Source organism: Pseudomonas sp. Ga0074129 (genome assembly GCA_001465025.1).
GTDB lineage: Bacteria > Pseudomonadota > Gammaproteobacteria > Pseudomonadales > Pseudomonadaceae > Aquipseudomonas.
The window spans coordinates 1-43,372 of sequence record LNDO01000118.1 but is presented as its reverse complement, the minus strand read 5'-3'; the positions used below and the strand labels follow the sequence as shown (position 1 = coordinate 43,372).

37 protein-coding genes, 1 tRNA gene and 1 pseudogene are annotated in these 43,372 nt (G+C 59.4%); 22 read left to right on the top strand and 17 right to left on the bottom strand.

Annotated features, from left to right (window positions below):
• From AUK77_RS18715 to AUK77_RS18680, 8 genes are all read right to left on the bottom strand, one after another.
• Positions 1-707: aminotransferase class III-fold pyridoxal phosphate-dependent enzyme (locus AUK77_RS18715; RefSeq protein ID WP_296132803.1), on the bottom strand; the 707-nt coding region annotated here is incomplete at its 3' end.
• 321 nt (positions 708-1,028) lie between these two features.
• Positions 1,029-2,480, bottom strand: a complete 1,452-nt coding sequence (gene gabD / locus AUK77_RS18710; protein WP_296132805.1) for an NADP-dependent succinate-semialdehyde dehydrogenase — start codon at positions 2,478-2,480, stop codon at positions 1,029-1,031.
• A 29-nt stretch (positions 2,481-2,509) separates the two neighbouring features.
• On the bottom strand, positions 2,510-3,337 hold the full coding sequence (locus AUK77_RS18705; RefSeq protein WP_296132801.1) for an ABC transporter permease: 828 nt from the start codon (positions 3,335-3,337) through the stop codon (positions 2,510-2,512).
• A 155-nt stretch (positions 3,338-3,492) separates the two neighbouring features.
• Positions 3,493-4,752, bottom strand: a complete 1,260-nt coding sequence (locus AUK77_RS18700) for an ABC transporter permease (RefSeq protein WP_296132798.1) — start codon at positions 4,750-4,752, stop codon at positions 3,493-3,495.
• A 95-nt stretch (positions 4,753-4,847) separates the two neighbouring features.
• On the bottom strand, positions 4,848-5,882 hold the full coding sequence (locus AUK77_RS18695; RefSeq protein ID WP_296132796.1) for an ABC transporter substrate-binding protein: 1,035 nt from the start codon (positions 5,880-5,882) through the stop codon (positions 4,848-4,850).
• A gap of 44 nt (positions 5,883-5,926) precedes the next feature.
• Complete coding sequence (locus AUK77_RS18690; RefSeq protein ID WP_296132794.1) at positions 5,927-7,036, bottom strand: ABC transporter ATP-binding protein; 1,110 nt, start codon at positions 7,034-7,036, stop codon at positions 5,927-5,929.
• A 232-nt stretch (positions 7,037-7,268) separates the two neighbouring features.
• A complete protein-coding gene (locus AUK77_RS18685; RefSeq protein ID WP_296132792.1) occupies positions 7,269-7,898 on the bottom strand; it encodes a response regulator transcription factor in 630 nt (209 codons plus the stop codon).
• Positions 7,895-10,291, bottom strand: coding sequence for a sensor histidine kinase (locus AUK77_RS18680; protein ID WP_296132791.1), 2,397 nt, complete (start codon positions 10,289-10,291; stop codon positions 7,895-7,897). Before AUK77_RS18680 ends, AUK77_RS18685 begins: the two co-directional genes overlap by 4 nt.
• Before the next feature lie 153 nt (positions 10,292-10,444).
• On the opposite strand from AUK77_RS18680, the gene AUK77_RS18675 reads away from it, so the two are divergent.
• On the top strand, positions 10,445-11,452 hold the full coding sequence (locus AUK77_RS18675) for an alpha/beta hydrolase family protein (RefSeq protein ID WP_296132789.1): 1,008 nt from the start codon (positions 10,445-10,447) through the stop codon (positions 11,450-11,452).
• Positions 11,453-11,487: 35 nt separating this feature from the next.
• Here AUK77_RS18675 and AUK77_RS18670 read toward each other — a convergent pair whose 3' ends face one another.
• From AUK77_RS18670 to AUK77_RS18660, 3 genes are read right to left on the bottom strand one after another with little or no spacing between them, the layout of a single operon-like run.
• Positions 11,488-12,249, bottom strand: coding sequence for a DnaJ domain-containing protein (locus tag AUK77_RS18670; protein WP_296132788.1), 762 nt, complete (start codon positions 12,247-12,249; stop codon positions 11,488-11,490).
• A gap of 1 nt (position 12,250) precedes the next feature.
• A complete protein-coding gene (gene murU, locus AUK77_RS18665) occupies positions 12,251-12,922 on the bottom strand; it encodes an N-acetylmuramate alpha-1-phosphate uridylyltransferase MurU (protein ID WP_296132787.1) in 672 nt (223 codons plus the stop codon).
• On the bottom strand, positions 12,919-13,935 hold the full coding sequence (locus AUK77_RS18660; RefSeq protein ID WP_296132786.1) for a phosphotransferase: 1,017 nt from the start codon (positions 13,933-13,935) through the stop codon (positions 12,919-12,921). Before AUK77_RS18660 ends, murU begins: the two co-directional genes overlap by 4 nt.
• A 125-nt stretch (positions 13,936-14,060) precedes the next feature.
• On the opposite strand from AUK77_RS18660, the gene AUK77_RS18655 reads away from it, so the two are divergent.
• The 11 genes from AUK77_RS18655 to AUK77_RS18605 all read left to right on the top strand — a co-directional run bounded on the left by AUK77_RS18655 (position 14,061) and on the right by AUK77_RS18605 (position 28,239).
• A complete protein-coding gene (locus tag AUK77_RS18655) occupies positions 14,061-16,853 on the top strand; it encodes an LPS-assembly protein LptD (protein ID WP_296132784.1) in 2,793 nt (930 codons plus the stop codon).
• Positions 16,834-18,126 (top strand): peptidylprolyl isomerase, encoded by a 1,293-nt coding sequence (locus AUK77_RS18650; RefSeq protein WP_296132782.1) that lies wholly within the window; start codon positions 16,834-16,836, stop codon positions 18,124-18,126. The genes AUK77_RS18655 and AUK77_RS18650 overlap by 20 nt, the downstream gene beginning before the upstream one ends.
• A gap of 104 nt (positions 18,127-18,230) precedes the next feature.
• Positions 18,231-19,217 (top strand): 4-hydroxythreonine-4-phosphate dehydrogenase PdxA, encoded by a 987-nt coding sequence (gene pdxA, locus AUK77_RS18645; protein ID WP_296132780.1) that lies wholly within the window; start codon positions 18,231-18,233, stop codon positions 19,215-19,217.
• Positions 19,218-19,329: 112 nt separating this feature from the next.
• Entirely contained in the window at positions 19,330-20,142 is an 813-nt protein-coding gene (gene rsmA / locus AUK77_RS18640; RefSeq protein ID WP_296132778.1) for a 16S rRNA (adenine(1518)-N(6)/adenine(1519)-N(6))-dimethyltransferase RsmA, read from the top strand.
• Positions 20,143-20,182: 40 nt separating this feature from the next.
• On the top strand, positions 20,183-20,563 hold the full coding sequence (gene apaG, locus AUK77_RS18635) for a Co2+/Mg2+ efflux protein ApaG (protein ID WP_296132776.1): 381 nt from the start codon (positions 20,183-20,185) through the stop codon (positions 20,561-20,563).
• Positions 20,563-21,384: a symmetrical bis(5'-nucleosyl)-tetraphosphatase gene (locus AUK77_RS18630; RefSeq protein WP_296132774.1), complete on the top strand. Its 822-nt coding sequence runs from the start codon at positions 20,563-20,565 to the stop codon at positions 21,382-21,384. The genes apaG and AUK77_RS18630 overlap by 1 nt, the downstream gene beginning before the upstream one ends.
• A complete protein-coding gene (gene glpE / locus AUK77_RS18625; protein WP_296132772.1) occupies positions 21,381-21,722 on the top strand; it encodes a thiosulfate sulfurtransferase GlpE in 342 nt (113 codons plus the stop codon). The genes AUK77_RS18630 and glpE overlap by 4 nt, the downstream gene beginning before the upstream one ends.
• Before the next feature lie 274 nt (positions 21,723-21,996).
• Positions 21,997-23,919, top strand: coding sequence for a PrkA family serine protein kinase (locus AUK77_RS18620; RefSeq protein ID WP_296132770.1), 1,923 nt, complete (start codon positions 21,997-21,999; stop codon positions 23,917-23,919).
• A 99-nt stretch (positions 23,920-24,018) separates the two neighbouring features.
• The gene (locus AUK77_RS18615) at positions 24,019-25,290 is read left to right on the top strand and encodes a YeaH/YhbH family protein (protein WP_296132766.1); all 1,272 of its coding nucleotides are present in this window, start codon (positions 24,019-24,021) and stop codon (positions 25,288-25,290) included.
• Positions 25,287-26,867, top strand: coding sequence for a SpoVR family protein (locus AUK77_RS18610; protein ID WP_296132765.1), 1,581 nt, complete (start codon positions 25,287-25,289; stop codon positions 26,865-26,867). Before AUK77_RS18615 ends, AUK77_RS18610 begins: the two co-directional genes overlap by 4 nt.
• Positions 26,868-26,994: 127 nt before the next feature.
• Entirely contained in the window at positions 26,995-28,239 is a 1,245-nt protein-coding gene (locus AUK77_RS18605) for a multifunctional CCA addition/repair protein (protein ID WP_296132764.1), read from the top strand.
• Here the strand turns inward: AUK77_RS18605 and folK are convergent.
• The gene (folK, locus tag AUK77_RS18600; RefSeq protein ID WP_296132762.1) at positions 28,236-28,775 is read right to left on the bottom strand and encodes a 2-amino-4-hydroxy-6-hydroxymethyldihydropteridine diphosphokinase; all 540 of its coding nucleotides are present in this window, start codon (positions 28,773-28,775) and stop codon (positions 28,236-28,238) included. The two genes, AUK77_RS18605 and folK, sit on opposite strands and share 4 nt — an antisense overlap.
• Positions 28,766-29,122 carry a dihydroneopterin aldolase gene (gene folB / locus AUK77_RS18595; RefSeq protein WP_296132761.1) on the bottom strand — a complete coding sequence of 119 codons (357 nt, stop codon included), beginning with the start codon at positions 29,120-29,122 and terminating at the stop codon, positions 28,766-28,768. Before folB ends, folK begins: the two co-directional genes overlap by 10 nt.
• 73 nt (positions 29,123-29,195) lie before the next feature.
• On the opposite strand from folB, the gene plsY reads away from it, so the two are divergent.
• A complete protein-coding gene (gene plsY / locus AUK77_RS18590; RefSeq protein ID WP_296132759.1) occupies positions 29,196-29,765 on the top strand; it encodes a glycerol-3-phosphate 1-O-acyltransferase PlsY in 570 nt (189 codons plus the stop codon).
• 30 nt (positions 29,766-29,795) lie between these two features.
• Here plsY and tsaD read toward each other — a convergent pair whose 3' ends face one another.
• Positions 29,796-30,821: a tRNA (adenosine(37)-N6)-threonylcarbamoyltransferase complex transferase subunit TsaD gene (gene tsaD / locus AUK77_RS18585; protein ID WP_296132757.1), complete on the bottom strand. Its 1,026-nt coding sequence runs from the start codon at positions 30,819-30,821 to the stop codon at positions 29,796-29,798.
• Positions 30,822-31,026: 205 nt separating this feature from the next.
• On the opposite strand from tsaD, the gene rpsU reads away from it, so the two are divergent.
• The 5 genes from rpsU (at position 31,027) to AUK77_RS18560 (ending at position 39,192) form a co-directional block, all read left to right on the top strand.
• Positions 31,027-31,242, top strand: coding sequence for a 30S ribosomal protein S21 (rpsU, locus tag AUK77_RS18580; protein ID WP_003296736.1), 216 nt, complete (start codon positions 31,027-31,029; stop codon positions 31,240-31,242).
• A gap of 141 nt (positions 31,243-31,383) precedes the next feature.
• Positions 31,384-33,351: a DNA primase gene (dnaG, locus tag AUK77_RS18575; RefSeq protein ID WP_296132754.1), complete on the top strand. Its 1,968-nt coding sequence runs from the start codon at positions 31,384-31,386 to the stop codon at positions 33,349-33,351.
• Positions 33,352-33,418: 67 nt separating this feature from the next.
• Positions 33,419-35,263, top strand: a complete 1,845-nt coding sequence (gene rpoD, locus AUK77_RS18570; protein ID WP_296132752.1) for an RNA polymerase sigma factor RpoD — start codon at positions 33,419-33,421, stop codon at positions 35,261-35,263.
• A 102-nt stretch (positions 35,264-35,365) separates the two neighbouring features.
• Entirely contained in the window at positions 35,366-39,100 is a 3,735-nt protein-coding gene (locus AUK77_RS18565) for an EAL domain-containing protein (protein WP_296132750.1), read from the top strand.
• A 15-nt stretch (positions 39,101-39,115) separates the two neighbouring features.
• A tRNA-Ile gene (locus AUK77_RS18560) sits at positions 39,116-39,192 on the top strand.
• A 355-nt stretch (positions 39,193-39,547) separates the two neighbouring features.
• On the opposite strand, the gene AUK77_RS18555 is transcribed toward AUK77_RS18560, so the two are convergent.
• Complete coding sequence (locus tag AUK77_RS18555; protein ID WP_017675687.1) at positions 39,548-40,015, bottom strand: transcriptional regulator; 468 nt, start codon at positions 40,013-40,015, stop codon at positions 39,548-39,550.
• Between the two features lie 142 nt (positions 40,016-40,157).
• Here AUK77_RS18555 and AUK77_RS18550 point away from each other — a divergent pair, with 142 nt between their 5' ends.
• The 4 genes from AUK77_RS18550 to AUK77_RS18535 all read left to right on the top strand — a co-directional run bounded on the left by AUK77_RS18550 (position 40,158) and on the right by AUK77_RS18535 (position 42,094).
• The gene (locus tag AUK77_RS18550) at positions 40,158-40,619 is read left to right on the top strand and encodes a hypothetical protein (RefSeq protein ID WP_075750100.1); all 462 of its coding nucleotides are present in this window, start codon (positions 40,158-40,160) and stop codon (positions 40,617-40,619) included.
• 15 nt (positions 40,620-40,634) lie between these two features.
• Positions 40,635-41,042, top strand: coding sequence for a hypothetical protein (locus AUK77_RS18545; protein ID WP_156886319.1), 408 nt, complete (start codon positions 40,635-40,637; stop codon positions 41,040-41,042).
• A gap of 228 nt (positions 41,043-41,270) precedes the next feature.
• Positions 41,271-41,669, top strand: a complete 399-nt coding sequence (locus AUK77_RS18540) for a hypothetical protein (RefSeq protein ID WP_075750104.1) — start codon at positions 41,271-41,273, stop codon at positions 41,667-41,669.
• 68 nt (positions 41,670-41,737) lie between these two features.
• Positions 41,738-42,094: a hypothetical protein gene (locus tag AUK77_RS18535; RefSeq protein WP_075750106.1), complete on the top strand. Its 357-nt coding sequence runs from the start codon at positions 41,738-41,740 to the stop codon at positions 42,092-42,094.
• 223 nt (positions 42,095-42,317) lie between these two features.
• Here the strand turns inward: AUK77_RS18535 and istB are convergent, their stop codons facing one another.
• Together istB and AUK77_RS18525 are read right to left on the bottom strand one after the other, a co-directional pair.
• Positions 42,318-43,073 (bottom strand): IS21-like element ISPpu7 family helper ATPase IstB, encoded by a 756-nt coding sequence (istB, locus tag AUK77_RS18530; protein WP_003290589.1) that lies wholly within the window; start codon positions 43,071-43,073, stop codon positions 42,318-42,320.
• 17 nt (positions 43,074-43,090) lie between these two features.
• Positions 43,091-43,372 (bottom strand): annotated as a pseudogene (locus AUK77_RS18525) (IS21 family transposase); the annotation flags it as partial.

The following is a 43,372-nucleotide window of genomic DNA, read 5'->3' as shown; positions in this document are numbered from 1 at the left end:
AGGATGCCGTGCTGATCACACAGGGCGCGCAGGCGCAGCATGAAGTCTTTCGGCGCGACGTAGAAACCGCCTTCGCCTTGCACCGGCTCGATGATGATCGCGGCAATATCGCGCGGCTCAGCATCGTTTTTGAAGATGCGCTCGATGCTGGCGATGGCGTCATCGGTGCTCACACCATGCAGTTCGCACGGGAACTGCGCACGGAAGATGCCACCGGGCATCAGGCCCATGCCGGCCGAATACGGCACCACTTTGCCGGTCAGGCCCAGGGTCATCATGGTGCGGCCGTGGTAACCGCCAGTGAAGGCGATCACGCCAGCGCGGCCGGTGGCGGCACGAGCGATTTTGATCGAGTTCTCCACCGCTTCGGAGCCGGTGGTGACCAGCAGGGTTTTCTTGGTGAAATCACCCGGCACGCGCGCGTTGATCTTCTCGCACAGCTCAACATACGGCTCGTACGCCAGCACTTGGAAGCAGGTGTGGGTTAGCTTGGTCAGTTGCTCTTGCACCGCGGCCACCACTTTCGGGTGCAGGTGGCCGGTGTTGAGCACCGCGATGCCGCCAGCAAAGTCGATAAACTCGCGGCCTTCAACGTCGGTCACCGTGGCGTTCTTTGCCGACTCGGCGAAGATCTGGTGGATCTGGCCCACGCCGCGTGGAACGGCAGCGGTGCGGCGTTGCATCAAAGATTCGTTGGTCTTGCTCATAAAGTCCTCATTCGCCGCTCATCGGTCGGCGTAGTTCAAGGATAAAAGGCAACCGGGCGAAGAGTGCGGTCAGCATTCGATGATCGACTACCGCGCCCTGCGGGTTGCTCAGGTTCATTTTCGCTGTTGCAAACCCAGGTGACCGGCTCGTTGGTTGAACCTGGGGTGTTTAATTTCCTAACGGCTCCACCGTTCGAGAGCTTCGGGGCTAAGGCCAGACAAGGCGGCCGGGGTTGGAAAAAGCGGAGTTGGCTGTTGCCAATGAGCATTTTTCCGACCCCGGCCAACGCCGTATGGCCGACGACCCGGAGGTCGATACCCTTACACGCCCAGGCAGAGGTATTTGATCTCCAGGTACTCATCCAGACCGTACTTGGAGCCTTCGCGACCCAGCCCGGACGATTTCATCCCGCCAAACGGTGCGACTTCGGTCGAAATCACCCCGGTGTTGATGCCGACCATGCCGTACTCCAGCGCCTCGGCCACGCGGAATACGCGGCTTAGGTCGCGGGCATAGAAGTAGGCGGCCAAGCCAAACTCGGTGTCGTTGGCCTGGCGAATCACTTCGGCTTCGTCGTTAAAGCGAAACAGCGGCGCCAGCGGGCCGAAGGTTTCTTCGCGGGCCACGGCCATCTCGGCGGTCACGCCGGTGACAATGGTGGGTTCAAAGAAGTTACCGCCCAAACTACTGCCGCCACCCAGCAGGGTCGCGCCTTTATCCAGGGCGTCTTGCAGATGACGTTGCACCTTGGCCACCGCCTCGGGATTGATCAGCGGCCCGGTGGTGATGCCCTCAAGCATGCCGTTACCGACCTTGAGTTTGGCCACTGCGGCTTGCAGCTTGGCCGCGAAGGCGTCATACACGCCGTCCTGAATGTACAGGCGGTTGGCGCACACGCAGGTCTGCCCGGCGTTACGGAATTTAGAAATAATCGCCCCTTCCACCGCCGCATCCAGATCGGCGTCGTCGAAGACGATAAACGGCGCGTTGCCGCCCAGTTCCAGCGAGAGCTTTTTCAGGCTCGGCGCGCACTGCTGCATCAGTTTGATGCCGACACCGGTGGAGCCGGTAAAGCTCATCTTGCGCACGATGGGGTTGTCGCACAGCTCACCGCCCACCTCACGGCTGGCGTCCACATCGGCCGGGATCACACTGAGCAAACCTGCGGGGATGCCAGCGCGCTCGGCCAGTACAGCCAGCGCCAACGCCGAGAACGGGGTTTGCGGCGCAGGTTTGAGCACCATGGCGCAACCCGCTGCCAGAGCAGGACCAGCCTTGCGGGTGATCATCGCGCTGGGGAAGTTCCACGGCGTAATAGCGGCAGTCACACCCACCGGTTCTTTTTGCACCAGGATGCGCTTGTCGCCCGCGTGGGCCGGAATCACATCGCCATAGGCGCGCTTGGCTTCCTCGGCGAACCATTCAATAAAGGAAGCGGCATAGGCGATCTCGCCACGGGCTTCGGTCAGGGGTTTGCCTTGCTCGGCGGTCATGATCCGCGCCAGGTCTTCCTGGTTAGCCATGATCAGGTTGAACCACTGGCGCAGACGGTTCGCCCGCTCTTTGGCCGTCAGGGCGCGCCAGGCTGGCTGCGCGGTTTGTGCGGCCTCGATGGCGCGGCGGGTTTCGGCGCAGCCCATATTCGGCACGCTGCCGATCAGCTCGCCATTGGCCGGGTTGAGTATTTCAGTGCGCGCACCGCTGTCGGCCTCGCACCAATGGCCATTCACATAGGCCTGCTGGCGCAGCAGGCTGGGGTCATTCAATTGCAGGCTCATGGGGTTCTCTTGTTCTGGGTGGATCAGGACGGTTGCTGGGTGCGCAGTTTCTCGCTACGGCCACGCAGCCATTCCAAGGTCAGCAGCAGCAGGATGGAGAAACCGATCAGCAAGGTCGCCGCAGCGGCAATGGTCGGCGACAGGTTCTCGCGAATACCACTGAACATCTGCCGTGGCAGGGTGGTTTGCTCGGGGCCGGCGAGGAACAGGGTCACCACCACTTCATCGAAGGAAGTGGCGAAGGCAAACAGCGCCCCGCTGATCACCCCGGGTGCGATCAATGGCAGCGTTACCCGGCGAAACGCAGTCAGCGGCGAAGCACCGAGGCTGGCGGCCGCACGCACCAGGTTGTAGTTAAAACCTTGCAGGGTGGCCGACACGGTGATGATGACGAACGGCACACCGAGCACCGCATGCACCACAATCAGCGACAGGTAGCTGTTACCCAGACCCAGTGGTGCGAAAAACAGGTAGCTGGCCACACCGACAATCACCACCGGCACCACCATGGGCGAAATCAGCAGGCTCATCACCAGCGCTTTGCCGCGAAACTCGCCGCGGGTCAGGCCGATGGCCGCCAGCGTACCGAACACCATCGCCAGCACCGTGGCAGCCGGGGCGATGATCAAGCTATTTTTCAGCGAGCGCATCCACTCGGCAGAGGTGAAAAAGTCTTCATACCAACGCAGGGAAAACCCTTGCAGCGGGTACACCAGAAAGCTGCCAGAGTTAAACGACAGCGGAATAATCACCAGCACCGGCAGAATCAGAAAAAGCAGCACCAGCGCGCAGAGGGTGCGCAGGCTGTAATGCCAGATGCGTTCGATGGGCGACATGTAGGGGCTGAGCATAACTGTGACTCCATTTGGCTTTAGCTGCCCTCTCCCACTTGTGGGAGAGGGGCTGGGGGAGAGGGTTTGGTGAACAGCCGCCCTCTCCCGCCCTTCGGGCACCCTCTCCCGCAAGCTGGAGAGGGGCATCAGATGCCTGCTGCGCAGGGTGTTTTTTAGGCCAGGCGCAACTTGCTGGCACCGACCAGCCAGCTGTACACCACGTACAGCACCAGCGTGGCCGCCAGCAGCAAGCCGCCCAGAGCGGTGGCCATGCCCCAGTTGATCGAGCTGTTGGTGTAGAAGGCGACGAAGTAGCTGATCATCTGATCGTTCGGGCTGCCCAGCAGCGCCGGGGTGATGTAGTAGCCAATCGACAGAATGAACACCAGCAGGCAGCCAGCGCCAACACCGGCCAGGGTCTGCGGGAAGTACACGCGCCAGAAACTGGCGAACGGGTGGCAGCCCAGCGACACCGCCGCACGCATGTAGGTGGGCGAGATACCCTTCATCACGCTGTAAATCGGCAAAATCATAAACGGCAGCATGATGTGCACCATGGCGATGTAGACGCCGCTGCGGTTGAACACCAACTGCATGGGTTCATCGATGATGCCGACCGACATCAGCGCACTGTTGATCAACCCGCCCGATTGCAGCAGTACGATCCACGCCGCGACCCGCACCAGAATCGAGGTCCAGAACGGCAGCAGCACCAAAATCATCAACAGGTTGCTTTGCCGGGTCGGCAGCGTCGCCAACAGGTAGGCCAGCGGATAGGCCAGCACCAGGCAGATGGCGGTAATCACCAGGCTCATCCAAAAGGTGCGGGTGAAGATATCCAGGTAGATGGACTGATCCGGGGTAGCACTGGCCAGCTCGCCCAAATCGTCAATTCGATGATCCAGCGCCGCCAACAAGTAATAAGGCGTCAGGCTGCTGGTGTTGCGACGTATAACCTGCCAATAAGCCGGGTCGCCCCAGCGTTCGTCCAATGTTTCGAGCGCGGCTTTGTAAGAGTCAGGTTCAGCCGCAAACGGCAGCTTGCGTGCGGTGCTGTTGATCAGGCTGCGGTAGCCGGCCAGCTCCATGTTCAGGCGTTTGGACAGATCACCCAAGGTGCGCTGCTGGCGGGCCTCAACAATATCGAGGGCCATGGCTCGGTAAACCGTTTCATCGGGCAAACCGCGACCGTCCCACGCCTCAATCGCCACCACGGTTTGCGGCAAAGTGCTGACCACCTCGGGGTTGTCCACACTGCGCCACAACAGCGCCACGATGGGCACGATAAAGGTCAGCAACAGGAAGATCACCAGCGGCAGAATCAACGCCTTGGACTTCAGACGGTTGAAGCGCTCGGCGCGCGCCAGCTTCTGTTTTAGGCTGGGGCCGGCCCCTTGCAAATCGGTATCGGTGGCGGACAGGACACTGGCCATGAACAACTCCGCAAACAGGTGTCGCCCGCAGGCGACGTAGAATTCAGTTCGCCAGGCCGGTTATAGCGCCGGACCTGGCGTGAGGTCACACAGACTTAGTTACGCGCGGCCCAAGCATTGAAGCGCTGCTCCAGTTGCTCGCCGTAGTCAGCCCAGAACACCACATCGATGGCCACTTGGTCCTTGATGTTGTCCGGGGTGGTTGGCATCACGGTCAGACGCTCAGGGGCCAGCAACTCGATGGCTTGCTTGTTGGCTGGGCCGTAGGCGATGTTCTCGGAGAAGACTTTCTGCGCTTCAGGCTGTACCGAGAAGGCGATGAATTCCTTAGCCAATTCCTGGTTCTTCGCCCCACGTGGGATGGCCCACGAGTCGAAGTCATAGATGCCGCCCGTCCATACCACTTGCAGGTTGCTCTCCGCTTGCACGGCGGCGATGCGACCGTTGTAGGCCGAACTCATCACCACGTCGCCCGAGACCAAATACTGCGGTGGCTGCGCGCCGGCTTCCCACCACTGGATATGCGGCTTGAGTTCATCAAGCTTGCGGAAGGCACGGTCAACCCCATCACGGGTGGCCAGCACGCTGTACACATCAGTCGGGGCAACGCCGTCTGCCATCAAGGCAAATTCCAAGGTGTATTTGGCACCTTTGCGCAGGCCGCGTTTGCCGGGGAACTGCTTAACGTCCCAGAAATCCGCCCAGCCGGTAGGGGCTTTGGCCAGTTTGTCGGCGTTGTAAGCGAGTACCGTGGACCATACAAAGAAGCCCACGCCGCACGGCTGAATCGCGCCTTTGACGAAGTTGCTCTGGTCGCCGAACTGGGCCGGATCGAGGGTCTCGAACAGGCCTTCATCACAGCCGCGAGCCAGTTCCGGCGACTCCACTTCCACCAGGTTCCAGCTCACGCTGTTGGTGTCGACCATGGCTTTGATGCGGGCCATTTCGCCGTTGTATTCACCGGCCAGAATCTTATTGCCAGTGGCCTTTTCAAAGGGCTCATAGAACGCTTTGGCCTGCGCATCCTTGCTTGCGCCACCGAACGAGATGGCGGTCAGGTCCACCGCCAGTGCCGGCATCGCACAGGCTACGCCGGCGGCCAGGGCCGCGAGCTTCAGGGATTTCATCATTGTTGTTAGCTCCTCTGTGTCACATGGGTCGGTTTTATGTTCAGTCAGTCGGGCTGCAGCGGGTCGAGCGCGCGGGCATGCTCGACGTGCCAGCCCAGCGGCACCAGGTCACCCACAGCGAGGCTGGCATCCAGTTCAGCGACGGGCTGCTTGATGTAAAAATCATCTTTGCCGCAGACCTCCATGCGGATGCGCACGTGGTCGCCCAGGTAGATGAACTCCGCCACACGGCCAGAGAAGCGGTTGCGGCAGGCATCACTGTGGCCGTTGAGGCGCACGCGCTCGGGCCGAATCGACAAGGTCACCGGTTCACCCACGGCACCAACGTTGACCGCCAGCGCTTCAACCTGCTCACCACGGGCCAGGCCAATCACACAACGCTCGCCGTCGCGGCTGAGCAACTGGCCGCTGATGCGGTTGTTCTCGCCGATAAAGTTGGCAACGAAGGTGTTGCTCGGGTGTTCGTACAGCGTGCGTGGATCGGCGATCTGCTGGATCTCGCCCTGATGAAACACCGCCACGCGATCCGACATGGTCAGCGCTTCGCCCTGATCATGGGTGACGTAGACCACGGTCACGCCCAGACGCTGATGCAGGTGCTTGATTTCCATCTGCATGTGCTCACGCAGTTGTTTGTCCAACGCGCCGAGGGGTTCATCCATCAGCACCAGTTGTGGTTCGAACACCAGCGCACGGGCCAAGGCCACGCGCTGCTGCTGGCCACCCGAAAGCTGACCGGGATAACGATTGCGGAAGCTGTCGAGCTGCACCATGGACAGCGCCTTTTTCACCCGTTCGGCGCTGTCGGTACGCGACATGCCGCGCACACTCAGGGGGAAGGCAAGGTTCTCGGCCACGGTCATGTGCGGGAACAGCGCGTAGTTCTGGAACACCATACCGATGTCGCGCTTGTGCGGCGGCAGGCGATTGAGGGAACGGCCGTCGAGCAGAATCTCACCGGCGGTGGGCGTTTCGAAGCCGGCCAGCATCATCAGGCTGGTGGTTTTACCCGAACCGGACGGCCCCAGCAGGGTGAGAAACTCGCCCTTGCGGATATCCAGATTGAGATCTTTGACGATCAGGTTTTCGCCGTCGTAGCTCTTCTGCACACCACGAAAGCTAACCAATACATCGTTTGCCTGAGACCCGCTCATCGCCACACCCTTGTTGTTGTCTGCACGCTGATGGCACAAGACTAGGGGGGTTAAAGCAGCGGCATAATCGGGCTGGATGACAACTTGATGTCAGGCGAAAGGAGAACCCTGCGTAGGGATTGCCCTACAAAAAACGACACACCAAAAATCGCACAGAGACAGGGCGCAAGCCACACCGGGCGGGCCACGCAGCCTTTGCTGCGGCATCAAAAAGGAGGCGCAAAGCACCGTTTTAGAGCAGCTTGTGCTCCATGGCGTAGCGCACCAGATCAGCCACCGAATGCAGACCCAGCTTCTGCATCAAACGCGCTTTGTGGGTACTGACGGTTTTATTGCTGACCGCCAGGTGCAGGGCAATGTCGTTAACCCCCTCTCCGCGCACCAAGCGTTCAAGCACAGAAAATTCGCGCTCGGACAATTGCGCATGCGGTGGGCGCGAATCCGTAAGCCCCACCTCAAAGACCATGCGGTCGGCCAAATCAGGGTCAATGTAACGGCCACCACTGGCCACCTTGCGAATGGCAGCAATCAACAATGCCGGATCGCTGTCCTTGGTGGCGTAACCGGCTGCACCGATCTTCAGTGCGCGCGCGGCCATCTGCGCTTCATCGTGCATGGACAGCACCAGAATCGCCGGCGGGCGCAGCAGCGCGCGGATACGTGGAATGGCTTCCAGGCCGTTGACGCCGGGCATGGAAATATCCAGCAGCACCACATCGCACTCCACCTTGCGCAGGGTCTCCAGCAATTGCTCGCCATTGCTCGCCTCACCCACCACTTCAAGGTCGCGCGCCATGCCGATCAACTGCTTGATCCCTTCACGCACGATGGCGTGGTCTTCTGCCACTAATACCCGAATCACGTCAGCGCCTCCTCATCCAATGCCACATGCGCGAGCAGCGTAGTGCCCTCGCCCGGCTGACTGTCAATCTGTAAACGCCCGCCGAGCATAAATACCCGTTCCTGCATGCCGACCAAACCGAACGACTGTCCAGCCTTGCGCGACTCAGGCACAAAACCTTTGCCGTCATCGATCACACACAGGCACAGCTCGCCGTTCTCGACGCGCAAGTAAACCTGCACGCTGTGCGCACCGGCATGGCGCATCACGTTGGTCAGTGATTCCTGCAGAATGCGGAACAGGCCAATGGCCTTGGCATCGCTGAGGGGCGGCAGGTTATCGGGTACTTCCACCAGGCAAGGGATCTGGGTGCGCGACTCAAAGCGGCGCACCTGCCATTCAATGGCCGAGGCAATCCCGGCATCCAGAATCGGCGGGCGCAGCGCCGTGGCCACATCACGCACCAGTTGGAATAACTGCGCAATCAAGCGCTTCATGCTTTGCAGACGTTCATCCAGCCCTTCGACCTGACCAGCAAAGGCCAGCTCGCACATGGCGGTTTCCAGCTTGAGCACGGTCAGCACCTGCCCCAACTCGTCGTGCACTTCGCGGGCAATGCGGGCCTTTTCTTCTTCGCGGACACTTTCCAGGTGAGCGGCCAATTCACGTAAGCGGGCGCGGGAGTCGGCCAGGGCCAGTTCGACTTGTTTGTTTTCCGTGATGTCCCAGACGATGCCATCCCACACCACCCGCCCCTCGCCCAAACTGCGCGCCGTGGCTTTGATGTCCGCCCAACGCAGCTCGCCGTCACGGGTGAGGATGCGGCCCTGCCATTGCCAGTCGCAGTCGCCCGCTAGCGCCGCATCCTGCGTTTGGTGATAGCTGGCTTGGTCATCAGGGTGTACCAGACTGCGAATGCCACGGTCTTCACGCTGCAACTCGGCTGCCGGGTAGCCCACTAATTCCAGACTGGCTTCGCTGATGTAGGCAAACTCCACCGACTGCTCGGCACGCGCTCGCTCCAAACGAAACACCAGCCCCGGCACGTTGCCAGCGATGCCCTTCAAACGCGCTTCGCTTTCCTGCAAGGCGGCCTGCGCACGGCGGCGCTCGGTGACATCGGTGATAAACACCACCAGGTATTCCGACTGGTCAAAACGTAAAAAGCTCAGTGACACATCCACTGGCAAGCGGCTGCCATCGGCCCGCTGGCAGTCGATTTCAAATCGGGGCAGTGACTCAAGGCTGCCGCGCGCCTGACGCCACAAGCTCAGCCAACGGTCCATGCTCAGGGCGGGCTCCAACTGCACCAGCGGCAAGTCCACCAATGCGCCGCCCGCGTACCCCAGCATGCGTTCGGCGGCCAGGTTGGCATAGCGCACATGGCTGTCCCAATTGACCCAGAGAATGCCCACGGTGCTGTTATCAATCGAGAACTGGCTAAGGCGCAGCGCTTGCTCGGCCGCTTCGCGCTGGCTGAGCACGGCACGTGCATCCAACAGCTGACGCTCCAGACTGCGACGCTGCTGCAACAGGTGCCGGGTGATCGCCGCCGCCGTCAGCAGGATGATCCCCAAAAACAGGCTAAAGCCTTTCCAGAAGGCCAGCGGGTTACCCAGCTGACGCGTCGTGAGCGGGAACCAGCGCGCCTGCAATTGCTCAAGCTCGCCACCGGGCAGCGCCTGCAACGTGCGCTGGACGATGTCGGCAAGCATCGGCGCGTCGCGACGGCTGGCGATGCGCAGCAACTGCGGCAGGCCAATGTCACCGACAATGCTCAGCCCGGCGAACTGGGTTTCACGCAGCAACAGGCTCAAGCGTGCCTCATCCACCACCGCGTAACTGACCTCTTGGCGCAGCAGCATATCCAGTGCCGCACGCTCATTGGCCACCGGCTGCAATTGCACGTTGCTGTGCGTCACGCGCAGGTATTCCTGCACCGCACTGGGGGCGCGCACCGCAACCTTTTCATCGCGCCCCACACGGTCAAGGTCAACCGCACTATTACCGCGCCGCTCTCCCACCACCAGATGCGGCACGCGCAAATAGGGGTCAGAAAAGCGCCAGCGGCGCAGGCCTTGCGGGGTTTGCTGCAGGCCGGGGGCTAGGTCAACTTCGCCACGTTGCAGGGCTGCCTCCAGTGCATCTTGATCGGCAAAGCGCAGCCACTGACCTTGCACGCCCATGCCCCGCAGCAAGCGATCCATCAATTCCACATTGGCCCCGGATAGGCGCTGCTGGCGACGATCAAACTGCGCCCAGGGTGCCTGCATCACCACACCCACACGCAAGGTGTTATGCGCGTCCAGCCACTCGCGCTGCTCGGCCGTAAACGCCGGACGCAATGGCAGCACCGTGCTCTCGGCGGCGCTCAGCAGCGCCGGCCAGAGTAAAAGAACAATCAAGAGGCGCATCAACGCAACCACACTCCATTGAGGTGAACGACCGGGGTAACGGTCGGCGACCCTTACCTTACTCCAGTCCTGTAGGGCTTAGAGCTATTCGGCCCTGACAAAGACACGCCCAGGTATTAGGCTTCAGTAGCCTGTTTCCATGAGGAATGCCCGATGCGCAGTTTTATCCCCACCCGGCCCACCACACTGAGCGTGCTGCTGGCATTGCTTCTGGCGCAGCCTCTTCAGGCTGAAGAAAGCGACAGTGCGAGCACTGAAACAAGCCCAGAAGCCGTCGTGGAAACACCCCGCGCACCTCTACCCGAACGCAGCGAAGTGGACGCCAGCGCCCTGCAACAGCGCCTGGCGCCAAAGGAGCAGCAACAACTGCAGGCCGCTGATGAGGAATTTCTGAGCCTCTGGCTACCGGCCAATGTCGCCACCCCCAGCGGCGCGGTGATCATTCTGCCCGGTGACGATGAAAGCGCCGACTGGCCGCAAAGTGTTGGCCCACTGCGACGCAAACTACCCGATGCTGGCTGGCACAGCCTTAGCCTGACCCTGCCGGATCCTGCCAGCGACGCACCCACCATGCGCCGTACCGTCGAACCGGCTGCCGTTAGTGACGACGCGACAACAGATGAACAAACAACCGCCAGCGACGAGGCCACTGCAGCCGACGCACCCGCAGAGGTGGCCGCGATTGACGCACCAGAACCGCCGGTGGAGCAAACGCCCGAAGAGCGACAAAAAGCCCACGCTGAGCGCGTGATGGCGCGCATTGATGCCGCCATCGCCTTTGCTCAGCAGCAAAAAGCCGGCACACTCGTCCTGCTCGGCCATGGCAGCGGTGCTTACTGGGCAGTGCGCTACCTAGCCGAACGTAAACCCGAGGGCATCAGCAACCTGCTATTGGTCGCCGCACAACTGCCCAAAGGCTTCGGGCCAGGCCTGGAAGAGTTAGTGCCGCAGTTGCAACTGGCCACCGGCGACTTTTATTACAAAGACCTGCCCGCCGATCGCCAAGCAGCACTCAAACGCTCTCAGGCCAGCAAGCGGCAAAAACACCCGGCCTACATTCAAGTGGCCATGAAAGCCCTACCGGGCAACCGTGAAGCCGAGCAGGAACAGCTCTACCGGCGCATAAAAGGCTGGCTCAGCCTGAAGGTTGAGGCCAAGTAAACCGAGGCCGCCGCAATGCCGGTTAACCGGGGTGTTTAGCGAAAACCGTGGCGTTGGCGAATCAAGTCATAGGCTTGATGCAACTCGCGGGTGTGCTCAGTCGCCTCACGCACGCTCTCAGGTGTGGCGCCACTGCCGGCCAGTTTGTCGGGGTGATGACGACTGAGTAAGCGCCGGTAAGCCTGCTTGATCTGCGCGGGTTCGGCATCAGCCGTCACATTCAACAGGTTCAGCGCTCGTTGATAGGCATTGCTGGCGGTGGACACCAACGGACCGCGCGGCGGCGCATAGGCGTCACTGAACTGCGCCTGCGCGGCCGTGGAAACGCCCAACCATTTGCCCCAGAGGTTCAGCAGTTCACGCTCCGCTGCATCCACCTGCCCGTCCACCCAAGCCATACGCCAGCAGGCGCGCAGCAACATCTCGGCACGCGCCTGCTGGCGCTGCAAAGGCCCGCGCAAACTGTCTCGCCCGGTCTTGCCACGGGCAAACGCGGCAATCGCCTGGCGCTGCTCTTCAGCTTTTAAACCCAGGCGCTGCATTTCCGAACGTGCTTGCTGAATGTGCGCGGGCAGCACCCGACCACCACTTTTGGCCAAGCGCCCGAGCAACACAAACAGCAGCCATTCATCACGCTGCGCAGCACCGGGAAGCAGCCGTTCACGTAGCGCGGCCCAAGACTGCAGACGCAAACGCCGGTCCAGCACCTGCCCAAGCAAGCCACCGAGCAGCGCCCCGGGGATGCTCGCCACGGCCAGCCCAATAACAGCACCGAGCAGGGTTGCAGGCCAAATCATGCTAAACCCGCGCCTTAAGTAACCGCTCGACTTCAGCCAAGCGCTCGTGGGTGCCCACATCGACCCAGCACCCGGCAAACTGCTCACCCGACACCAGCCCCTCAGCCATTGCCGCACGCAGCAAAGGTGCGAGTTTGAAAGCACCTGGCTGGCAATCAGCAAACAAAGCGGGCGACAAGACGGCCATGCCACTGTAAGTCAGATTTTCCTGCCCCGGCTGAGCATCAGTGACCTGCCCCGCGCGCAGGCAAAAATCACCCGCGACGTGATGGCCGGGGTTATCGACCAGCACCAGATGCGCCAAGCCAGTCAGCCGCCGGCGCAGTTCGGCGAAGGGGTAATCGGTAAAAATATCGCCATTGACCAGCACAAACGGCTGATCGCCCAGCAACGGCAGCGCCTGGAAAATCCCGCCCCCGGTTTCCAACGGTTCACCCTCTGCCGAATAGGCAATACGCACACCAAAGCGCGCGCCATCGCCCAGATAGTCCTCGACCTGTTGCCCCAACCAGGCGTGGTTGATCACCAGTTCGGTAAACCCGGCGGCCGCCAAAGCGCGCACGTGATACTCGATCAACGGTACGCCCGCCGCGCGCACCAGAGGCTTAGGCGTGTGCAAGGTCAAAGGCCGCAGACGCTCGCCCTTACCGGCCGCGAGGATCATCGCCTTCATGGCTGAGCCTGCGACAGGCTGGCCAACAGCTCGCCCAGCTCAACCAACTCGGGACGACGTGCAATCACCGCCTCTATATAAGAGAAGAAGCGCGGCACATCCCCTAAATATTTGGGTTTGCCGTCGCGGTGACAAATACGCGCGAAGATGCCGATCACCTTGAGGTGGCGCTGCACACCCATCAGGTCGCTGGCACGCAGAAAGTCTTCGCACTCGGCCTGCACCGGCACACCCGCCGCGCGCGCTTGCTGCCAGTACTGCTCCAGCCAGCCTCGCACACGCGCATCAGGCCAGCTGAGGAACGCATCTTTGAACAAGCAGGTGATGTCATAAGTCACCGGCCCATACACCGCATCCTGAAAATCCAGCACGCCAGGATTCGGCTCACTGAGCATCAGGTTGCGCGGCATGAAGTCGCGATGCACCAGCACCTTGGGCTGCGCCAGGGCGCTGTCGATGAGCAACTGACTGACGCGCTGCCACTGCGCCTGCTGTTGCTCGTTGAGTTCAATCTGCAGGTGACGCTGGACGTACCACTCAGGGAAGAGCTGCAACTCACGACGCAGCAAGGTGTCATCGTAGCTGGACAACGGCGTGGTCGGCGGCAATTGCTGAAAAGCCAGAAGTGCCTGCATGGCGTCGACAAATAAGGCGTCGGCATTCTCTGCATTGATCACATCGAGATAGGTCTGCCGACCTAAATCGTTAAGCAGTAAAAAGCCGTGTTCAAGGTCGGCGGCAAGAATCTGCGGCACGTTGAGGCGTGCTTCAGCCAGCAGATGCGCGACCTTCACGAAAGGCCGGCAGTCTTCTTGCGGCGGCGGTGCGTCCATCACAATCAAGCTGCGCCCAGCGCCCTGCCAGCGAAAATAGCGGCGAAAACTGGCGTCACTGCTGGCTGAGGTCAGCGTGGCGGCGGGTACAGCGCCCCACCCTTGCTCGGCAAACAGCTCGGGGAGTTGCTGATCAAGCCAGTTTTCGAGGAGTTTCAGGCGTACATCTTCATCAGGCATTACAAGGTCTCCGACGGCGCTAGCCGTTGCGCGGGTCATGCTTTATTATCCAGCATCTTTTCAAGCCCATCGAGAGGCGTGCGGCCTCAGGGCCAATGGCGCGCAGGAAGCCCGGAAAAAATAAGATGGCAGTAAAATACCCCGCGTTTCGTAAAAAATTCCCTCTATTGGTCTCGGGCAGCCTTCTGGCGCTACAACCTCTAGCCGTTCCTTTTGCTATCGCTGCCGAACAGTACGACTGCCAGGTTTCCGCCACCGGCGGCTGGGCATGCGCCCCGAAAGCCAGCAATGCTGCACTGCCCGCCCGGCCGGTTCAACGTGATTCGCTGGTTGCCGGTAAAACGGCTGACAGCGCAGACACAACCGCGCAGGGCAAAGATGCGCAAGTAACCAGCGTAACGCAAAGCCGTGGCAAAGCCTTGGCCTCGCGCAGCGCTGATTACAGCCATCTGGACTGGGTCCCGCGTGAAAACCTCACTGCGGCCCAACTGGCTGAAGCCGGCCCTTACTGCGCCGGTGCGTATGTAGAGCCAAATCGCCCTGGCATGGCCGACACCACGCCGATGAGCGAAGCACCGATGTTTGTATCGGCCAAAGCTTCGCGCTATCAGCAGGAAGAGCAAATCGCCACGCTGGCCGGTGATGTCGTGCTGCGACAAGCCGGCCTGCAGGTCGAGGCCAACGAAGCCAACCTGCTACAAGCTGAAAACCGTGGTGAGCTGGTCGGCAATGTGCGCCTACGCGACCAAGGCATGCTGGTGGTAGGCGACCGCGCCGAGCTGCAACTGGACAGCGGTGAAGCCAAGATCGCAAACGCCGAGTATGTGCTGCACAAGAGCCATACTCGCGGCAGCGCGCTTTACGCCAAACGTGAAGAAAGCGCGATCATCCGCCTCAAAGACGGTACCTACACAAGCTGTGAGCCAGGCAGCAACACTTGGCACCTGAAAGGCAATAACGTCACGCTGAACCCAGCCACCGGTTTTGGTACAGCCACCAACGTGACCTTACGGGTGAAGAATATTCCGGTGTTCTACACACCCTATATCTACTTCCCGATTGATGACCGTCGCCAGTCCGGCTTCCTGCCGCCAAGCATTGGCAGCTCAAGTGATAGCGGCCTGACCCTGCAAACGCCTTATTACTTCAACCTGGCGCCTAACTACGATGCCACGTTGTACCCAACCTATATGGCGGATCGCGGCTTGTTGATGGAAGGCGAATTGCGCTACCTCACCAAGAACAGCGAAGGCCAGGTGGGCGGCGCGTTCCTGCAAGACAGCAATGACGACCGCAAACTGCAGTCGGAGTACGAAGATCAGCGCTGGATGTACAGCTGGCAGCACAAGACTGGCCTGACCTCGCGCTTGCTGGCCGAAGTCGACTACACCGACATTAGCGACCCGTATTACTTCCAGGACCTGAACACAGACCTGGGCATCGACTCCACCAGCTACGTTAACCAGCGCGGCACGCTCACTTACCGTGGCGAGAGCTACACCGCACGCCTCAACGCGCACGCCTACGAATTGGCCAATATCACTGACATCACACCCTACAACCGCCTGCCGCAGCTGACATTGGACGGCACACTGCCATTCGAACCAGCCGGGCTGAACGTAACCTACGGCGCTGAATATGTGCACTTCGACCGCAGCCTGCGCAAAGGCAACTTCGTTAATGAAGACGGTGTCGTTGAACAGCCCTGGTACGACGCTCAACTACAAGGCCTTGCGCGCGCCAACGGCGAACGCCTGCATGTCGAGCCCGGTGTTAGCTTGCCGCTGGATTGGAGCTGGGGCTATATCAAGCCGCAGGTCAAATTCCTGCAAACTAACTATGACCTGAGCCTGGACCAGCAAGGTAAAAACACACTGTTGGCCGAGCAGCAGTACAAAAGCAGCCAAAGCCGTGGCGTTGGCATGTTCAGCTTGGACAGCGGCCTCTACTTCGACCGCAACACGGAGTGGTTCGGCAAGCCTTACCGCCAGACTCTAGAGCCGCGCCTGTTCTATCTGTATGTACCCGAAGAAGATCAAACCGATATTCCGGTGTTCGATACGGGTGAAAGCACCTTCAGCTACTCATCGCTGTGGCGTGAAAACCGCTTCTCCGGCAAAGACCGCATTGGTGACGAGAACAAACTGTCGCTGGGCGTCACCAATCGCTGGATCGAACCCAATGGCTTTGAGCGTCAGCGCTTCAGCATTGGTCAGGCGGTTTACTTTAAAGATCGCAAAGTGACAATGCCGGACACATTTAGCGGGCTTCCGAACACATCACCGTTGAGTGAGCGAGGTGATTACACATCCAACGTTTCGCCTTACGCACTCGAATACCTGTATCGCTTCAACCGCGACTGGCGCGTCTCGTCCGATTTCAACTGGGATCCGGACAGCGGCAGCACGCGCTCAGGCAGCGCCATGCTTCACTACCAGCCAGAAGACAACCCGAACAAGGTGGTTAACGCTGGTTATCGCTACCGCAACGACACCGTGCGCTATGACCAGGCGAGCGGCAACTGGGTAGTAGGCGGCGATTACGGCACACCGGGCACCGAGAACTTCATCGAGGACTATTACAAGATCAGCCAACATGACTTCTCCGTCATCTGGCCAATCGTTCCGCAGTGGAGTGTGATTTCCCGCTGGCAGTATGACTATGGCCGCGACCGCACGCTGGAAGCCTTCGCCGGCTTCGAATACGACAGTTGCTGCTGGAAGCTGCGCGTAATCAATCGTTACTGGATCGACTATGACGAAGTCAGCCTCAACCCGTCGCTGAACGATCAGGCTGACCGCGGTATTTTCCTGCAGATCGTTCTCAAAGGTCTGGGTGGTGTAGTCGGCAATAAAGTTGAGACTTTCCTCGACCAAGGCATTCAAGGTTATCGTGAACGTGAAGACAAAGCTTTCTGATTGCGTGCGCCCGCTGCTGCTGGGCGCGCTGTTGCTGAGTGCTGCGGCACAGGCTGAAGTTCGCCCCCTCGACCGTGTCGTGGCGATTGTTGATAACGATGTGGTCATGCAGAGTCAGCTCAATGCGCGCCTGCGTGAAGTGCAGCAAACCATCGCCCAGCGCGGTGCAGCGCTGCCACCCGAGCACGTGCTCAGCCAGCAAGTGCTGGAGCGGTTGATTATTGAAAATATTCAACTGCAAATCGGCGAGCGCTCCGGCATTCGGATCACCGATGAAGAGTTGAACCAAGCCATCGGCACCATCGCCCAGCGTAACGGCATGAGCCTTGAACAGTTCCAGGCCGCACTCGCGGCTGACGGGCTGTCCTATACCGATGCTCGGGAGCAGGTGCGTCGCGAGATGATCATCAGCCGCGTGCGTCAACGTCGCGTGGCCGAGCGCATTCAGGTTACGGATCAGGAAGTGCAAAACTTCCTCGCTTCTGACTTGGGCAAAATGCAACTCTCCGAAGAGTTCCGTCTGGCTAATATCCTCATTCCGGTTAGCGACGGCGCTTCCTCTGAGGAAATCCAGGCCGCCGATCGTCAAGCACGCGAGCTGTACGAACAGCTGCAACAAGGCGCTGATTTCGCTCAACTGGCCATCGCACGCTCCTCGAGTGAAACCGCGCTTGAAGGCGGCGAGATGGGCTGGCGTAAAGCCGGGCAACTGCCGCCACCGTTCGACAACATGATTGCGGCCCTGCCTATTGGCCAGGTCACTGAGCCGGTGCGCACACCGGGCGGTTTTATCATGATCAAACTGCTGGAGAAACGCGGTGGTGGTAATCAGGTGCGCGATGAAGTTAACGTTCGCCACATCCTGATCAAACCGAGCGAAATCCGCAGCGAAGAGGAAACCAAGCGCCTGGTTGAACGCCTGCATCAGCGCATCATGGCTGGTGAAGACTTTGCCGAGTTAGCGAAGAGCTTCTCCGAAGACCCAGGCTCTGCCCTGAATGGCGGCACACTGAGCTGGATTGACCCGAGTATTTTGGTGCCCGAGTTCCGTGACGTGATGAACAGCACGCCGGCTGGTGAACTGTCCAAGCCGTTCAAGAGCCCGTATGGCTGGCACGTGCTTGAAGTGCTTGGTCGTCGCGCGACAGACAGCAGCGCCACGTTCCGTGAACAACAAGCGATGACTGTGCTGCGTAACCGCAAGTACGACGAAGAGTTGCAAGCGTGGCTGCGTCAGATCCGTGACGAAGCCTACGTCGAAAGCAAAATCTGACGCTAAGCGACACGCTGCTCACGCAACAGCCAAAAAGCCGGATAACTGTCCGGCTTTTTGCCCTCTGTCTATCCAGATTTTTTTGCCGCTTGAGGATTAACGCCATGCCTCGTCTTTTTGCTCTGACCCCAGGCGAACCTGCCGGTATCGGCCCAGATCTGTGCCTGCTGCTGGCCCGCGCGGCGCAGCCGGAAATCCTGATCGCCATCGCCAGCCGCGAACTGCTTACCACACGCGCGCAGCAACTCGGCTTGACCATTGAGCTGATCAGCACCACCCCCGATTACTGGCCACAGCAGCCTGCGGCGGCGGGCAGTCTCTACGTCTGGGATACACCACTGGGCGCAAATGTTGAGCCCGGCCAGCTGAATAGCGATAACGCGCATTACGTACTGCAAACGCTCACGCGCGCAGGTCAAGGCTGCCTGGATGGCCACTTCGCCGGGATGATCACCGCGCCCGTGCACAAAGGCGTGATCAACGAGGCTGGCATCGCCTTCTCTGGTCACACCGAGTTCCTCGCCGAACTAACCCACACCCCACAGGTGGTAATGATGCTGGCGACGCACGGCCTGCGCGTCGCCCTGGTGACCACGCACCTGCCGCTCAGGGATGTGGCCGATGCCATCACACCTGAGCGCATCCGCCGCGTGGCACGTATCCTTGATCACGACTTGCGAGCAAAATTCGGTATTACCCAGCCGCGCATCCTGGTCTGCGGCCTCAACCCGCACGCTGGTGAAGGTGGCCATCTTGGCCGAGAAGAGATTGAAATCATCGAACCAACTCTGGCGCAGTTGCGCGACGAAGGCATCAACCTGATCGGGCCACTGCCCGCCGACACCTTATTCACCCCCAAACACCTTGAGCACTGTGACGCGGTACTGGCCATGTACCACGACCAAGGGCTGCCCGTGCTCAAGTACAAAGGCTTTGGCGCGGCAGTAAACATCACCCTGGGCATGCCAATTATCCGCACCTCGGTGGACCACGGCACCGCTCTGGATCTGGCCGCCACCGGCAAAATTGACTGTGGCAGCTTGCAGGTAGCCCTCGAAACCGCCTATCAGATGGCCGCCAGCCGCGCCTAAACCGCCAGCATGCGGCCATTGGCGGCGCTACGGGTTGCGCCGCCAATGCTGTTAAACTGCCGCTCTTTGTTTTCGCTTTAAGCTTGCGGCTTGAAGCTTGGAGCTACCCGCTATGTCCGACTACCAACACCGCGCGCGCAAGCGTTTCGGCCAAAATTTCCTGCATGACGCGGGCGTCATTCACCGCATCTTGCGCGCCATCCATGCCCGCGAAGGCGAGCACATGCTGGAGATTGGCCCAGGCCAAGGTGCCCTGACCGAAGGCCTGCTGAACAGCGGCGCCCAGCTTGACGTGATTGAACTCGACCGCGACCTAGTGCCGATCCTGCAGCACCAGTTCGGCATGAACCCGCGTTTTCGCCTGAACCAGGGCGACGCCCTCAAGTTCGACTTCACCCAACTCGAGGCTGCGCCGCATAGCCTGCGCGTGGTCGGCAACCTGCCGTACAACATCTCCACGCCGCTGATTTTCCATCTACTCAGCAACGCAGCGCTGATTCGCGACATGCATTTCATGTTGCAAAAAGAAGTGGTTGAACGCTTGGCCGCCGAGCCTGGTGGTGGCGATTGGGGTCGATTGTCGATCATGGTGCAGTATCATTGCCGCGTGGAGCACTTGTTCAATGTTGGCCCGGGCGCATTCAACCCGCCGCCCAAGGTTGACTCAGCCATTGTCCGCCTGGTGCCGCATGAAGTCCTGCCGCATCCGGCCAAAGACCACCACCAGCTTGAGCGTGTAGTGCGCGAAGCATTCAACCAGCGCCGCAAGACCCTGCGTAACACCCTCAAGGCCTTGCTGCCGGCGCAAGCCATTGAAGCCGCTGGCGTGGATGGCAGCCTGCGCCCCGAGCAACTGGACCTGGCCGCCTTTGTTCGTCTGGCGGACAAACTGGTCGAGTACACCGAGCAAACCCAGCCCGCCTGACGGCGGACTCTGCACTCTTCACCGAGCGAGCTAACCACGCATGAGCGATTCGCGTTACAAGATCGACGTCAGCGTCGTCACCCGCTACCTGCCGGAACAATCGCAGCCAGAGCAAAGCCGCTTTGCCTTCGCCTACACCGTAACAGTGAGCAACAACGGTGAGCTGCCAGCCAAACTGCTCTCACGTCATTGGGTCATTACCGACGGTGATGGCCGCGTGCAAGAAGTGCGTGGCGCGGGCGTCATCGGTCAACAACCGCTGATTGCCCCAGGCGCAAGCCACACCTACAGCAGCGGCACGGTGATGGCCACACGCGTGGGCATCATGCAGGGCAGCTATCAAATGCTCGCCGAAGACGGCAAACGTTTTGACGCCCTGATCGAGCCCTTCCGTCTCGCGGTGCCGGGCTCGCTGCACTGATGGCAACGTACGCCGTTGGCGACCTGCAAGGTTGCCTGAAACCGTTGCAATGCTTGCTTGAGCGCGTGGCCTTTGACCCTGCCCAAGACAAGCTCTGGCTGGTTGGTGATCTGGTCAACCGTGGCCCCGAGTCGTTGGCGACCTTGCGCTTTATCTACAGCATCCGCAGCGCACTGACCTGCGTGCTGGGCAACCATGACCTGCACCTGCTGGCCGTGGCGCACAATACCGAACGCCTGAAAAAAGGCGACACCCTGCGCGAGGTCATCGACGCACCCGATGCTGCCGACCTGCTTGAGTGGCTACGCCAGCAAAAGCTTTTGCATTACGACGAGGCGCGCAACACCGCCCTGGTGCATGCCGGCATCCCCCCACAGTGGAACATAAGCAAAGCCCTCAAACGAGCGGCCGAGGTCGAAGAAGCCCTGCGCGACGACGTACGCCTGCCGCTGTTTCTCGACGGCATGTATGGCAACGAACCCGCCAAGTGGGACGGTGATTTACAAGGCGTCACGCGCCTACGCGTGATCACTAACTGCTTCACCCGCATGCGCTTCTGCAAAGCCGATGGCACCCTCGACCTGAAAAGCAAAGAAGGTATTGGCAGTGCGCCGATCGGTTATGCGCCCTGGTTCAGCCATAAAGAACGCAAAACGCGCGAGCAACGCATTATCTTTGGCCACTGGGCTGCACTCGAAGGCCAGTGCCAGGAACCTGGTATCGTCGCGCTGGATACCGGCTGTGTATGGGGTGCCCGTATGACCCTGATGAATATCGATAGCGGCGAGAAATACAGCTGCGACTGTAAGGAGCAAGCATGAGCGAATTTAAACGCATCCCAGCGCAACATGCCCAGGCACTTCGCCAGCAGGGTGCGGTGGTGGTGGACATCCGTGACCCACAGAGCTTTGCGGCCGGGCACATCAGCGGCTCGCAGCACCTCGACAATTACTCGCTGCATGCCTTTATCAGCCAGGCCGATCTTGATGCACCGTTGATCGTCACCTGCTACCACGGCAACTCCAGCCAAAGTGCCGCGGCCTATTTGGCGGGCCAGGGTTTTAGCGATGTCTACAGCCTCGACGGCGGCTTTGAGCTGTGGCGCGCAACCTTCCCTGACGACACCGCCCAGGCTCCCACCAGCAACGACGAAGAATAAATTTCGCCACCCCGAGGCCGCGCTCGCTGCGGCCTTCGCGCCTTCGCGGGCATCAGTAATATCCTGTTATCGTTGCCCCGCCCTTGACCTTGCCGATTCCGAACTATTCTTTAGCTCAGGCCATCCAAAACAAGGTAGAGCCGGCCAAACGGCATCGGGCTATCGGTAAGACTTATTAGGCGCTCTGGGGGTTTAATCTGGCGACATTCGCGCCAGGGCCATCCATCTCCTGACCGACCCGGCACCGGCTCTGCGCATCGAGCGAGGTGAAGTCATGAGTATATTCAGCCACTTCCAACAACGTTTCGAAGCGACTCGGCAGGAAGAGTGCTCCCTGCAAGAGTACCTCGAGCTGTGCAAACAGGACCGCAGCGCCTATGCCTCGGCAGCTGAACGTTTGCTGCTGGCGATTGGCGAGCCGGAGTTGCTCGACACCTCAACCGACCCGCGCCTGTCACGCATTTTCTCCAATAAGGTGATTCGTCGCTACCCAGCGTTTGCCGACTTTCATGGTATGGAAGAATGCGTCGACCAGATCGTCTCCTACTTCCGCCATGCGGCGCAGGGCTTGGAAGAGAAGAAACAGATTCTCTATCTGCTCGGCCCGGTGGGCGGCGGTAAATCCTCGCTGGCAGAAAAACTCAAGCACCTGATCGAGAAGGTGCCGTTCTATGCCATCAAAGGTTCGCCCGTGTTCGAGTCGCCGCTGGGGTTGTTCAGCGACGCCGAAGACGGCGCAATTCTCGAAGAGGACTACGGCATCCCACGGCGTTACCTCAACTCCATCATGTCGCCGTGGGCCACCAAGCGCCTGCAAGAGTTCGGCGGTGATATCAGCCAGTTCCGCGTGGTCAAACTCTACCCTTCGATCCTCAATCAGATCGCGGTGGCCAAAACCGAGCCGGGCGACGAGAACAATCAGGACATTTCCGCCCTGGTCGGCAAGGTGGATATCCGCAAGCTTGAGGAATACCCACAGAACGACGCCGACGCCTACAGCTACTCCGGCGCACTGTGCCGGGCCAACCAAGGGCTGATGGAATTCGTCGAGATGTTTAAGGCACCGATCAAGGTGCTGCATCCGCTGCTCACCGCCACCCAAGAGGGCAACTACAACAGCACCGAAGGCCTTGGCGCGATTCCCTACAGCGGCATTCTGCTGGCCCACTCCAACGAGTCGGAATGGCACAGCTTCCGCAACAACAAGAACAACGAAGCGTTCATCGACCGCATTTACATCGTCAAGGTGCCCTACTGCCTGCGCGTGGCCGATGAAATCAAGATCTACGACAAGCTGCTGTTCAACAGCTCTCTGGCCAAGGCCCATTGCGCGCCCGACACCTTAAAGATGCTCGCCCAGTTCACCGTCCTCAGCCGCCTGAAAGAGCCGGACAACTCCAACGTCTACTCGAAAATGCGCGTGTATGACGGCGAAAACCTCAAGGACACCGACCCAAAAGCCAAGTCGATTCAGGAGTACCGCGACAGCGCCGGCGTGGATGAAGGCATGAACGGCCTCTCGACCCGCTTTGCCTTCAAGATTCTGTCCAAGGTCTTCAACTTCGACCCCCACGAAATCGCCGCCAACCCCGTGCACCTGCTGTATGTGCTGGAACAGCAAATCGAGCAGGAACAGTTCCCGGCCGAAACCCGCGAGCGCTACCTGCGCTTTATCAAGGAATACCTCGCCCCCCGCTACATCGAGTTTATCGGCAAGGAAATCCAGACAGCTTATCTGGAGTCTTACAGCGAATACGGCCAGAACATCTTCGACCGCTACGTGCTGTACGCCGATTTCTGGATTCAAGACCAGGAATACCGTGACCCGGAAACCGGCGAAATCCTCAACCGTGTAGCCCTCAACGAGGAACTGGAGAAGATCGAAAAACCGGCCGGAATCAGCAATCCGAAGGATTTCCGCAACGAGATCGTCAACTTCGTGCTGCGCGCCCGCGCCGGCAACAACGGCAAAAACCCGACTTGGCTCAGCTACGAAAAACTGCGTGTGGTCATCGAGAAAAAGATGTTCTCCAACACCGAAGATCTGCTGCCGGTCATCAGTTTCAACGCCAAAGCGAGCAAGGAGGATCAGCAGAAACACAACGACTTCGTCACACGCATGGTCGAACGCGGCTACACCGACAAGCAGGTACGCCTGCTCTCCGAGTGGTACCTGCGGGTGCGTAAATCGCAGTAGCACAGCACCTGCGGCAAGCTTAAAGCGGCAAATCAAGAAGCCGCGCAGCGTTCACTTGCAGCTTGAGGCTTGCCGCTTAAAGCTGCCCCGGAGGGGCTTATGAGCCACGTGATCGACCGACGCCTCAATGGCAAGAACAAGAGCACGGTCAACCGCCAGCGTTTTTTGCGACGTTACCGTGAGCACATTAAAAAAGCGGTGGAAGAAGCCGTGGGCCGACGCTCCATCACCGACATGGAGCACGGCGAGCAAATCAGCATACCCGGCCGCGATACTGACGAGCCGGTGCTGCACCACGGCCGCGGGGGCCGGCAGACCACCGTGCATCCGGGTAACCGCGAGTTCACCACCGGCGAGAAAATTGCCCGCCCGCAAGGAGGCGGCGGTGGCCAAGGCGCTGGCAAGGCCAGTAACTCGGGCGAAGGCATTGATGAGTTTGTCTTCCAGATTACCCAGGAAGAGTTTCTCGACTTTATGTTCGAGGATTTGGAGCTGCCCAATCTGATCAAGCGCCATCTAACCGGCACCGACACGTTCAAGAGCGTACGCGCCGGCATCAGCAATGACGGCAATCCTTCACGCATCAACATCGTGCGCACCCTGCGATCAGCGCACGCAAGACGCATCGCTCTGTCCGGCAACAGTCGTAAAAAACTGAGGACCGCCGAAGCCGAACTGGAATTTTTGAAACGCGAACAACCGGACAATCTGACTGATATTCGGGCGCTTGAGGACGACATCATCAAGCTGCGTGCGCGGATCAAGCGGGTGCCGTTCCTCGACACCTTCGACCTCAAGTACAACCTGCTGGTCAAGCAGCCCAACCCCAGCTCCAAGGCCGTGATGTTCTGCTTGATGGATGTGTCAGGCTCGATGACGCAATCGACCAAAGACATCGCCAAGCGCTTCTTCATCCTGCTGTACCTGTTCCTCAAGCGTAACTACGACAAGATCGAGGTGGTGTTTATCCGCCACCACACCAGCGCCCGCGAAGTCGACGAGGATGAGTTTTTCTACTCGCGTGAAACCGGCGGCACCATTGTTTCCAGCGCGTTGAAGTTGATGCAGGAAATCATGGCCGAGCGCTACCCGATCAATGAATGGAACATCTATGCCGCGCAAGCATCGGATGGCGACAACTGGAATGACGATTCCCCGTTATGCCGGGATATTCTGATTAACCAGATCATGCCGTTCGTGCAGTACTTCACTTACGTCGAAATCACCCCGCGCGAGCACCAGGCGCTGTGGTTCGAGTACGAACACGTTGCCGAGGCATTCGCCGACAGTTTCGCCCAGCAACAGCTGGTGTCATCCGGCGATATCTACCCGGTATTCCGCGACCTGTTCCAGCGGAGGCTAGCCACATGAGCACCTCAGACAGCACCACCCGCGAAAGGAAACGCCAGCCGATTTCGACCGGCTCGGAGTGGACCTTCGAGCTGATCCGTCAGTACGATCGTGAAATCGCTCGCCTGGCCGAACGCTACGCACTGGACACCTACCCCAACCAGATTGAGGTCATCACCGCCGAGCAAATGATGGACGCCTATGCCTCGGTCGGCATGCCGCTGGGATACCACCACTGGTCCTACGGCAAGCACTTCCTCAGCACGGAGAAGGGCTACAAACGCGGGCAGATGGGGCTGGCCTACGAGATCGTGATCAACTCCGACCCGTGCATCGCCTACCTGATGGAGGAGAACACCATCTGCATGCAGGCGCTGGTCATCGCGCACGCGTGCTACGGCCATAACAGCTTCTTCAAGGGCAACTACCTGTTCCGCACGTGGACCGATGCCAGCTCGATCATCGATTACTTGGTGTTCGCCAAGCAGTTCATCATGCAATGCGAGGAGCGCTATGGCATCGATGCGGTGGAGGAACTGCTCGACTCCTGCCATGCCTTGATGAATTACGGCGTGGATCGCTACAAGCGCCCCTATCCGATCTCCGCCGAAGAAGAACGGCGGCGCATGAAAGACCGCGAAGAACATCTGCAAAAGCAGATCAACGACCTGTGGCGCACCATTCCAAAAAACGCCAGCAAAACCAGCGACAAAGACACCGCGCGCTTCCCTGCCGAACCGCAGGAAAACATCCTCTATTTTCTGGAAAAACACGCCCCGCTACTGGAGCCCTGGCAGCGCGAGATCATTCGTATTGTGCGCAAGATCGCCCAGTACTTTTACCCGCAACGGCAAACTCAAGTGATGAACGAAGGCTGGGCGACCTTCTGGCATTACACGCTGATGAATGACCTGTACGACGAAGGCTTGGTCACTGACGGCTTTATGTTGGAGTTTTTGCAATCGCACACCAGCGTGGTCTACCAACCGCCGTTCGACAGCCCCTACTACAGCGGCATCAACCCCTACGCATTGGGCTTTGCCATCTATCAGGACATTCGCCGTATCTGCGAAAACCCCACCGACGAAGACCGCCGCTGGTTCCCCGACATCGCCGGCAGTGATTGGCTAAGCACCCTTAAATTCGCCATGACCAGCTTCAAGGACGAGAGTTTTATCCTGCAGTACCTGTCGCCCAAAGTGATTCGCGACCTCAAGTTGTTCAGCGTGCTGGATGACGACCAGAAGAACGAGCTCTACGTGCCGGCCATCCATGATGAGCCCGGCTACCGCAGCATCCGCGAAACCCTGGCCGCGCAGTACAACCTCGGCAACCGCGAACCCAATGTACAAATCTGGAATATCGACCGCCGCGGCGACCGCTCGCTGACCTTGCGCCACCAGCAGCACGACCGCAAACCCCTGGGCAGCTCGACCGACGAAGTACTCAAGCACCTGCACCGCCTGTGGGGCTTCAATATCCACCTTGAGGTTTATCAAGGTGAGCAGTTGATCGGCAGCCATCATGTCCCACCAAAAACCGAACAGGATCAAAGCAACGACTATCCTCGGCTTGATCTGATGATTCCGCCGATCTAAATCAATGCCCCGCCGTCCAGCTGCGGCGGGGGCTTTTCGCTTCCACGCACCAGTCATCCAAGCGCGAACCAGACAGCTCACCCGCCCAGCCGTTATGCTCTGCGCAACGCAGCGTTAAGGTTTATTTATGCAGATTTATAAAGTGGGCGGCGCTGTGCGTGACCGCCTGTTAGGCCGCCCCATCAGCGAGATCGACTGGGTGGTGGTGGGTGCCAGCGCTGAACAGATGCTCGAACTGGGCTATCGACCGGTGGGGGCAGATTTCCCGGTATTTCTGCACCCCAAGACCGGCGAGGAATACGCCCTGGCTCGCACCGAGCGCAAAAGCGGGCGCGGCTACGGTGGGTTTACCTTCTTCGCCAGCCCGGATGTGACACTGGAAGAAGACCTCATCCGCCGCGACCTCACCGTCAATGCCATGGCCGAGGACGACCAAGGCACCTTGATTGACCCCTACGGCGGCCAACGTGACCTTGAAGCTCGCCTGCTGCGTCACGTCTCACCCGCCTTCGCCGAAGACCCTTTGCGCGTGCTGCGTGTGGCCCGCTTCGCCGCGCGCTATGCGCCACTGGGTTTTAGCGTTGCGCCTGAGACCCTGGCACTGATGCGCCAACTGAGCGAATCAGATGAGTTGAGCGCCCTGACGCCCGAGCGCAGCTGGAAAGAAATCTTCCGCGCGCTTATGGAACCGCGCCCGGACGTCTTCATTCAGGTACTGCGCGACTGTGGCGCGCTGCACGTGCTGCTGCCGGAAGTCGACGCCCTGTTCGGCATTCCGCAACCCGCAGCCCATCACCCGGAAATTGACACCGGTGTGCATGTGCTCAGCGTGCTGCACCAGTGCGCCGAACACCAGCAACCGCTGACGGTGCGCTGGGCCTGCTTGTTGCACGATGTCGGCAAAGGCCTCACCCCTGAAGCCGAGTGGCCCCGGCACATCGCCCATGAGCAGAAGGGCTTGAAACTGATCCGCGCGATCAATCAACGCTGCAAAGCGCCCAAGGATTGCCAGGAACTCGCCTTGCAGGTCGGTGAGTTTCACACCCACGGCCACCGCGCGCTGGAGCTGAAAGCCTCAACCCTGCTCAAACTGCTGCAAGGCTTTGATGTCTTCCGCCGACCGCAGCGCTTCGAAGAGTTTATCGCCGCTTGTGAAATGGACGCCCGTGGTCGATTAGGCCTGGAACAGCGTGACTACCCGCAAGCCGACTACCTGCGCGCCGCCCTGCAGGCCGCCCGCGCGGTCGCGGTGCAACCCTTGCTTGAGCGTGGCTTTAAGGGCGCTGAGTTGGGTGAAGCACTGAACCAGCAACGGCTTGCAGCCCTTGAGGCGTTCAAAGTGCAGAGCAACGCAAACCGAGAAAAGAGCTAGGTTAGTGCAGGATAAGTGGCTATCAAATCAGCAGGCGTCAACGCCTGCTCGCGCCAGCTAAACGCCACTGGCGACAATTGCTGATCGATGTGCGCGGCACCCCACAGATCGGCAAAACTGCGTTGCACGCCCGGATGCAGAACGTCCGGCACCAACAGCGCCAAGGGCCAGAGAACAAAGGCGTTTTTCAGGATTTCTGCCCGCGGCAGGATCAGGCCATCGAAGTTGCCGACCAAATCACCATACAACAGCACGTCGATATCCAACGGCAAGCCTTTGCGATCAGGCGCATAACGACCGTTATCGGCCTCGATGAACTTCAAGCGTCGGTCCAGTTCGCCCAACGGTAGATCACTGTAACCAGCCACTACCAGATTGAAGAACGGCCCACTTTTGATGCCCACCGGCTGGCTCTCAAACACCGGCGAGCAGCGCATGCCACTGAGCACAGCACTGAGCGCCTCGAGACCTGCGCACAGGTGCGCTTCACGGCCGATATTACTGCCCAGACCCAACAGTACGGGAGTTAGCGACATCCGCGCTCAATCTCCACGCCCACGCCGCCACTGGCAGCGGGCACCGCACCGGGCTTGGTCAACTTGAGACGAACCCAGGGAATCTGGAACTCGCTCATAAGCAGTTGCACCAAGCGCTCAGCAAAGGTTTCCACCAGAATAAACTGCGATTCGCTGGCAAATGTCTGGATACGCTGCGAAACGGTGGCGTAATCCAGCGCTTTCTCCAAGTCATCACCCGCAGCAGCCGGGCGGTTGTCCCAGCCTAGGTACAGGTCCAGGCGCAAACACTGACGAATGGTGCGCTCCCAGTCGTAGGCACCAATCACGGTGTCGACTTCCAGACCCTCAATAAAAACTGTGTCCAAGCACGCTCTCCGCGGCACGACAAGGCTGTCGCACCTAGTTAGAATCAGGGCTTCCTCGCCCGGAATGGATACCATGTTTTGGCTGTTGGCGATCTTCGCCTATCTGCTCGGCTCGTTGTCCTTCGCCATTCTGCTCAGCCGCTTGGCCGGCGGACCGGACCCGCGCGCCAGCGGCTCAGGTAATCCTGGTGCCACCAACATGCTGCGGGTCGCGGGCAAACGCCTAGCCATCTTCACCTTGATCGGCGATCTGCTCAAAGGCCTGCTGCCGATTTTGCTCGCTGATTTACTCGGTTTTAACCTGCAGCAACAAGCTTGGATTGGCCTAGCCGCTGTTATCGGCCACCTGTATCCGATGTATTTCAACTTCCGTGGCGGCAAAGGAGTCGCCACCGCGGCGGGCATGCTGCTAGGGCTCTACCCGCCAGCGGCACTGCTCGCAGTGGCTGCCTGGGCGCTGGTGTTCGTCCTGACCCGCACCAGTTCATTGGCCGCACTGATTGCCACCCCGCTGACACTGCCCCTACTGGCCTGGCAGCAGCCAGCAGCCTTGCTGCCTGTGTGCGTACTCACCGGGCTTATCGTCTGGCGGCACCGTGGCAATTTACGCGATCTGTTCGCGGGCCGTGAGCGGCATTTTTAAATCACCAAAGTGAGCGCCGTTCATCCCGGATTACAACGCCGGCAACTGCTCCATCGGCCAGCGCGCTTGCACGCTGATGGCTAAACCCTCATGTTGCCCTGCCAGCAAGCGCTGGCAACCGGCATAGGCGATCATTGCACCGTTATCGGTGCAAAACGCTGGCCGTGCATAAAAAACAGCACCCTTGAGTTCGCCGAGCATCTGTTCCAGCGACAACCGCAAAGCCTTGTTAGCACTCACGCCCCCGGCAATCACCAAGTTATTCAAGCCGGTCTGTTTCAGCGCGCGCTTGCACTTGATGGTGAGGGTATCAACCACGGCCTGCTGGAATGCCAAGGCAACGTCGCAGCGGGTCTGCTCGGAGTGATCGCCGGCAGCCTGACACTGCTGCCACGTATTCAAGGTAAAGGTTTTCAAACCACTAAAACTGAACTCAAGCCCCGGACGATCCGTCATCGGCCGCGGAAACTTGAAGCGCCCAGGCGTGCCCTGCTGCGCCAGACGCGCAATCTCCGGCCCTCCCGGATATTGCAGGCCCATCAGCTTGGCGGTCTTGTCAAACGCCTCACCTGCCGCGTCGTCCAACGACTCGCCGAGCAACTGGTATTGCCCTATGCCGTCGACACGCACCAACTGGGTGTGCCCGCCCGACACCAACAAAGCGACGAACGGAAAAGCGGGTGGCTGCTCCTCCAGCATCGGGGCCAGCAAGTGACCTTCCATATGGTGTACGCCAAGCGCCGGAATGCCCCAAGCGAACGCCAAAGCCTGAGCGCAAGATGCGCCCACCAGCAAGGCACCGACCAAGCCTGGGCCTGCGGTGTAGGCGACAGCATCAATGTCAGTTTTACTCTTGCCGGCCTCCTCAAGCACCTGGCGAATCAACGGCAGCATGCGTTTGACGTGATCGCGCGAGGCCAATTCCGGCACCACGCCACCATAAACACGGTGCAAATCAATCTGACTGAACAGCGCGTCAGCCAGCAGACCATGCTCACTGTCGTAAAGCGCGACACCGGTTTCGTCGCAAGAGGTTTCCAATCCCAGAACCAGCATGGGCAGTGCCTTGTAGTAGAGAATGCAGCTTCAAAGGCGCGCATGATAATGGCCGGTGACGCGAACCGACTAGCGCTTTTCGATCAGAGGCTTTGCATTCCTCGCGATGAGGCGGTAACATCCGCAACCCTTAAAAACCTACGTTCTCCAGCGCGATTTGCTAGGAGCAACGTTACCCCCCGGTAATAAAGAAGGTACGCCCTGGATGCCAGCCGTCAAAGTTAAAGAGAACGAACCCTTCGACGTAGCTCTGCGTCGTTTCAAGCGCTCCTGCGAAAAAGCCGGTGTTTTGGCTGAAGTTCGCAGCCGTGAATTCTACGAAAAGCCGACTTCCGAGCGTAAGCGTAAAGCAGCAGCCGCTGTTAAGCGTCACGCCAAGAAAGTGCAGCGCGAGCAGCGCCGCAGCGTTCGCCTGTACTAATCGGTACAAGCAACGCCTGAACGCCCGCGCTTCTGCGGGCTTTGCTTAAAGACTCCGCGCCACCCTCGGGTGACGATCGGAGTCTTTTAGTTTTTGCCTCTACCTGTTCTGCCCTTGCGCACAACAGTATTCTGAGCGCCTATGGCCGGCCTGATTCCACAGTCTTTTATCGACGATCTGCTCAACCGCACCGACATCGTCGACGTGGTGGGTTCGCGCATCCAGCTAAAAAAGGCCGGCAAGAACTACACTGCCTGCTGCCCCTTCCATAAAGAGAAAACCCCCTCGTTCAGCGTCAGCCCGGACAAACAGTTTTACTACTGCTTTGGCTGCGGCGCAGGCGGCAACGCACTGGGTTTTGTCATGGACCACGACCAACTGGACTTCCCCCAGGCGATCGAGGACCTGGCCAAGCGCGCCGGCATGGAAGTGCCGCGCGAAGAAGGCACCCGCAACAACAAGCCGCGCCAACCGACCGACTCACCGCTTTACCCGCTGCTAACAGCCGCCACCGAATTCTATAAGCACGCGCTGAAAAACCACCCACAACGCAAAGCAGCGATTGACTACCTGAAAGGCCGCGGCCTCTCTGGCGAGATCGCGCGCGACTTCGGCATGGGCTTCGCACCACCCGGCTGGGACAACCTGCTCAAGCAACTGGGTGGCGACGGACTGCAACAAAAGGCCATGATTGATGCCGGCCTGCTGATCGAGAACGCCGAAAACAAGCGCGTGTATGACCGCTTCCGCGATCGCATCATGTTCCCGATCCGCGACAGTCGCGGCCGAGTCATCGCCTTTGGCGGCCGCGTACTGGGCGACGAAAAACCCAAATACCTGAACTCCCCGGAAACCCCGGTGTTTCACAAGGGCCAGGAGCTGTACGGCCTGTTTGAAGCGCGCAAGCACAACCGCGATCTCGACGAGATCATGGTGGTCGAAGGCTACATGGACGTCATCGCCCTGGCCCAGCAAGGCCTGCGCAACGCCGTTGCCACCCTCGGCACCGCCACCAGCGAAGAACACCTCAAGCGCTTATTTCGCATCGTGCCCAGCGTATTGTTCTGCTTTGATGGTGACGCCGCCGGACGCAACGCCGCCTGGCGCGCACTTGAGGCCGCACTACCCAACCTGCAAGACGGGCGTCGCGCGCGCTTTTTGTTTTTACCCGACGGCGAAGACCCCGACACCCTAGTACGCAGCGAAGGCACCGATGCCTTTCGCGCACGCATCAACCAACACGCCCAACCACTGGCCGACTACTTCTTCCAGCAACTCTCGGAAGAAGCAGACCCACGCTCACTGGAAGGCAAAGCACACTTAATGACCCTGGCCGTACCGCTGATCGACAAGATCCCCGGCAACAACCTGCGCACCCTGATGCGCCAACGCCTGAGCGAAATCACAGGCCTCTCCGGCGACGCCATGAGCCAAATGGCCAGCCCCACGCGCACTAACACCACAAGCCCACCCCCGAGCCATTACCCGGACTTTGCCGAAATACCCGACAGCGCCTATTACGACCAGCCGCCCGCTCACAACGAATACGAAAATCCGAGCCCCGCACCGGCATTCGAACGCAGCCAAAGCAAAGGCGACTGGAAGAAAGACGGCGGCAAGTGGAACAAAAAAGGCAAGAACGATTTCGCCCCGCGCGCGCCCCGCACAGCGGTTAGCGTTGAATCGCCACACCTGAGTGCATTACGCACCCTGCTGCATCACCCACAACTGGCGCAAAAGGTTGAAGATGTTAGCCATTTCGCTGCCGAAGACGACACCTACGCACAACTGCTGGTCGCCCTACTCGGCGCCCTGCAAAAAAATCCAAACCTGCGCTCACTGCAACTGATCGCGCGCTGGCACGGCACCGAACAGGGCCGCCTACTGCGCGCGCTCGCAGAAAAGGAGTGGCTGATTTCAGCCGACAACCTTGAACAACAGTTTTTCGACACTATAACTAGTCTTGTCGCCCGCCAACGTGAGCGCAGCTTGGAACATTTGCTGCGCAAAGCCCGTCAAAGCGAATTAAGCACAGAAGAGAAAGATCAGCTGCGCCAGTTGCTGAGTCGAAATGTATCAACGATAACCCCAAGCCCAACTGGCGCTTAGGGGTACTACTCGGGTATAATCCGCGGCTTGTTTTTTGCCCGCCAAGACCTTCAGTGGATAGGGTGTTATGTCCGGAAAAGCGCAACAGCAGTCTCGTATCAAAGAGTTGATCACCCTGGGTCGTGAGCAGAAGTATCTGACTTACGCAGAGGTCAACGACCACCTGCCGGAAGATATTTCTGATCCCGAGCAAGTGGAAGACATCATCCGCATGATCAACGACATGGGGATCCCCGTACACGAGAGTGCTCCGGATGCGGACACCCTTATGTTGGCCGATGCCGACACCGATGAGGCCGCCGCTGAAGAAGCTGCTGCCGCACTCGCTGCGGTTGAAACCGATATCGGCCGCACCACCGACCCCGTGCGCATGTACATGCGTGAAATGGGCACCGTGGAATTGCTGACCCGCGAAGGCGAGATTGAAATCGCCAAACGCATCGAGGAAGGCATCCGCGAGGTTATGGGCGCGGTTGCTCATTTCCCCGGCACGGTCGACAGCATTCTGGCTGAGTACACCCGCGTCACCACCGAAGGTGGTCGCTTGGTTGAAGTACTGAGCGGCTACATCGACCCGGACGACGGCATTGTCCCGGCCGAAGCGGCTGCGCCGGTGCCTGTCAAAGACGGTGATGCCGCTGAAGAAGTAGAAGAAGACGACGCTGAAGCCAGCGACGACGAGGAAGAAGAAGGCGACGGTGGTCCGGATCCAGAAGAGGCCCTGCGCCGCTTTACCGCGATTGGCGATGCGCTGGCTCTCGCGAAAAAAGCGCTGAAAAAGCATGGCCGTAACAGCAAGCAAGGCATTGCCGCGCTGAAAGAAATGGCCGAGCTGTTCATGCCGATCAAGCTCGTACCTAAACAGTACGACGCGCTGGTTGTGCATGTTCGCAGCGCCTTGGAGCGTTTGCGCGCCCAAGAACGCGCCATCATGCAACTCTGTGTGCGTGACGCACGCATGCCGCGCGCCGACTTCCTGCGTCTGTTCCCCGGCAATGAAGTTGACCAGAGCTGGGCCGAAGAGCTGGCCAAGGGCAAAGCCAAGTACGCCGAAGCCATTGGCAACCTGCAGGCTGACATTCAGCGCTGCCAGCAAAAGCTGTCTGCACTGGAAGCTGAGTGCGAGCTGACGCTGGCCGAGATCAAGGACATCAACCGTCGCATGTCGATCGGCGAGGCCAAGGCCCGTCGCGCGAAGAAAGAGATGGTTGAAGCCAACTTGCGCTTGGTGATTTCGATCGCCAAAAAGTACACCAACCGTGGCTTGCAATTCCTCGATCTGATTCAGGAAGGCAACATCGGCTTGATGAAAGCGGTAGACAAGTTCGAATACCGTCGCGGCTACAAGTTCTCGACCTATGCCACTTGGTGGATTCGTCAGGCAATCACCCGCTCGATCGCCGATCAGGCGCGCACCATCCGTATTCCGGTGCACATGATCGAAACGATCAACAAGCTCAACCGTATTTCCCGGCAAATGCTGCAGGAAATGGGCCGTGAACCGACCCCGGAAGAGCTGGGTGAGCGCATGGAAATGCCTGAGGATAAGATCCGCAAGGTACTGAAGATCGCCAAAGAGCCGATCTCCATGGAAACCCCGATTGGTGACGACGAAGATTCGCACCTGGGCGACTTCATTGAAGACTCCACCATGCAATCGCCTATTGATGTGGCGACCGTGGAAAGCCTCAAGGAAGCCACCCGCGAAGTGCTCTCCGGCCTCACCGCGCGTGAAGCCAAGGTACTGCGCATGCGCTTTGGCATCGACATGAATACCGACCACACCCTTGAGGAAGTCGGTAAGCAGTTCGATGTAACCCGCGAGCGGATCCGCCAGATCGAAGCCAAGGCACTGCGTAAGCTGCGCCACCCGACGAGAAGCGAGCACTTACGCTCCTTCCTCGACGAGTAACACCAAAACCCCCGGCCTGCCGGGGGTTTTGCATTATGGGCAGTGACCCAGGATGGCACCTCGGTCTACACTTTTCGGACTCAGCCTAAAACGAGCCCGCCCATGTCGCGCTTTTCAGCCATCGCAGTGCTGTGCTTGCTTGCTTGGGCACTGCCCGCATCAAGCCTGGAACTCACGCCCGAGGAACAGGCATGGTTGGCCGCGCACCCTGAACTGAGCCTGGGCATAGACAACAACTGGCCACCGTTTGAATTCATCGACCACGACTCTCAGTATCAAGGCCTGGCTGCCGACTATGTCGCGCTGATCGAAGAACGCCTGCAGATCGCATTAACCCCCAACCCTGCACGCAACTGGAGCGAAGCCCTCGCCGATGCCAGAACCGGCAAGATCCATCTATTACCAAGCCTCACGGCCACACCTTCACGCCAGCAATACCTGACATTCACACGCCCATATCTCGACTTCCCAATCGTCATCTTGGCGCAAGAGAAAGGGCCGCAACCACGCAGCTTGCGCGAACTCGACGGACTCACTGTGGCCGTGGTGGAGAACTATGCGCCTGAGGAGTTACTGCGTGACAAACACCCAACGCTCCGCCTTTGGACACGCCCCAGCGTAGCCGCTGCATTACAAGCACTCGCAACCGGCCAGGCCGATGTGATGGTCGGCGACCTGGCCTCTAGCGCCTGGCACCTGCAACAACTCAAGCTTGATGGCATCGTGATCAGCGGACAAACACCCTACCGCTATCAACTGGCCATGGGCGTCCCGACAGAGCACGCCATCCTCGCCAGCATCATCGACAAACTCCTCGCCGAACTAAGCCCGGCTGAAGTCGCCACCATCGAACAACGCTGGATCAGTAATCTTGCTGAACAGCCCCCGTTCTGGCGCGGCCTGTTGATGTTTGGCCTTCCTGGGTTAATCGCTGCACTGCTGATCATTTTCACAGTCCTGCGCATTAACCACCGACTGCGTAACGAGATGCAGCAGCGCAACAGTCTTGAACTGGAATTACGCAACAGCGAACAACACTACCGTGGCCTGGTAGAAAGCCTGAATGCCGTGGCCTGGCAAATGAACCCCGATAACATGACCTACCTCTACGTCGCACCGCAGGCTGAAAAGCTCTTTGGCTACCCGCCACACTGCTGGCTAAAACCTGAGTTTATTCACGCCATACTGCATCCCGACGACGCGTCGCTCGCCTTGGACTACTACCGGCGCGCAGCCAATAACGCACGCGATCAAAGCTTCGATCACCGCATGCTGGCAGCAGATGGCCGAGAAGTGTGGGTGCGCGTCATCGCCACCCCCAGTCAAGAGGACGATAAACCGCTGTTAAGCGGGCTGCTCATCGACATCACCGAAAACAAATACACCGAACAAGCGCTCGCACGCTCGGAAGAGAAATTCGCCTCCGTGTTTCACAGCTGCCCCGATGTCATTGCCTTGCTTAGCGCCGAAGACGGACGCCTGATCACCGTCAACCACACCTTCGAACAGCAATTTGGCATGAGCGCCAGTGAAGCAGTCGGTCACACCAGCTCTGAACTGGGCCTATGGCTCGAACAAAGCAACGGCGCGCACATTCTGCAAATGCTCCATGAAGGACACCTGCACAACCTCGAAAGCACCTTCCGCCGCCGTGACGGCAGCCATTTCACCGCACTGATTTCCGCCCAGCAAGTAACCCTGGATGACAGCAGCACCCTCGTCGTGGCGCTACGCGATATCAGCGAACTAAAAGACGTGCAACAACGCCTGAGTGCCTCCGAGGAGAAGTTCGCCAAGGCCTTTCATGCCTCGCCAGACGGCATGTTGATCAGCCGCCAGAGCGACGGCCAACTGCTCGATGTAAACGAGGGTTTCAGCCGCATCACCGGTTACGCCATGCATGAAACAGCTGCCAGCACCACCGTTCAGCTGGGCATTTGGGCAGACCCGCTCGACCGCACCCGAATGATCAGCGCGCTTCAGCAACACGGCTCTGTCAGAGACTTCCGCGCCACCATTCGCACCAAACACGGCAACCTGCGCATCTGCGAAATGTCCGCGCAACCCATCCCGATCGAAGGCGACATGTGCATTCTGACCATCGCCCGCGACATTACCGAACGCGAGCAGATGCAGGAGTACCTCAAACAGGCTGCCACCGTTTTTGAAAGCACTGCCGAAGGCGTGATGATTACCGACCTGCAGCAGCGCATCACCGCGGTAAACCGTGCCTTCACCAGCATCACCGGCTACAGCGAAGCCGAAGCCCTTGGTAACTCACCACGCCTGATCGCCTCTGGCAGACACGACAGCGCCTTCTACGCCGCCATGTGGTACAGCCTCAGCGCCAGCGGAAACTGGCAAGGCGAAGTGTGGAACAAACGCAAAAACGGCGAGATTTACCCCGAATGGTTGACCATCAGCGCGGTGCGCGACAGCGACCAGGAGATCACCCACTTTGTCGGCGTGTTTGCCGACATCAGCTCACTCAAACACGCCCAAGCCAGCCTCGATCATCAAGCTCATCACGACCCCCTCACCGGCCTGGCTAACCGCACCCTGTTCGAAGCACGCCTGCACACCGCCATTGACGCTGCCCAAAGCGAGCAAGGAGCGGGCGCCGTACTGTTTATCGACCTCGACCGTTTCAAACACATCAACGACAGCCTCGGCCATCCGGTGGGCGACAAACTGCTGAAAAGCATCGCCGAACGCCTGCTCACCCACCTGCGCGCTATCGACACGCTGGCGCGCCTGGGCGGGGACGAATTCATTATTCTGCTGCCCGGCCAAGCCCAAGCCAGCGAAGCGGAAGCAGTCGCCAACCACCTGCTGGAATGCTTCAGCCACCCGTTCAAAGTCGACCAGCAGGAGCTGTTTATCAGCGCCAGCATTGGCATCTGCCGCTACCCCGACGACGGAGAAGACGTCGCCACATTGGTGAAAAATGCCGACGCGGCCATGTACCGCTCCAAAGCACGCGGCCGTAACCGCGTGGAGCACTACACCCGCGACCTGACCTTTCAAGCCACCGAGCGCATGGCCCTGGAGCGTGAATTGCGCCGCGCCATCGAACAGGAACAACTGCAACTCTACTACCAGCCCAAACGCAGCCTGATCGACAACAGCCTGATCGGTGCCGAAGCCCTACTGCGCTGGTATCACCCGCTGCTTGGCGAAATCAGCCCCGACCGCTTCATCCCATTGGCCGAAGAAACCGGCCTGATCATTGCCCTTGGTGACTGGGTGTTGCGCGAGTCCTGCCGGCAAATGCAACAGTGGCAAGCACAACAGCGGCCCTTCGGCGTGCTCTCGGTGAACCTGACAGGCGTGCAATTGCGCCAACCGCACTTACTGATTCGCATAGCCAGCCTGCTCGAAGAACACAACTTAACGCCCGCGTGCCTGCAACTGGAAATCACCGAAAGCTTCATCATGAACCAAGCTGAAGAAGCGCTTGTACTGCTGCACCAAATCAAAAATCTCGGCATCCAACTGGCCATCGACGACTTCGGCACCGGCTACTCATCGCTCAGCTACCTTAAGCGCCTGCCCGTCGACACCCTGAAAATCGACCAATCCTTTGTCCGCGGCCTGCCCACCGACAGCAACGACATCGCCATCGTGCGCGCCATCCTCGCCTTGGGTCGCAGCATGCAACTCACCGTCATTGCCGAGGGCGTCGAAACCCGCGCACAGGAACTGTTCCTGGCCCAAGAAGGCTGCGAACAGATACAGGGATTCATCGTCAGCCGCGCCCTCCCCGCCGACGCCTTCACAGAAAAGTTCCTCAGCCCACGCCATTCACTTGGCGCTATCCACACCGCGCCGGTATAATCCGCCCGCTTCTGAGGGCCCATAGCTCAGTTGGTTAGAGCAGAGGACTCATAATCCTTTGGTCCACGGTTCGAGTCCGTGTGGGCCCACCATATAAAACAACGACTTAGGTCAGCCACCGTGCTGGCCTTTTTTCGTTTATGGGCTCGATAAAAAATTTGCGTACCGTTTTGCGTACCGTTTCTTTTTTGCTGCGACGGAACGAAACGAGCGCTTTAGCTCGCAGCTCGACACCCAGGCAGCACGCCAATGGGCTTGTGCTACCGCCCAAACGGGTACGGGATTAGGTGTTCAGGCCGGAGAAAGGAGCTGCGTATTGCCGGAAGCGCGACACGCAGTGAGTATTGCCGCACCTCGTTTGCGACTCACTTGAGCTGTCGCACTCTCCCGCAGCAACACACGGACGATGTCGCATAAGACGTGAAACCCAATTTAAATGCCGCCTAGTCACTTCTGAGTGGCAGGCTTGACCCAATAACGCTCGACTGTCCTCACCGTAACGCCTAACTGACGCGCGATATCAGCTTTAGATAGGCCTTCGGTCTGCAATCGACGAGTCTCATCGCGGGTCGCATCAGCCTTCTGGCCACGAATTCCTCTCGCTGCATCTTTTGAGGTGACAGGCTCGAACCGCCCGGCCTCCAGAAGCAACCGAATTTGCTTGTTGTTCGCGCCAAGGTGCTCTTCAACCGCCTGACCAGCCGAGCGCGCCTCAGCAACCAAAAGCAATTGGCTCGGTGAAACGCCCAGCACTCCACATAGGGCTACCAGCGTGTCAATTCTGACTGCGGCCAGCCCCTTCTCGATCTGACGTAAGTGGGTAGCGTTGACGACTTCAGCACAAGCTTCATGCGTGAGGCCAGCCCGAAGCCTCACGTCTCTAACTACCTCACCCAACACCTTTTCGTAGCTCATCTATCGCGCTCAGAAAAGGAAGTATCAAGCCACCTTTGACGCGACACATCGTGATGGCATAGCATTACCTTGTTTCGCTACCACCAGCCACATACCGCTGTCAATAAATACAAATCAGATTCTCAAATTACTGGAGAAGCCCATGAACACCACGACACAAACCACACCCGCAGGCGGCAAGCTTCAGCTCAAGATGAACATGGAATCGCTGCAACTCCGCGTGGAACTGAAATCGCTGCTTCAGTTGTTCGGCGCACAAACATCCCTGGCAGAGCTTGCCATCACAGAGTTTGGAGGCGAACTCCGTGTTGAAGAGGCACAGGAAGCTGGGGGCTCGCTCTACTACTTGCCGCTACGACTAACCCCAGACTTCATTGACCACATCCTGGATCAACTTTGCCCGGATAGCAGACGCGCAGCCATTGAGTGCCTTAATAAGTATCGCTCTGCATGGAACAGGGCCGATCAAGACACCGCACAGATGCTGGAGAAAAATGCTGATCTGCGAAGATCACTACAGCTGTTCAAGAAACAAGAACAGATGGTCCACACTCTCAGGAAGATGCTCTCCTCGCTTCAAAAAAACCGCCAACCGGCGCTCTAACTCAGGGCCGCCGTCATGACTACCAAACGTCCAAAAGAGTTTTTAACTCCCACGCCCCAAGAAATCCTTAACGCAATAACGCTCTGGCAGAGCATGCACGGGGCCCCCAACGGGCAAATCACGCGGGTCGCAAGGATGGAGCGAGAATTCACGACAGTCTTCGGGGGCAGCTTCGGCACCGTCTCGATTGATCAATTGCCGCAGGCGATAGATGTACTGTGCAATGTCATCGCCAACCTGGACCTGCTTAGCCTCAGGTCGGCGACCAAGAGACTGGAACTGATCATGGAGCATCTGGTCACGACAATCGGCAAAGGGTCAGGTCGTGCAGGCTTCGCCGATGCAGAAGCCCTCACAAGCGCACTCCAACTCGCGCGACTAGAGCCAGACTTCCCTTACACCTACCCGGGCTGGGCTAAGTAAAATGGCCGACCTCACTCCGCTGGCTGAACTTTTTCCGGGTTTCAGCCTGCCTATGCCAGGCAGCTCAATGTCGGATAAAAAGGCACTCAGCTGCGCCAGCAAGCACTTTCCTAGCACGTCAGGCCTGCAACATGCAGCAGACTCCATGAGCGGTAGTGGGCAGCTAGCTGCCCCAGCTATTGCCCGGAATGTCACAAGCCATCCTCAGAGGATATGGATCAATCAACCATGAATTCACTGAAAGAAATCACAGAGCTACTTTACGCAGTAGGGGTGTCCATGCCCGGCAGCCCCATGTCCGACGAAGAGGCACTCAGCTATGCCCGAAAGAACTTCCCCTATGGAAATTTTTGCCTGGTGCGTGACTGGCTGTGGCTCGATATAGAGACCACGGACGCTCAACGGCATGCCCTGGAGAAGACACAACGCCAGCCGGCTTTGATCTATGCGCACCAGGTTGTCTTCGACAGCGAGCGACGATGGGATGTCGGCGACTTCGTGAGAACTTCGCTACTGCATCAGTTCAGCGAGGGATTTCATTTCAGAACGCTCAATTCTGTGTACCTGCTACTGGGCCCCGGTACTCGCAAGCCTGCCAGCGCCGACACCATCGCATGCCTGATTTAAGCCATTGAGTATCCCGGTGAACACACGGCCTCAACCAGCAGTTGATCATTGATCTGTGAGGAGCAGTAATGCGCCCAATTTCTCCCGAGAATATGCGGAAGCTGCGCAAGGCTCAGGCATACCCTTTCAGCCAGCCGGTCACGGCCTATCTCACTGATGCCCATATCGCGGCATGCTGCTGCCTGGGAGTAATGCATCGACATGTCAGGGCTGATCCGCTCGGTGGGCGATTTGCCGATGGGCGTCTGATCCGCACCTCGGACATCCTGCGTATCGAACTGGAGGGAGAGTTCTGGGTGCTCCACACATACACAGGAAGCTTCTATGTCATCGCCTCGTTCCACCCAGGTGGATACCAATCCCTAATGGACTATCAGGCATTTCTGCCTCAGGGCTTCTATCCGACGCCTGATCGGCTCCACTGACTCAATTCAGAAAGAGGCCAAGCCGTGTCATGAAGATCATAACTCCTTCTTCATCTCCACGCCTGGGATCATTGCTGGTCTTTCCGGGGATATCAACGACCTGTTCCTGACTCACCTTTTCTGGGCCGGCCCGATCTGGCCAGGCATTCCAGGGCCATCTGGCCACCTGTTCCACGGCCATCCGGCCGGGCAGTCGGAGCGCAGCGACGCAGGGGTGGCATTGTTAGTCCGGGTTGGCTGGCGTCGTCAATTTCTGCGTCCGTTTGCGCATTGATTCACCCTTCAGATTGATCCGGTAAGCGTTGTGCACCAGGCGGTCGAGGATAGCGTCGGCCAGGGTCGGATCGCCGATCAGTTCGTGCCAGTTGTCCACCGGCATCTGGCTGGTAACGATGGTCGAGCGCTGGCCGTAGCGGTCGTCCAGTAGCTCCAGCATGTCGCGCCGCTGTTCGGCGGTGAACGGGGCCAAGCCCCAGTCATCGAGGATCAGCAGGTCGGTCTTGGCGTAGCTGCTCATCAGCTTGGCGAAGCGCCCGTCGCCATGGGCCAGACCCAGTTCTTCCAGCAAACGCGGCAAGCGCAGGTAACGCACGCTGTAGCCTTCTCGGCAGGCCTGGTGGGCCAGGGCGCAGGCCAGCCAGGTTTTACCGACACCGGTGGGGCCGCCGATGATCAGGTTGAGGCCGTCGCGTAGCCACTGGCCGCCGCTCAGTTGCAGGATCAGCGCCTTATCCAGCCCGCGCGGGCTGCGGTAGTCGATGTCTTCGAGGCAGGCGTTGTGCTTGAGCCGGGCCTGGCGCAGGCGGCTGCTCAGGCGCTTGTCGTCGCGTTCAGTCAGCTCGCGGTCGACCAGCAGGCCGAGGCGTTCCTCGAAGCTCAGGCTGTCGATGTCCGGGGTTTTCAGTTGTTCGTTCAGCGCCTTGAGCATGCCGTGCAGGCGCAGGGTTTGCAGCTTGTCCAGGGTCGGATGGGGCAGCATGGTGGGATTCCTTGTGTTCAGTGGTAGTAGCCGGGGCCGCGCAGGTTGGCGTGGTCGTCCGGCAGCAGGGGCAGGTGCTGCTGGGCCAGCGGCAGGTTCTCCAGCCCCTGGCGCAGGATCGATTCGAGGCTCTTGTAGCTGCACGTGCCGAGGCTGATGGCGCGACGGCAGGCCAACTCCAGGCGCACTTCGCCGTGGGTTTTGCCCAGGCGCAGGATGCCCAGGCAGGCCCGGTAGCCCTGCTGCGGATGGATGCGCCGTTCGAGGATGTGCCGGATCACGCCGGCGGTGTTCGGCCC

Bases quoted from the DNA above. Each gene is read 5' to 3' on its own strand.
- AUK77_RS18705 (WP_296132801.1), bottom strand. From the start codon at position 3,337: ATGCTCAGCCCCTACATGTCGCCCATCGAACGCATCTGGCATTACAGC.
- AUK77_RS18700 (WP_296132798.1), bottom strand. From the start codon at position 4,752: ATGGCCAGTGTCCTGTCCGCCACCGATACCGATTTGCAAGGGGCCGGC.
- AUK77_RS18695 (WP_296132796.1), bottom strand. From the start codon at position 5,882: ATGATGAAATCCCTGAAGCTCGCGGCCCTGGCCGCCGGCGTAGCCTGT.
- AUK77_RS18690 (WP_296132794.1), bottom strand. From the start codon at position 7,036: ATGAGCGGGTCTCAGGCAAACGATGTATTGGTTAGCTTTCGTGGTGTG.
- AUK77_RS18680 (WP_296132791.1), bottom strand. From the start codon at position 10,291: ATGCGCCTCTTGATTGTTCTTTTACTCTGGCCGGCGCTGCTGAGCGCC.
- AUK77_RS18675 (WP_296132789.1), top strand. From the start codon at position 10,445: ATGCGCAGTTTTATCCCCACCCGGCCCACCACACTGAGCGTGCTGCTG.
- AUK77_RS18670 (WP_296132788.1), bottom strand. From the start codon at position 12,249: ATGATTTGGCCTGCAACCCTGCTCGGTGCTGTTATTGGGCTGGCCGTG.
- murU (WP_296132787.1), bottom strand. From the start codon at position 12,922: ATGAAGGCGATGATCCTCGCGGCCGGTAAGGGCGAGCGTCTGCGGCCT.
- AUK77_RS18660 (WP_296132786.1), bottom strand. From the start codon at position 13,935: ATGCCTGATGAAGATGTACGCCTGAAACTCCTCGAAAACTGGCTTGAT.
- AUK77_RS18655 (WP_296132784.1), top strand. From the start codon at position 14,061: ATGGCAGTAAAATACCCCGCGTTTCGTAAAAAATTCCCTCTATTGGTC.
- pdxA (WP_296132780.1), top strand. From the start codon at position 18,231: ATGCCTCGTCTTTTTGCTCTGACCCCAGGCGAACCTGCCGGTATCGGC.
- rsmA (WP_296132778.1), top strand. From the start codon at position 19,330: ATGTCCGACTACCAACACCGCGCGCGCAAGCGTTTCGGCCAAAATTTC.
- apaG (WP_296132776.1), top strand. From the start codon at position 20,183: ATGAGCGATTCGCGTTACAAGATCGACGTCAGCGTCGTCACCCGCTAC.
- AUK77_RS18630 (WP_296132774.1), top strand. From the start codon at position 20,563: ATGGCAACGTACGCCGTTGGCGACCTGCAAGGTTGCCTGAAACCGTTG.
- glpE (WP_296132772.1), top strand. From the start codon at position 21,381: ATGAGCGAATTTAAACGCATCCCAGCGCAACATGCCCAGGCACTTCGC.
- AUK77_RS18620 (WP_296132770.1), top strand. From the start codon at position 21,997: ATGAGTATATTCAGCCACTTCCAACAACGTTTCGAAGCGACTCGGCAG.
- AUK77_RS18615 (WP_296132766.1), top strand. From the start codon at position 24,019: ATGAGCCACGTGATCGACCGACGCCTCAATGGCAAGAACAAGAGCACG.
- AUK77_RS18610 (WP_296132765.1), top strand. From the start codon at position 25,287: ATGAGCACCTCAGACAGCACCACCCGCGAAAGGAAACGCCAGCCGATT.
- AUK77_RS18605 (WP_296132764.1), top strand. From the start codon at position 26,995: ATGCAGATTTATAAAGTGGGCGGCGCTGTGCGTGACCGCCTGTTAGGC.
- folK (WP_296132762.1), bottom strand. From the start codon at position 28,775: ATGTCGCTAACTCCCGTACTGTTGGGTCTGGGCAGTAATATCGGCCGT.
- plsY (WP_296132759.1), top strand. From the start codon at position 29,196: ATGTTTTGGCTGTTGGCGATCTTCGCCTATCTGCTCGGCTCGTTGTCC.
- tsaD (WP_296132757.1), bottom strand. From the start codon at position 30,821: ATGCTGGTTCTGGGATTGGAAACCTCTTGCGACGAAACCGGTGTCGCG.
- rpsU (WP_003296736.1), top strand. From the start codon at position 31,027: ATGCCAGCCGTCAAAGTTAAAGAGAACGAACCCTTCGACGTAGCTCTG.
- dnaG (WP_296132754.1), top strand. From the start codon at position 31,384: ATGGCCGGCCTGATTCCACAGTCTTTTATCGACGATCTGCTCAACCGC.
- rpoD (WP_296132752.1), top strand. From the start codon at position 33,419: ATGTCCGGAAAAGCGCAACAGCAGTCTCGTATCAAAGAGTTGATCACC.
- AUK77_RS18565 (WP_296132750.1), top strand. From the start codon at position 35,366: ATGTCGCGCTTTTCAGCCATCGCAGTGCTGTGCTTGCTTGCTTGGGCA.
- AUK77_RS18555 (WP_017675687.1), bottom strand. From the start codon at position 40,015: ATGAGCTACGAAAAGGTGTTGGGTGAGGTAGTTAGAGACGTGAGGCTT.
- AUK77_RS18550 (WP_075750100.1), top strand. From the start codon at position 40,158: ATGAACACCACGACACAAACCACACCCGCAGGCGGCAAGCTTCAGCTC.
- AUK77_RS18545 (WP_156886319.1), top strand. From the start codon at position 40,635: ATGACTACCAAACGTCCAAAAGAGTTTTTAACTCCCACGCCCCAAGAA.
- AUK77_RS18540 (WP_075750104.1), top strand. From the start codon at position 41,271: ATGAATTCACTGAAAGAAATCACAGAGCTACTTTACGCAGTAGGGGTG.
- AUK77_RS18535 (WP_075750106.1), top strand. From the start codon at position 41,738: ATGCGCCCAATTTCTCCCGAGAATATGCGGAAGCTGCGCAAGGCTCAG.
- istB (WP_003290589.1), bottom strand. From the start codon at position 43,073: ATGCTGCCCCATCCGACCCTGGACAAGCTGCAAACCCTGCGCCTGCAC.